This window comes from Nostoc sp. CmiVER01, assembly GCF_034531135.2.
Taxonomy (GTDB): Bacteria; Cyanobacteriota; Cyanobacteriia; order Cyanobacteriales; family Nostocaceae; genus Nostoc.
The window spans coordinates 1-57,671 of record NZ_JAVRBU020000034.1 but is presented as its reverse complement, the minus strand read 5'-3'; the positions used below and the strand labels follow the sequence as shown (position 1 = coordinate 57,671).

Annotated in this window: 45 protein-coding genes and 1 pseudogene; 25 read left to right on the top strand and 21 right to left on the bottom strand. The window is 42.1% G+C overall.

Annotated features, from left to right (window positions below; genetic code table 11):
• Positions 1-243 precede the first annotated feature (243 nt).
• Positions 244-3,360, bottom strand: coding sequence for a WD40 repeat domain-containing protein (locus tag RMZ43_RS34775; protein WP_322652207.1), 3,117 nt, complete (start codon positions 3,358-3,360; stop codon positions 244-246).
• Positions 3,361-3,694: 334 nt separating this feature from the next.
• Here RMZ43_RS34775 and RMZ43_RS34770 point away from each other — a divergent pair, with 334 nt between their 5' ends.
• Positions 3,695-5,566, top strand: a complete 1,872-nt coding sequence (locus RMZ43_RS34770; RefSeq protein ID WP_322652206.1) for an ArsA family ATPase — start codon at positions 3,695-3,697, stop codon at positions 5,564-5,566.
• A 45-nt stretch (positions 5,567-5,611) separates the two neighbouring features.
• Positions 5,612-5,896, top strand: a complete 285-nt coding sequence (locus RMZ43_RS34765; protein ID WP_322651324.1) for a hypothetical protein — start codon at positions 5,612-5,614, stop codon at positions 5,894-5,896.
• A gap of 23 nt (positions 5,897-5,919) precedes the next feature.
• Here the strand turns inward: RMZ43_RS34765 and RMZ43_RS34760 are convergent, their stop codons facing one another.
• The gene (locus tag RMZ43_RS34760; RefSeq protein WP_322651325.1) at positions 5,920-6,072 is read right to left on the bottom strand and encodes a hypothetical protein; all 153 of its coding nucleotides are present in this window, start codon (positions 6,070-6,072) and stop codon (positions 5,920-5,922) included.
• 366 nt (positions 6,073-6,438) lie between these two features.
• On the opposite strand from RMZ43_RS34760, the gene RMZ43_RS34755 reads away from it, so the two are divergent.
• A complete protein-coding gene (locus RMZ43_RS34755; protein WP_322652205.1) occupies positions 6,439-6,771 on the top strand; it encodes a hypothetical protein in 333 nt (110 codons plus the stop codon).
• A gap of 412 nt (positions 6,772-7,183) precedes the next feature.
• Here RMZ43_RS34755 and RMZ43_RS34750 read toward each other — a convergent pair whose 3' ends face one another.
• Positions 7,184-7,435, bottom strand: a complete 252-nt coding sequence (locus RMZ43_RS34750) for a gas vesicle protein GvpG (protein WP_322651327.1) — start codon at positions 7,433-7,435, stop codon at positions 7,184-7,186.
• A gap of 211 nt (positions 7,436-7,646) precedes the next feature.
• Here RMZ43_RS34750 and gvpN point away from each other — a divergent pair, with 211 nt between their 5' ends.
• The 17 genes from gvpN to RMZ43_RS34665 all read left to right on the top strand — a co-directional run bounded on the left by gvpN (position 7,647) and on the right by RMZ43_RS34665 (position 31,111).
• Positions 7,647-8,819 carry a gas vesicle protein GvpN gene (gene gvpN / locus RMZ43_RS34745; RefSeq protein ID WP_322651328.1) on the top strand — a complete coding sequence of 391 codons (1,173 nt, stop codon included), beginning with the start codon at positions 7,647-7,649 and terminating at the stop codon, positions 8,817-8,819.
• A complete protein-coding gene (locus tag RMZ43_RS34740) occupies positions 8,816-9,166 on the top strand; it encodes a gas vesicle protein (protein WP_322651329.1) in 351 nt (116 codons plus the stop codon). The genes gvpN and RMZ43_RS34740 overlap by 4 nt, the downstream gene beginning before the upstream one ends.
• Complete coding sequence (locus RMZ43_RS34735; protein WP_322651330.1) at positions 9,153-9,587, top strand: gas vesicle protein K; 435 nt, start codon at positions 9,153-9,155, stop codon at positions 9,585-9,587. The genes RMZ43_RS34740 and RMZ43_RS34735 overlap by 14 nt, the downstream gene beginning before the upstream one ends.
• Before the next feature lie 36 nt (positions 9,588-9,623).
• A complete protein-coding gene (locus RMZ43_RS34730; protein ID WP_322651331.1) occupies positions 9,624-10,373 on the top strand; it encodes a GvpL/GvpF family gas vesicle protein in 750 nt (249 codons plus the stop codon).
• Between the two features lie 208 nt (positions 10,374-10,581).
• On the top strand, positions 10,582-12,405 hold the full coding sequence (locus RMZ43_RS34725) for an AAA family ATPase (RefSeq protein ID WP_322652204.1): 1,824 nt from the start codon (positions 10,582-10,584) through the stop codon (positions 12,403-12,405).
• 117 nt (positions 12,406-12,522) lie between these two features.
• Positions 12,523-13,212: a GvpL/GvpF family gas vesicle protein gene (locus RMZ43_RS34720; RefSeq protein WP_322652203.1), complete on the top strand. Its 690-nt coding sequence runs from the start codon at positions 12,523-12,525 to the stop codon at positions 13,210-13,212.
• Between the two features lie 201 nt (positions 13,213-13,413).
• Entirely contained in the window at positions 13,414-13,635 is a 222-nt protein-coding gene (gvpA, locus tag RMZ43_RS34715; protein ID WP_163931998.1) for a gas vesicle structural protein GvpA, read from the top strand.
• A gap of 75 nt (positions 13,636-13,710) precedes the next feature.
• A complete protein-coding gene (locus RMZ43_RS34710; protein WP_322652202.1) occupies positions 13,711-14,394 on the top strand; it encodes a gas vesicle protein GvpC in 684 nt (227 codons plus the stop codon).
• A gap of 248 nt (positions 14,395-14,642) precedes the next feature.
• Positions 14,643-15,974, top strand: a complete 1,332-nt coding sequence (locus RMZ43_RS34705) for a response regulator (protein ID WP_322652201.1) — start codon at positions 14,643-14,645, stop codon at positions 15,972-15,974.
• A gap of 145 nt (positions 15,975-16,119) precedes the next feature.
• On the top strand, positions 16,120-16,482 hold the full coding sequence (locus RMZ43_RS34700) for a response regulator transcription factor (RefSeq protein WP_322651336.1): 363 nt from the start codon (positions 16,120-16,122) through the stop codon (positions 16,480-16,482).
• A 14-nt stretch (positions 16,483-16,496) separates the two neighbouring features.
• Positions 16,497-17,030, top strand: a complete 534-nt coding sequence (locus RMZ43_RS34695) for a chemotaxis protein CheW (RefSeq protein ID WP_322651337.1) — start codon at positions 16,497-16,499, stop codon at positions 17,028-17,030.
• Positions 17,031-17,198: 168 nt separating this feature from the next.
• The gene (locus RMZ43_RS34690; protein ID WP_322652200.1) at positions 17,199-22,445 is read left to right on the top strand and encodes a GAF domain-containing protein; all 5,247 of its coding nucleotides are present in this window, start codon (positions 17,199-17,201) and stop codon (positions 22,443-22,445) included.
• 159 nt (positions 22,446-22,604) lie between these two features.
• Positions 22,605-25,739, top strand: coding sequence for a hybrid sensor histidine kinase/response regulator (locus RMZ43_RS34685; RefSeq protein ID WP_322652199.1), 3,135 nt, complete (start codon positions 22,605-22,607; stop codon positions 25,737-25,739).
• Positions 25,740-25,810: 71 nt separating this feature from the next.
• Positions 25,811-26,248 (top strand): four helix bundle protein, encoded by a 438-nt coding sequence (locus tag RMZ43_RS34680; RefSeq protein WP_322652198.1) that lies wholly within the window; start codon positions 25,811-25,813, stop codon positions 26,246-26,248.
• A gap of 93 nt (positions 26,249-26,341) precedes the next feature.
• Positions 26,342-27,367 (top strand): chemotaxis protein CheW, encoded by a 1,026-nt coding sequence (locus RMZ43_RS34675; protein ID WP_322651341.1) that lies wholly within the window; start codon positions 26,342-26,344, stop codon positions 27,365-27,367.
• Between the two features lie 29 nt (positions 27,368-27,396).
• Positions 27,397-28,668, top strand: coding sequence for a GAF domain-containing protein (locus RMZ43_RS34670; protein ID WP_322652197.1), 1,272 nt, complete (start codon positions 27,397-27,399; stop codon positions 28,666-28,668).
• Positions 28,669-28,825: 157 nt separating this feature from the next.
• Entirely contained in the window at positions 28,826-31,111 is a 2,286-nt protein-coding gene (locus tag RMZ43_RS34665) for a chemotaxis protein CheW (RefSeq protein ID WP_322652196.1), read from the top strand.
• Positions 31,112-31,435: 324 nt separating this feature from the next.
• Here RMZ43_RS34665 and RMZ43_RS34660 read toward each other — a convergent pair whose 3' ends face one another.
• The 10 genes from RMZ43_RS34660 to RMZ43_RS34615 all read right to left on the bottom strand — a co-directional run bounded on the left by RMZ43_RS34660 (position 31,436) and on the right by RMZ43_RS34615 (position 40,509).
• Complete coding sequence (locus RMZ43_RS34660; RefSeq protein WP_322651344.1) at positions 31,436-31,567, bottom strand: hypothetical protein; 132 nt, start codon at positions 31,565-31,567, stop codon at positions 31,436-31,438.
• A 528-nt stretch (positions 31,568-32,095) separates the two neighbouring features.
• Positions 32,096-32,167, bottom strand: a complete 72-nt coding sequence (locus RMZ43_RS34655; RefSeq protein ID WP_416212400.1) for a hypothetical protein — start codon at positions 32,165-32,167, stop codon at positions 32,096-32,098.
• Positions 32,140-32,358: a hypothetical protein gene (locus RMZ43_RS34650; protein ID WP_322651345.1), complete on the bottom strand. Its 219-nt coding sequence runs from the start codon at positions 32,356-32,358 to the stop codon at positions 32,140-32,142. The genes RMZ43_RS34655 and RMZ43_RS34650 overlap by 28 nt, the downstream gene beginning before the upstream one ends.
• 103 nt (positions 32,359-32,461) lie before the next feature.
• Positions 32,462-33,265, bottom strand: a complete 804-nt coding sequence (locus RMZ43_RS34645) for a DUF928 domain-containing protein (protein ID WP_322652195.1) — start codon at positions 33,263-33,265, stop codon at positions 32,462-32,464.
• Positions 33,266-33,589: 324 nt separating this feature from the next.
• Positions 33,590-35,152, bottom strand: a complete 1,563-nt coding sequence (locus RMZ43_RS34640; RefSeq protein WP_322652194.1) for a CHASE2 domain-containing protein — start codon at positions 35,150-35,152, stop codon at positions 33,590-33,592.
• A gap of 39 nt (positions 35,153-35,191) precedes the next feature.
• On the bottom strand, positions 35,192-36,037 hold the full coding sequence (locus RMZ43_RS34635; RefSeq protein WP_322652193.1) for a PP2C family protein-serine/threonine phosphatase: 846 nt from the start codon (positions 36,035-36,037) through the stop codon (positions 35,192-35,194).
• A gap of 38 nt (positions 36,038-36,075) precedes the next feature.
• Complete coding sequence (locus RMZ43_RS34630) at positions 36,076-36,510, bottom strand: ATP-binding protein (RefSeq protein WP_322652192.1); 435 nt, start codon at positions 36,508-36,510, stop codon at positions 36,076-36,078.
• 39 nt (positions 36,511-36,549) lie between these two features.
• Positions 36,550-36,891, bottom strand: a complete 342-nt coding sequence (locus RMZ43_RS34625; RefSeq protein WP_322651350.1) for an anti-sigma factor antagonist — start codon at positions 36,889-36,891, stop codon at positions 36,550-36,552.
• Between the two features lie 453 nt (positions 36,892-37,344).
• Entirely contained in the window at positions 37,345-38,922 is a 1,578-nt protein-coding gene (locus RMZ43_RS34620; protein WP_322652191.1) for an AAA-like domain-containing protein, read from the bottom strand.
• 114 nt (positions 38,923-39,036) lie between these two features.
• A complete protein-coding gene (locus RMZ43_RS34615; protein WP_322652190.1) occupies positions 39,037-40,509 on the bottom strand; it encodes an AAA-like domain-containing protein in 1,473 nt (490 codons plus the stop codon).
• A 223-nt stretch (positions 40,510-40,732) separates the two neighbouring features.
• Here RMZ43_RS34615 and RMZ43_RS34610 point away from each other — a divergent pair.
• Positions 40,733-40,963: pseudogene (locus tag RMZ43_RS34610) on the top strand (hypothetical protein); the annotation flags it as partial.
• Between the two features lie 281 nt (positions 40,964-41,244).
• Positions 41,245-43,467 (top strand): FdhF/YdeP family oxidoreductase, encoded by a 2,223-nt coding sequence (locus RMZ43_RS34605; RefSeq protein ID WP_322652189.1) that lies wholly within the window; start codon positions 41,245-41,247, stop codon positions 43,465-43,467.
• A gap of 185 nt (positions 43,468-43,652) precedes the next feature.
• On the opposite strand, the gene RMZ43_RS34600 is transcribed toward RMZ43_RS34605, so the two are convergent.
• Positions 43,653-44,102: an orange carotenoid protein N-terminal domain-containing protein gene (locus tag RMZ43_RS34600; protein WP_322652188.1), complete on the bottom strand. Its 450-nt coding sequence runs from the start codon at positions 44,100-44,102 to the stop codon at positions 43,653-43,655.
• A 351-nt stretch (positions 44,103-44,453) separates the two neighbouring features.
• Here RMZ43_RS34600 and RMZ43_RS34595 point away from each other — a divergent pair, with 351 nt between their 5' ends.
• The gene (locus tag RMZ43_RS34595; protein WP_322652187.1) at positions 44,454-45,122 is read left to right on the top strand and encodes a Uma2 family endonuclease; all 669 of its coding nucleotides are present in this window, start codon (positions 44,454-44,456) and stop codon (positions 45,120-45,122) included.
• Between the two features lie 57 nt (positions 45,123-45,179).
• Here RMZ43_RS34595 and RMZ43_RS34590 read toward each other — a convergent pair whose 3' ends face one another.
• Positions 45,180-46,361, bottom strand: coding sequence for a serine hydrolase domain-containing protein (locus tag RMZ43_RS34590; protein WP_428850965.1), 1,182 nt, complete (start codon positions 46,359-46,361; stop codon positions 45,180-45,182).
• 124 nt (positions 46,362-46,485) lie between these two features.
• Between RMZ43_RS34590 and fdhD the strand changes: the two genes are divergently transcribed.
• Complete coding sequence (fdhD, locus tag RMZ43_RS34585; RefSeq protein ID WP_322652185.1) at positions 46,486-47,325, top strand: formate dehydrogenase accessory sulfurtransferase FdhD; 840 nt, start codon at positions 46,486-46,488, stop codon at positions 47,323-47,325.
• 103 nt (positions 47,326-47,428) lie between these two features.
• On the opposite strand, the gene RMZ43_RS34580 is transcribed toward fdhD, so the two are convergent.
• Together RMZ43_RS34580 and RMZ43_RS34575 are read right to left on the bottom strand one after the other, a co-directional pair.
• Positions 47,429-48,460: a VOC family protein gene (locus tag RMZ43_RS34580; RefSeq protein WP_322652184.1), complete on the bottom strand. Its 1,032-nt coding sequence runs from the start codon at positions 48,458-48,460 to the stop codon at positions 47,429-47,431.
• Entirely contained in the window at positions 48,457-49,086 is a 630-nt protein-coding gene (locus tag RMZ43_RS34575; protein ID WP_322652183.1) for an rRNA large subunit pseudouridine synthase E, read from the bottom strand. Before RMZ43_RS34575 ends, RMZ43_RS34580 begins: the two co-directional genes overlap by 4 nt.
• A 343-nt stretch (positions 49,087-49,429) precedes the next feature.
• On the opposite strand from RMZ43_RS34575, the gene hisC reads away from it, so the two are divergent.
• Positions 49,430-50,518 carry a histidinol-phosphate transaminase gene (gene hisC, locus RMZ43_RS34570; RefSeq protein WP_322652182.1) on the top strand — a complete coding sequence of 363 codons (1,089 nt, stop codon included), beginning with the start codon at positions 49,430-49,432 and terminating at the stop codon, positions 50,516-50,518.
• An 81-nt stretch (positions 50,519-50,599) separates the two neighbouring features.
• Here the strand turns inward: hisC and RMZ43_RS34565 are convergent, their stop codons facing one another.
• The 4 genes from RMZ43_RS34565 to RMZ43_RS34550 all read right to left on the bottom strand — a co-directional run bounded on the left by RMZ43_RS34565 (position 50,600) and on the right by RMZ43_RS34550 (position 57,606).
• Positions 50,600-56,047, bottom strand: a complete 5,448-nt coding sequence (locus RMZ43_RS34565; protein ID WP_322652181.1) for a trifunctional serine/threonine-protein kinase/ATP-binding protein/sensor histidine kinase — start codon at positions 56,045-56,047, stop codon at positions 50,600-50,602.
• A gap of 339 nt (positions 56,048-56,386) precedes the next feature.
• Positions 56,387-56,563 (bottom strand): hypothetical protein, encoded by a 177-nt coding sequence (locus RMZ43_RS34560; RefSeq protein WP_322652180.1) that lies wholly within the window; start codon positions 56,561-56,563, stop codon positions 56,387-56,389.
• Positions 56,547-56,930 carry a transposase gene (locus tag RMZ43_RS34555; protein WP_428850966.1) on the bottom strand — a complete coding sequence of 128 codons (384 nt, stop codon included), beginning with the start codon at positions 56,928-56,930 and terminating at the stop codon, positions 56,547-56,549. Before RMZ43_RS34555 ends, RMZ43_RS34560 begins: the two co-directional genes overlap by 17 nt.
• 166 nt (positions 56,931-57,096) lie before the next feature.
• Entirely contained in the window at positions 57,097-57,606 is a 510-nt protein-coding gene (locus RMZ43_RS34550; RefSeq protein ID WP_322652178.1) for a helix-turn-helix domain-containing protein, read from the bottom strand.
• Between the last annotated feature and the right edge of the window lie 65 nt (positions 57,607-57,671).

Here is a 57,671-nt window from a genome sequence, read left to right as displayed (position 1 = left end):
GAATCTGGCACTACATGGAAGAGTGCCTTAAATAACCTAAGATTGATTATTCAACCATATATTTTTTACTGTTTGATTCAACCTTGGCTCACAGTCTTTAACATTCCTGGCATGAAACGTTGCTTTTTGAAATTAATTGGTTTCATGAATGAATTTCGTGCTTCTCCAATCAGTTTCCCCATCGCCACCTGAATTTATGACTATTTTTTCTCTCCCTGAAGTAACAAAAGAGGGATTAACCTCTCACTGATGTTGGTTCTCTGTAGGTACTAATTGCCAAGCAAGGTGATGTTTCCAGTGCGATGTGAAATTAAGTTTAACTGCTTGCTTAAAGTCCTCTAAAGCTACTGAAAAAGCTTTCTCTTTTAGCTCTACTTGGTTGTTCAACTGTTTAGGGCATTGTGGATTCCATACATATTTTTGACAAGTTTGGTGGGCAATTTCTATATCAATGCCATTTTCAGGATTTTGAAAGACGGGATGATAATGTAACCTGTTGCAACAAACTTGCAACCATTCTTGCCATCTACACTGCCACAAGCGAACTGTTCCATCAAGACTAGCGCTGGCAATCAGTTTACCATCAGTGCTAAAAGCTGCAGAATTTACCCAATACTCATGCCCCCGCCAAGGTTTACCAATGGGGTTGCCGTTGCTATCCCACAAGCGGATTGTAGAATCATTGCTGGCACTGACAATCCACTTACCATCAGGGCTAAAGGCGACAGAATTAACTTCTTTTTCATGTCCGCGCCAAGGTTGATCAATGGGGTTGCCGTTGCTATCCCACAAGCGGATTGTAGAATCATTGCTGGCACTGACGACCCATTTACCATCAGGGCTAAAGGCAACAGAATTAACTTCTTTTTCATGTCCGCGCCAAGGTTGACCAATGGGGTTGCCGTTGTTATCCCACAAGCGGATTGTAAAATCATTGCTGGCACTGACAACCCACTTACCATCAAGGCTAAAGGCAACAGAATTAACTTCTTTTTCATGTCCGCGCCAAGGTTGACCAGTGGGATTGCCGTTGTTATCCCACAAGCGGATTGTAGAATCATTACTGGCACTGACAATCCACTTACCATCAGAGCTAAAGGCAACAGAATTAACTTCTTTTTCATGTCCGCGCCAAGGTTGACCAATAGGGTTGCCGTTGCTATCCCACAAGCGGATTGTAGAATCATTGCTGGCACTGACAACCCACTTACCATCAGGGCTAAAGGCAACAGAATTGACCCAATTTTCATATTTGCGCTGCGATCGCCCGATGACCCGATCTTGTAGTATTTGATGTAGCTCCCACAAACGCACAGTTTTATCGCCACCACTAATAATAAACTTGCTATCGGGGCTAAAGGCTAGGGAATTAACCTGTCCCTCATGTCCCCGCCAAGGTTGAGTGATGGGGTTGCCATTGATATTCCACAAGCGTATTGTCCGATCGCAGCTACCACTAATAATAAACTTACCATCAGGGCTAAACGCTACAGAATTTACATGTCCTTCATGCCCGTGCCAAGGTTGACCGATGGGATTACCTTGGATGTCCCACAACCGCACTGTAGAATCACTGCTACCACTGACAATAAACTTGCGATCGGGGCTAAAGGCGGCACAAATAATTTTTGCCTCATTTTTGTGCCAGGGTTGAGTGATGGTGTTACCTTGTAAATCCCACAAACACACCGTTCCGTCAAAACCAACAATGATAATAGAATCGTCTTTTGGGCTAAAAGCGACGGAAATAACTCCTTCCTTGTGTCCGCGCCAAGGTTGAGCGATGGTGTTACCTTGTAAATCCCACGAACATACCGTTCCGTCAAAACCAACACTGACAATAGAATCGCTATTTGGGCTAAAAGCGACGGAAATAACTCCTTCCTCATGTCCCAGCCACGGTTGAGTAATGAGATTACCTTGTAGATCCCATAAACACAAAATTCCGTCAATACTGCCACTAACAATAAACTTGCCATCAGGGTTAAAAGCTATACAATTAACCTCTTGCTCGTGTCCACACAAAAATTGAGCAGTAGGATTGCCAATGATATTCCACAAGCATACGGTAGAATCGCTACTGCCACTGGCAATAAACTTGCCATCAGGACTAAAGGCTACACAATTAACCTCTTGCTCGTGTCCGCGCAAGCTATTCGTCTCTGTGGGTGTGTTCATTGCTTCCTTTAAGCTTCCCAAAACAGAAGCTAGAAGATGGTTTGGGTATTTCTCTAGATTCTCACCCATTGTTTGAATTGCCAGCACCAAACCCTCTAGCGGTTGGACAGGAAGTAAATTCAAGACCCTGGCAGATTGCTCGCGCAGTTTTAATTCAGTCAGTGCAAGGTTTAACTTTTGAATCTCTTGTTCCTTTTCTCTCAAATGGCAATCGTGCCATCCAACACTAGCATTAATAAATCGATTAGCTTGTTCGCTTAAAGAACCAAAAGTTTGCTCTTTTAGTTCTTTATAAGTGTTTGTCTTCAGAACCCTGTTTGCAATATTTTCTCTTTTCCACAGCATATCTAAGGTGTATGCCAGAAGTGGTAAATAATCATTTTGTTGGTGAAAATCATGAATAATTTGCTCAACTAATCCTTGTTCAAAGATAACGCCATGTCTAGCAGCAGGTTCAGCGATCGCTAACTTTAATTCTGCATCGCTCATTCTAGTGAGTATACGACTATAGCGATCATGGATATTTGCAAGTTGGGGATACTCACTAAATTTATCCAAAAAATCAGACCGCATTGTTAAAATAATTTTGACAGAGTTATCTTTCTGCTGGAACAGTTGAAAGAGACTAGCAACAAATTTATCGCGTTCTGGTTTTTGAGCTTTTGTAAACAGTTCTTCGAATTGGTCAATAAAAATCAGAACGCACTGATAATCTTGTTTTAATAAAGTAACAATTTTAATTAAGGTATTTTCTCTTATTTCTCGAGCAATATTTGTTATTGATGATTTTTTCCCATAAGTAGCAGCAAGACATTGATAAAGAGATTTAAAAGGATTTTCATCTGGGTGAAAACTTATATTAATTAACGAATTTTTATGAGATCCTAAATAAGGAATTAAACCTGCTCGAGTTAATGATGATTTGCCACTGTGTGATGCTCCTAAAAGTAGCAGAACATTATCTTTTTTTAAGCGATCGCCCAGATTAGCAATCCACTTATCCCGACCAAAAAATTTGTCTTTATCTTGAATTTCAAAAGTTTTTAATCCTAAGTAGGGAGAGTCTGTTTTGAGTGGACGGCAATGAATGTCCTCAAAATTACTATCAGAAAAAAAGTCGTATTCAGAAATACATTGGACATTACACCCAATATTTATATCGCATTCAGAACTGTTAACCATCTTATCTCCTTACCTTTGGACATCTCTGGCTAAATCTTTACTCAGTTATAGTTCCTTGGCTAATCTTTGTAAGTAACTCAACAAAATTCATTACCGAAAAAAGGCAGTGGTTCGACTTCTCTGCGAGACGCTACGCGTAGCTTGCTTCCTCGTAGGGGTACGCTCACCAACCAGGCAGGAGGCAGGAGGAAGAAAATACAATTCTTGCTCTCTGCCAAAAGGGTCTAAAGTCCCTAAATTCGGTTTTAAATAGGTTTATTCAGCAAAATTACTTAAGTAATTTTTACAAATATGTAGTAACTTTATCCTAAAACGCCGGATAATGACAAACGGGATGGAACTTTTTGATAACCTACACCTTGCTATGTTTAGCGGCAAAGGTGGAGTCGGAAAAACGACAATCTCCTGCACCTTTGCATGTCGTTGGGCGCAGAAATTTGCCAATGAGCAAATTCTTTTAATCTCAACCGATCCAGCTCACTCTCTTGGAGATGTCTTACAAGTTAGCGTTGATGATATTCCTCGTCCCATAGCAGAACTACCCAATCTACTAGTAAGGGCGTTGGATGCAAAGCGTCTGCTACAAGAGTTTAAAGAACGTTATGGTCAGGTGTTAGAACTGTTAGTGGAGCGGGGTAGTTTTGTTGAAGGAGAAGATTTGCTTCCAGTTTGGGATTTAAATTGGCCTGGACTGGACGAGTTGATGGGCTTGTTAGAAATCCAACGCCTTTTTCAGGAGCAGCAGGTAAATCGAGTAGTAGTAGATATGGCTCCTAGCGGTCATACTCTCAACTTGTTTGGATTGATGGACTTTTTAGACACTTTTCTCCACTCTCTGGAACTGTTTCAAGAAAAGCATCGGTATATTAGCAAGACCTTTGCTGGAAGTTACACACCCGATCGCGCTGACGATTTTTTGCATACCCTGAAAGCTGAACTGTCGCAAGGTCGTCGTCTGCTTCAAGATCCTAAGCATACAGCTTGTTTGTTAATTGCGATCGCCGAACCAATGAGTTGGTTGGAGTCAAAACGATTCCTAGAAGCCTTACAAACCATGCAGGTTCCTTGGGGAGGATTGTTTGTCAACCAAGTCCTTGCCAGTGCAACTGACCCAGATCGTTACCAAGAACAACAACCACTGATCGGTCAGTATACGGATCTTGCTAACGGAAAGCCGATTTTTATCGTGCCACAGCAAGATAAGGAGCCTTTAGGAATTCTAGCTCTCAGCCATCTTATCGACCAAATCCATGTTCCTCAGCTTGAACCGCTATTTCCTATCGATCTACTCCCAGTTCAATGGCCGGAAACAATTCCTCCTAGCTTTGGAGATTTTCTCACCCAAGGTCGTCGCCTGTTACTAATTGGCGGTAAAGGTGGAGTAGGCAAGACCACAGTAGCAGCTGCCATTGGTTGGGCTATGGCTCAACAACATCCCGATCGCAAAATTCGCATGGTTTCAATCGATCCAGCCCACTCCTTGGGTGATGCCTTTGGTCTGAGTTTAGGACACGAACCATATCAAATAACTGCTAATCTTCGAGGTCAGGAAGTAGATAGCGATCGCATTGTCGATCAATTCAGAGCCGATTACCTGTGGGAACTGGCCGAAATGATGAGTGGCGAAACCCAAACAAGCGAAACTATTGAAATGGCTTATGCTCCTGTTGCTTGGCGCAAAATAGTCGGTCAAGCTTTACCAGGGATTGATGAAATGCTTTCCCTGTTAACGGTAATGGAATTGCTAGAGCAACAAGAAGAAGACTTGATTATTTTAGATACTGCCCCTACAGGTCATCTTCTGCGTTTTCTAGAAATGCCAACTGCACTAGCAGACTGGCTAGCTTGGATTTTCAAACTCTGGATTAAGTATCAGAATGTCCTTGGTCGTACAGAGTTTATGGGGCGTTTACGAACTTTGCGACAGCGCGTAGTTAAAGCCCAAAAAGTGCTAAAAGACCCACAACAAACAGAGTTCATTGGGGTTACGCTTAACCAAGCTAGTGTACTTGCCGAACAACAACGCTTGTTCAAATCTCTGCAAGAAATAGGTGTGAGCCAGAATTACCTTGTTCTCAACCGCTTTACTTCTACAGCAACCATTAATTGCAATTTTCCAGGTTTGACAATGGTTCGCTTACCAATGCTTCCTCGCTCAGTTCAGCCTTCAGAACGCATCCAAGCAGCAGCCGGCTGTTTATTTTAACGGCTAATTAGACTAAATACTTTCATACCCAAAGATAAATTTATTATGCACCGCACTCCAAAACGTGGACAAATTCAAGCCAAACTTAGCTCAATGCCTCCTCAACGTTCTCAAGCAAGAGTTTACTTAAATGCTTACAAAATGATGTTGGAAAAAGAGCGTTTAGAGCAGGAACTAAAGAAACTCGAAGCACGCCAATCTCAGATTCAGCAGCGTCTTGCTATTTTAAATGGTCAAATCATTGCTGAAGAGGACATTACCCATCAGCAAGCAAATACTGATTTGGAGGACAATAAACCAAAATTCAACACCATAACATTGGAATACTAAGTAATTCTTCACAAGAAAATCTGTTAGCAGGGTACAGCATTCACGAATTCGGCAAGCGCTGAAGAGATTACACCGAACAAAGTTTGATAGCGGTCATTGTCCAAACCATGACTGAAGATTAGCTGCATCTCTTGTTGAGTAAGAACCTTAGCACGTCCATGCCGATTGATTTTCATTGCTAGACTTTAGACTTAGACCCTGTAACCCATAGCCTACAACGATTTGACCTTGATTAATCAGAATGCTTGAGGAACTAAAAACTACGTTAAGCACTTAGTAAAAGACCATCATAGAAACACACCCTCGTGTTACGATGATTCGTCGTTTTAAAAATATAAAAATATACTCAGCGTGCAAAGAGACCCGGATGAGATTAGGGCAGATTTAAATAAACTAATTGAAGAAAGTCAATCTATTTTCCCCAAACTAGCTTCTAGGTTGGATGAGGTAAGACGCTGGATAGCAAATAAAAAGTCTGGACTTCTAAAAAGAAAACCTCATGTTTTGCAGTTCCTTTAATTAATATAGACAAGTAAAGTGTAATGTCTACTCAAAAAGGTCTTGAAAAACAAAGGGTTGACAGAGCTAGAGATGCTCTTCAACGAGCTAGGGCTTTGAGACACTCTAGAAGAGTCCACGGCGTGGATGGAATTCGCCAATTTGTTAAAGATGTAGATGGAGACTGGCTAGACAACTGGACGGATACAACCATTACACAAAATGACTATCCTAAGAGAACAGTTCTTGTTCTAAAATTCAGCCGCTACGTTTCTACACTTCCTTTTCTATTTGTCCTACCATTAGGTCAAAAGCGGAAAGCTTGCCCAAAATCTAAGGTGAGGTCAAGGTTTCGAGATGATAAAGTTCTGCGCTAACAAATTTAGGTAATAGCAGAAAATAAATCAAGTTGTCTTTATCTAGAGCGGTAAAACTTGCTAGAGTAGATTTTTAATGATTGAAACAGGCGTAAATAGGTAAACCAAAATTTTCAATAATAACGAATTTACTAGGTTTAAGTTTTTGCTCTAGCTAGTTTTGCCACGCTAGGTCTTTATAGCTCATGTGTAAGTAACTTACAAAATTGAATAACCATTAAAAAGAGAGGGTATTACCTCTCTTTTTGATTTATTTATATTTAATTTTACACTGCTAGCCTTTTATTAAGTGCTTGCTTAGTCCACTGGCTACCGCATGATGTGGTATAGCCTTGAGCATAACTTGTCCAGGCTGCTCGCAGGCAGTATATTTTGGCGGTTCTATTTATAGCCGGCTTTTAGAGAATTGGTATTACTCTTGTGTCCGATCGCGTTCCTGCTGTTCTGCTTCCAGAATCGCTAATAAAAGAGCTTCTTCCTGAATTTCAAACTCTTCTTCAGAAAGTTCTCCCATATCAAAAGCAAGTTGGAGTGTAAGAAGCTGCTTGCTGAGATTTTCTTTATCATCAATTTCAGTATTGGCCTGTTCTAAAATTTTTTCCCCAAGCCACGTTACTCCCATTAATGGGCCAGTAATCGGTAATAGTAAGAAGCGCAGAACCATATTAATTTACACTTATGTAGATTTGTTAAGGCTGTCTCACAAGACCGTAATCTTGCTGATGACATTATATAAAACATTACTTAGTCTTATGTTGATGCCAAAATGCGTTGGATTTGAGTCCAGTTAAGGCTTCTTGACATCTGTATTTTATATTCCCGATGTGCAAAAAATTACTTTTACATAAAATTATTACTTACGAGGTACTTAGAGCTTGACAACAGTATTAAATGCATCTCCCCAGCGATTTGTCAATACACCTGCTGTTCAACGGGTCGCTCAACGCGCTTTGCGCTATCTACAGTCAGGTTTTTCAATACACTTACGTGGTGCAGCCGGAGTCGGAAAAACTACTCTGGCAATGCATCTAGCTGATTTGCTCAACCAGCCTATCATCCTCTTATTTGGAGATGATGAGTTTAAAACCTCAGACTTAATTGGTAATCAATTAGGTTATACCCGCAAAAAGGTTGTTGATAATTTCATCCACAGCGTTGTGAAAGTTGAGGATGAACTTCGACAACACTGGGTTGATGCACGATTAACCCTAGCTTGTAAAGAAGGATTTACGCTGGTTTACGACGAATTCAATCGATCGCAGCCGGAGGTAAATAACGTTTTACTCTCCGTACTTGAGGAGAGGTTGTTAGTATTACCAACAAACCAACATCGAGCCGAGTATATCCGGGTTCATCCTCAGTTTCGGGCAATCTTAACATCAAATCCTCAAGAGTATTGTGGAGTTCATGCAACTCAGGATGCTTTGATGGATCGTGTTATTACCATTGATATGCCTCCACCTGATGAACTAACTCAGCAGGAAATTGTAGTTCATAAAACAGGCATAGATTCCGAGAAAGCAGAAGTAATTGTTCGTGTAGTACGGATGTTTTGGAGTCGATCTGGCTCTGGACAGGGCGGTGGATTGCGTTCCTGTCTGATGATTGCCAAAATCTGCAACGAACACGAAATTTCTGTAAACCCTGGAGATCCTAACTTCCAAGATATTTGTGCCGATATCCTGCTTTCTCGCACGAATCAACCTCTCATGGAAGCAACTCGGTTACTGGAAGAGGTTTTAAGTGAATTGTGTCATAGTACAAATACTCAATCTCAGCCGTCAGAGATAATACCAAACAACCAAGATCAGATTGTATTGGAACAACGAGTACCTTACGAGCATGAAGTCTACAACTACCTGTGTAATTCTCCAGGAAGGCGTTTCTCTGAATTGGCAGTAGAACTAGGGATCGATCGCAGTCAAATTGTGGCTGTACTCAAGTCTCTCAGGGAGCAGGGAGTATTAGTACAAATGCAGGGCAATGCCGAGCCAGCGAACATCTCACAGACAGTTGCTTTTGATTCTGGTCATTTAATAAAAAAATGAGTACTAATACTAACCGAGGAGTGATCACCACATCAACTCAAGGTTCTACCTTGGCAGATATTCTAGAACGGGTTCTGGATAAAGGCATTGTTATCGCAGGAGATATTTCTATTTCCGTAGGCTCTACAGAACTGCTCAACATTCGGATTCGTTTGTTGATTTCTTCTGTTGATAAAGCCAAAGAGATTGGAATTAACTGGTGGGAGAGTGATCCCTATCTTAATAGTCAAACTCGCACCTTATTAGCAACTAATCAACAACTTCAAGAGCGTCTTGCTAGTCTAGAAACAGAACTGCAATCGCTCAAAGCACTCAATCCTATTAATCATCAGAATGCAGGCGATTAGTAAATCAAAAGGTTCCGATTCTGGTTTAGCACCATTGTTACTGACGGTTGTTGAACTGATACGCCAACTCATGGAAGCTCAGGTGATTCGGCGAATGGATGCTGGTACCCTCAACGACTCTGAGCTAGAACGAGCTGCCGAAAGCCTTCAACAGCTTGAACAACAGGTTGTTCAGCTTTGCGAGATATTTGATATTGACCCAGCCGAGCTAAATATTAACTTGGGTGAAATGGGAAATTTACTTCCCCAATCTGGAGGATATTACCCCGGTGAAACCTCTAGTCAACCCTCTATTTTAGAACTCCTCGATCGCCTATTAAATACGGGTGTTGTGGTTGAAGGTGACTTGGACTTAGGACTGGCTCAGTTAAGCTTAGTTCATGCCAAATTAAGACTAGTACTCACCTCTAAACCCCTGTAACTTTTTTATCTACATTCTTCTTGGTAAGACATTTTTATGAGTTATGGCTTTTACATTTATGGAATTTTGACCTTGCCTGCTCCACAAAATTTCAATTTAGAGGGCTTAGATCGGCAACCTGTACAAATTAAAATTTTGGATGATTTTGCAGTCATATACTCGGAAGCACAGCAAGAACGTTATTTGGCCAGCCGTCGTAACCTGCTAAGTCATGAAAAAGTCCTTGAGGAGATCATGCAAGGAGGCGATCGCTATTTACTGCCAGTGCAATTTGGACTTTTGGTTTCAAGCTGGGAAACGGTTTCACAGCAATTAATTCGTCCTCATCAAGAAGAATTGACGCAATTGCTTGCAAAGTTATCGGGTTGCCGAGAAGTTAGTGTCAAAGTTTTTTGGGATACCGAGGCAGAAATTCAAGGATTATTGGCAGAACACCCAAATCTGAAAACCGAAAGGGATAAACTAGTCGGTCAACCCCTGAGTATGGAGCGGGTAATCCAAATAGGGCAAGCCATCGAACAGGGAATGAGCGATCGCAAGCAAGGCATCATAGATATATTTCAAAGCACGCTCAACTCCATTGCGATCGAAGTAGTAGAAAATACTCCCCAAATGGACACAATGATTTACAATTCAGCCTACCTAATTCCTTGGGAAGCGGAATCACAATTTAGCGAACACGTTGAAGCACTCGATCGTCAATTTGAAGACCGTTTGCGAATTCGTTACAACAATTTCACTGCCCCGTATAACTTTGCTCGTCTTCGATTAACCACTTCCAATTGATTAATTCCTCTCGCTGTTGAATACCAATAAAAATTGAGAATGAAAAATTATTGAAACTTTTAATCTTTTGGGAAAAGACTTACGCAATAACTCTCTAAAACTTTTATTTCTCTGCGTCCTTGGCGACCTTGGCGGTTCGTTTTTTTATTATTTTGCGTAAGTCCTATGAAAATAAAATTTTTATCTGCCTTTTATTTAACTAAAATCAATGGACGACATATTTAAAGGATTTGAACACCTATTAGAAATTGCCAAAGCTTTAGAAGAAAAAGCAGAAAAAGGCGAGTTAAAAACTTCTATTCAAATTCGCTCTCATAATCTCAGTAGTATTCCCCGGCAAGGTAATATTCCCAGAACAAATAATTCCAGCCGAGTCAGATCCAATTCCACCGTTGGCACTACACCAATGGATGATACTGATGTCACTCCCCCATCAGATAAGACGAACTCAAAAACTTCTTGGCAAGATGTCGGCGGCTTGGCTGATGTTCTCCAAGAAATCAGAGAGTTAGTTGAAATTCCACTTAAGCGTCCAGATTTATTGGTGAAATTAGGGTTAGAGCCTCCGAGTGGGGTTTTGCTAGTTGGCCCGCCCGGTACTGGAAAAACTTTAACAGCCCGCGTTTTGGCAGAAGAGTTAGAGTTAAACTACATTGCCATCAATGGCCCAGAGGTGATGAGCAAGTATTACGGCGAAGCAGAAGCTCGTTTGCGAAGTATTTTTGAGAAAGCAACTCGTTCTGCTCCCTGCTTGATATTTATTGATGAAATTGACAGCCTTGCTCCAGATCGCAGCCAAGTTGAAGGTGAAGTTGAAAAAAGACTAGTGGCGCAGTTGCTTGGGTTAATGGATGGGTTTGCCAAAACCGAAGGCGTAATTCTATTAGCGGCAACAAATCGTCCCGATTATCTCGATCCGGCGCTTCGTCGTCCGGGACGCTTCGATCGCGAAGTTCAGTTTCGGGTTCCCGATCGCAATGGACGATTGGAAATTCTGACGATTCTGACAAGTGCCATGCCCTTGGAGACTTCAATTAATTTAGGAGCGATCGCCGATTTGGCTCTTGGTTTTGTTGGTGCCGATATCAAAGCTCTTTGTCAAAAAGCAGCCTATATCGCCCTTCGTCGTCAAGTCCCCTCGCTCAACAGTCCCGTTCCTGAGAACATGATTATCATGCAGCAGGATTTTCTCGAAGCAATTAAGGAGATAAAACCCTCAGTTCTCAGGGATGTAGCAGTTGAAGTACCTAGTGTAAGTTGGGATGATATTGGTGGTTTGGATGATGTGAAACAAAAACTTCAAGAATCTGTTGAAGGCGCACTCCTTTATCCCGAACTATACGAGCAAACCAAAGCCAAGCCTCCCCGTGGGATTCTGTTGTGGGGGCCACCTGGAACGGGAAAAACATTACTGGCAAAAGCGATCGCTTCCCAGGCTAGAGCCAACTTTATTGCTGTGAATGGCCCGGAATTACTCAGCCGATGGGTAGGAGCAGCAGAACAGGCAGTCCGAGAACTCTTTCGCAAAGCTCGGCAAGCAGCTCCTTGCGTTGTGTTTATAGATGAAATTGATACCCTAGCACCAGCACGGGGACGATTCACTGGTGATTCTGGAGTTAGCGATCGCGTTGTCGGTCAACTGCTCACCGAACTGGATGGGTTGCATGAATGCCCGAAAGTACTTTTAGTAGGAGCAACCAATCGTCCAGAAACACTTGATCCTGCCTTGCTCAGAGCCGGAAGATTGGACTTACAAATCAAAATCGCTCTACCAGATCGAGCCAGCCGATTAGCGATTTTACAAGTTCACAATCTAGATCGTCCCTTGGTTTGTGTCGATTTAGAAACTTGGGCGACAGTTACCGAGGGGTGGAATGGAGCAGACTTGGCTTTGTTGAGCAATCAAGCTGCTTTAAGCGCCATTCGTCGATACCGCGCCCAGGGATTGACTGACTCCAGCTTGATTCAGATTACAAATGATGATTTCCAAGTTACATACCAAATGCTTGCTAATCAGCATCAATCTGAATAGTGATTCATCGCATTGAAGGCTTATAGATCCCCGACTTCTTTAAGAAGTCGGGGATCTGAACATCCCCAATCCATCGATACGATAGACCAATAGTCTGTTAATTAATATCCTTAATTTATGTCAATATACGCTTATGCTCTTCTAGCCGCCACCACATCACCACTTGTTCTACCCTTTGGGATGGAAAGGAATATTGAACTAGTTTACTCTTCTGGTTTAGGTGCGATCGTAGAGCCGGAAATCTCAATGGAGGGAATACAGGCAACGGATGAGCGTTTACTTCAAGCTGTATTAAACCACGATCGCGTGATTCGAGAACTTTTTCAACAAATTCCCCTTCTTCCCCTACGCTTTGGGAGGGGTTTTACCTCTGTAGAAAAACTGCTGAATCATCTAGAACAGCACCAAGAGCAATATCTAGAAGCCCTAACTCAGCTAGCAGACAAAGTTGAGTACACTGTAAAAATTATACCCTGCTCTTTAATTGACGATTCTGACAATATTGATGCTAAGGGAAAAGCCTATTTATTAGCTAAAAAACAACGCTACCAAACACAGCAAGCATTTCAAGCACAACAATGCGAACAGTTGGAACTCTTGAACCAGTTAATTCTCAAAACATATACAAATGTTATCTGTGAAACTCGACAGTCAGATGTGCGGCAAATCCACTTTTTGGCACAGCGTAACGATTCAACGGTCAGTACGCAGCAGTTTTCCCTCTGGCAGGTACAATGCTCGCACTGGCAATTGGCACTCAGCGAACCTCTGCCACCCTATCATTTTCTAAAAAATACTTTCATATAAATTCATAAAAAATAATATTTATAACTTTCCCAGAAAAAATAAAGACGATCTAATTTTTTCTTTAATTTTTTTATTTTCTTATATTTATCTTATATTTTTGGGAACACTAAACCCAGGAAGAATAAAACACATTGTGTAAGTTTTACCTACTGCTCAATCAGAGCAGGATGAAATCAATAATTAGAGTGAGAGCAAAATAAAATGGCTGTTGAAAAAGTTAACTCATCTTCAAGTCTAGCTGAAGTTATTGACCGCATTTTGGACAAAGGAATTGTAGTTGATGCTTGGGTACGTGTTTCTTTAGTTGGTATTGAACTGCTATCAATAGAAGCTCGGATTGTTATTGCTTCAGTTGAAACTTACTTAAGATATGCCGAAGCAGTTGGTTTAACATCTCAGGCTGCTGTTCCATCTGCTGCTTAACACCACATTAGAAAAAGGGAGTCTTTACGGCTCCTATTTAATATTTCTAGTTAACAAAATAGGAGATTTCAGCTGATGGCTCTCAAGAATTTATGGGAACAAGAGCGATCGCAGCGATTGCAAATAACTGCTGAACGCCGTCAACAAGTCAACCAATGGAAACAGCTAACTCAACAAGAATTGCAGCTGCAAGCAGATTTGCTTCATCAAGAATTAAGCAGTTTTGTTACTAGCCTTGACAAAAACAGAAAGTTACAACAGCAGCAATTTCAGCAAGAGATTCTAGAGCGGCAATTGGAAATATTGCAAATAAAAACAGATGTCTCGCAACGCCAGCAAGAATACCGCCAACAGCGTTCAGCAAAGGCTCAGGCATTATTCCAAAACTTGCAAAATTTCCGGTCAATCTTACATAACAGTGTTTGGGGCGATTACAGTCCCGAACAACCAGTTCCCCCGACTCCTGCTAAAGAAGAGAAATCAGTTGTAACAGTTCCAAAATGGTCAATCTCCCGTTCTGCAATTAAAGCCACTGGTTTTCGTCCTTCCGCCAACACGATGACTAAGAAAGTGCCTGCCTTGAATGCAGATACTGCTAAATCTAAAGTGCAGCAATACATTCAGCAAGCTGAAGGAGCTACTCTGATAGAAATTGAAGAGGTGATAGGCTTAAGCCGGGTACAAACGATAGATATTCTGCGCTCCTTGATCAAGCAAGGGCTACTAGAACAACGCGATCGCCAATACTTTATTCGGTAACAAGCAATTTCTAGACAAACTTAATTCAAGCTCATTTATTGTATTTGCAGACTAGGAGAATGCGATCGCTTGTGTCTGTCGCCTTAAGCAGCAGAGTACAAAATCGATAAGCATTAAAGCTAGGATAGCTCAATCAAGGTTTTGAACTGTGCTATTGGCAATCGCGCGATGAAGTTAGTAAGCTGGATTGTTTGAGCAATTTTAATGTAAATGCAAAACTCTAGATATATAAGGAGGTGCGATCCATTGTGAATCAATTGATCAACCAACTTCAAACTAAATTATTTACAGGCAGGCTGAATCTTGAAGCAAGAGATGGGCCGACTTGGACGCTATATTTTCGTTTAGGAAGATTAATTTGGCAGGCTGGCGGTTCTAATGCCGATGAGCGATGGCGACGACACTTGTTGCGGTACTGTTCTAATGTGGATGTGACACAGTTGGAGCAGCTTGTTTCTGCCCAAGAAAATTATCGCGAGTATTCCATTCTTGCTAAGTTGCGAGAACAAAAATTAATCGAACAACAACAACTTGTGAGCCTGATTGCAAGCTCAATAGCTGAAGTCCTGTTTGATATAATGCAGTACGTTGAAGCCAAAAGAAATGGTGACAATCCAGCAGGGCAGTTGTCACATACTACCGTTGTTGGTGAAGTTCCTGGGGTTCTCCTAGCTGTAATACCAACAGAGGAAGTTTTGAAACGGGCTACACAAGCCTGGCAAGAATGGGGAGATGCAGGACTGGCAAGCTACTCGCCCAATTTATTTCCGATAATTCAACAAATTGAGCTACTCCAAGGACAAGCATCCTCTAAACAGATTATTGCTCTAGTTGATGGAACAAAAACTTTACGAGGTCTAGGGCAAAAAAGCGGTCGGGATGTTTTAGCTTTGACTCGGTTATTGATGCCATTGGTAAAAACAGGAGCGATCGCTTTTTCACCTACCCCAAGGCTCAGGCAGATTGGTATTAGTCAGGAAACTGGCAACCCATTCAGTGCAGTTAATCATTCCAATTCTTCACTAAAGACAGAAGAGGACACTATTTTACAAGTTGCGCCCAATTTTAATAAAGTTGCTCCACCAGTGACTGACAAAGAAATTGTCAGTCCATCCAGTGCAGTTAATAACTCTAATTATTTACTGAAGACAGAACAGAAGACTATTTTACAAGTTGCCCCCCCAGCGACTAGTAAAGCAATTATTGATGTCTCAAGACCTTTAGTAGCCTGTGTGGATGATAGTCCGATGATCTGTCGCAGTTTGGAGGAAATTCTTACCCATCAAGGTTATCGCTTTGTGGGTATTCAAGAGTCCTTGACGGCAGTTTTAAACTTAATTAAAAGCAAGCCTGACTTTATTTTTTTGGATCTGTTAATGCCAAAAGTAAATGGCTATGAAATTTGTTCTCAAATCCGTAAAACTCCAAGTCTTAAAGATGTGCCGGTTGTCATCTTAACGGGGAAAGATGGAATAGTAGATCGGATGCGAGCAAAATTAGTAGGAGCAACTGATTTTTTGGGTAAACCCGTAGAATCAGAGAAAGTACTGAATATGCTTCACAAGTATTTAACCGTTTAGGTTGAAGCGGTAGTCATGCCAATGTCTCCCCTATATACATTTTCAAAACAGATTTTGCATTGGAAATTGCTTTCTATATCTCGGTTGGTGTTAATTTATTTGTCACCATTATTTTTCAAATTCTGGATTAAATAGTTAGGAAAAAATGAAAAAAGTTCTTTTAGTTGAAGATAGCCTTACAGAATCCGAAAAGATGACACGTTACCTAGAGCAAGGAGGATATTCAGTTTATGAAGTTCGCAGTGGTGAAGAGGCTCAACTCAGGTTGAAACAACAAAAACCTGACTTGATATTACTGGATTTGATTTTGCCAGGTCAAAGTGGATTTGAGTTCTGCCGCAAGTTGAAAGCCGATCCGACAACAAAAGCAATCCCGGTAGTGATTTGCTCAACTAAAAACACAGATGTTGATAGAACTTGGGGCAATATGAGTGGTGCCGATGGCTATTTAGTTAAACCTGTAGATGAAAATACCTTGCTCCAGACTGTTAATAAATTTATTCGCTAAAGGAAACTAGGGCAATGGTACAGGGCAATGATAGCTTTAGAGAGCTACCCATAAATAGCCAATTTCGACTTGAAAACTCTCCTCAAGGAAACAACCAGAGGTTTTTAAGATTTCCGTTGAATGGAAAGGTAAATGGGTTACTCCCATTAGCTGATTTGCGAGGAGTAATTCAAGTTGCGCTGACCGAGATTTTGCCAGTACCGCAGGTAGCAGAATTCTTGTTAGGCATAATGAATTGGCGTGGAGAAGCGATCTGGATTCTTGATTTAGCAGGTTTGTTGGGAGCAACACACTGGTGTCGGCGAGAAAGTGTGCGTAACTCTGGCATGGCGATGCTTGTTCAAGTCCAGAATCAAACCGTCGGGCTGTTGGTAGAGCAAGTCAATACCATTGAAGTTCATGATCCCCAAGAGCGGTTAGCGATTTCGACATCGATGTTACCTGCCCAACTAGGCTCGTTCTTGCAGGGTTACTTTGTGGATTCTCAAGGTAGCCCTTTGATGTTACTTGACACCCATGTTGTGATTCAAGCCCTTCAGCCTCTTTAACACTAGACCTGCCTTGAAAATAGTTTTGCACTCTTGGGGGAAAGGGTAAAGGTAAAAGGGCAAGGGTTTTTTCTTATCCCTTTACCCTTACCCTTTTCCCGACTTCTGCAAGAAATTTACTCTGCATTCTACTTATTAACTCCGACAACCTTCATAGCAAGAAAGATTATGGTAACGCAACAAAATCTTACACCCAGCCAACCTCGTTCAAATTCCACCAACGGTTATAAGGAAACCGATAACGGGCATACCGTTGATGTACCAGCAAAACAGCAAATCACCTCCGCTCTAGAAGAATTGCGAACTGAACTGGATCAAGCTGATTGGGTGGAAACAGGGCCATTGCGAGAGAGAATCCGCAAGTTAAAAGAACTGCTAAGTGTGTTGCCATATCAAGACGGAGGAGATGGATTAGAGGTAGAGCAAGTACAGGCGATCGCTAGCAAAATCCGCCAATTTTCCGATCTAGATACCTTGCTCGCTACTGCTGTGATAGAGGTACAAAGCGCACTGCAAGCCGATCGCGTGGTGCTGTATAAGTTTACAAATCCGACGCTGGGAATAGTTGCTGCGGAGGCGATGAGGGATGGGTTTACCCCAATGCTGAAGGAAAAACTACCCGCCATCACTTTTGGGTTAGGTTCTGCCAAGCTTTACCAACAAGAAAAATTAGTCGCGATCGCGGATACCTACACTGCTGGCTTGTCCCCTTACCAAAAGCAGCTCGTGGATCGGTTTCAGGTAAGAGCTTGTGTGAGTTTGCCGATCTTAGTAAAAGATGAGATTTGGGGTTTGTTGGTAGTGCAGCAATGCACTGCTGCTCGCCAGTGGCAAAATGCTGAAATTCGGTTACTAAAATTAATTGAGCAGGAATTAGAAGCGCAACTGCAAGTTGCCGTGATTCAGGCTACGTTGCAACAAGAAGTAGAAAAAGACCAAATCCTTGTCGGTGTAGCGAATAAAATTCTCCAGTCCAAAGATTTGGATACCATCTTTCGCGTTGCCACACAAGAAGTGCGACAGTCATTAAAATGCGATCGCGTCGCAATTTATCGTTTCCAGCCAGATTGGAGTGGGGAATTTGTCGCTGAATCTGCTGGATCTGAGTGGGTTTCTCTATTAGAAGAACAGCGAAACAACCCGGCAATTGTCAATAACGTTAACTATTGCAGTGTTAGGAACTTTGCAGACGAAGGAGGATTGGCTGGCACAACAGGGCGATCGCACAATGTAGATAGCTACATTCAGCACACCCAAGGCAAAAATTTCCATCGCGGACAGATTTATCGAGTCATTAATGATATCTACAGTGCTGGTTTTTCTGACTGCTATATCAAGATTTTAGAAACCTATCAAGCCAAAGGATACATTATTGTTGCCATCTTCCAGGGAGAAAAGTTGTGGGGCTTGCTCGCTGCCTATCAAAATTCTCAGGCTCGTCAGTGGAAAGATAGTGAAGTTCGACTAATGGTGCAGGTTGCATCTCTGTCTAGTATTGCTATTCAACAGGTGCAATATCAGCAACAACTTTATAATCGCTCTGAGGAGTCAGCCAAACTTGTTGAACGAGAACGTACTGTTTTCGGCATCATTGAAAAGATTGGGCAAGCAACGGATCTTCGCACCCTTTTCCGCATTACAACTCAAGAGTTGCGGCGATTTTTAAAATGCGATCGCGTTGTCGTTTATCAATTTCATCCAGACTGGAGTGGAGAAGTGATCGCTGAATCTGTGGCTGCTGGTTGGTCGTCACTGGTGGAGATGCAGGAACAAGACGGCATTCTTAAAACAGGTCTGATATCTTCAGAACGTTGCCATGTTAAGGATTATGGCTCCCCTGTTAAACCCGATGCCGATACCTATCTCAAGGAAACGCAAGGTGGAATGTACGCCAAAGGAACGCGCTTTCGTAAAGTCAACGATATTTCTGCTGCTGGTTTTTCACCTTGCTATTTAGAAGCATTAGAGAAGTTCCAAGCTAAAGCATACATTATCGTTCCCATCTTCCGCGCTGGTAATCTTTGGGGTTTGTTAGCAGCCTATCAGAATTCTGATGTTCGGAAATGGACTGAGGAAGAGACCGGTGCTTTGTTGCAGATCAGCGAACCATTGAGCATTGCCCTCCAGCAAGCTGAATATATCGAACAGCTACGATTAAAAAATATCGAAATGACACAAGTAGCTGAAGTAGAAAACGCCATTGCGCGAATGGCGGATAGAATGCGTAATTCCCAACAGCCAGAAACGATTTACCGCACTACCTTGGCAGAATTGCGGCAGTTGTTCAAATGCGATCGCCTAGCAATATATCGCTTCAACTCTGACTGGAGCGGTGAATTTATTGCTGAATCTGTAGGAAGTGACTGGGTGCCTTTGGTTGGTTCCGATATCAAGACCGTATGGGAAGACGAACACCTACAGCAAACCGAAGGCGGGCGCTATCGCAACAATGAAACTTTTGCCGTCAATAATATTTATACTGTTGGCCATGCCCAGTGCCACATCGACCTGTTAGAGCAGTTCCAGGCTAAAGCCTACACCATCGCCCCTATTTTTGCTGGAAACAAACTTTGGGGTTTATTAGGAGCTTACCAAAATAGCGGCCCGCGCCAGTGGAATTCCGAAGAGGTGCGATTGCTGACCAAATTGGGCATTCAGTTGGGGTTAAGTGTGCAGCAAGCCGAGTACATCGGAGAACTGAAAACGAAGAATGCAGAATTGGCGCGGGCAGCAGAAGAGGAACAGGTGCTGACAGGGATGGTGGAAAAAATTCGCCAAGCTCAAGAGGCAGATACAATTTTCCTAAATGTGCTGCCAAGTTTACGCAAACAATTACAGTGCGATCGCCTAGCAGTATTTTGCTTTCATCCCGACTGGAGTGTGGAATTTATTGCTGAATCCGTAAAAGATCAATGGCTGTCTTTGGCTAGTTCCGACATCAAAACGATGTGGATGGACGATCACTTACAAGAAACTCAGGGCGGACGCTATCGCAATCATGAAACCTTTGTTGTCAATGATATTTACACTGTCGGTCACGTTCAGTGCTACCTAGAGATATTAGAAAAAATCCAGGCCAAAGCTTACGCGATCGCTCCGATCTTTATTGGAAACAAACTCTGGGGCTTTTTAGGAGCATACCAAAATACTGGCCCTCGCGAGTGGAAATCCAAGGATGTGCAACTGTTGCGAAAAGTAGCAGTGCAAATGGGTATAGGCTTGCAACAGGTTAAGTATATCGAACAGCTCAAGAAGAAGAATGCAGAGTTAGCCAGAGCCGCAGAAGGGCAACGAGCATTGACACGGCTGTCAGAAAAAATTCGCCAAGTTCAAGAGCTAGATACGATTTTCCGCAATGCCCTACCAGAATTGCGATCGCATTTGGAATGCGATCGGCTAGCAGTGTATCGCTTCAATCCAGATTGGGGTGGAGAGTTTATTGCCGAATCCGTAAGTCGGGAATGGGTGGCTTTGGTTGGCCCAGATATCAGGACTGTATGGGAAGACGAACACCTACAACAAACCCAAGGTGGACGCTATCGCAACAACGAGACATTTGTAATCAATGACATTTACACTGCTGGTCATGCCCAATGCCACTTGAAAATTCTAGAGCAATTCCAGATTAGAGCCTATATCATCACCCCAATTATTGCCGGAAACAAGCTCTGGGGTTTGTTAGGAGCTTACCAAAATAGCGGGCCGCGGCAATGGCAAGATAATGAAGTCAACTTGGTAACGAAAATCGGCACGCAGTTTGGAGTTGCCGTTCAGCAATCGCAATACTTACAACAAACCTTAACCAAGAATGAGGAACTGATCAAACTGGCAGAACGGGAAGTAGCAAACGCCCGATTTTCTTATCGCCTGCCAAGTCGGTTAACAGAGATGGCCCAAAGTCATAGTAATGTTCTGGAATTTGTCCAGTTTGCCACCCACGAACTTCGTCAACTGCTCAAAGTAGATCGAGTTGGAGTTTACCGTTTTGAGCCTGATTGGTCTGGAGAATTTGTAGTTGAGTCTGTGACTGGGGATTGGCCTAAGCTTGTGGGCACTAGCCTGGCCAGAGTTAGAGATACCTATCTCCAGTACAACCAAGGAGGGCGTTATGTCCGCAAGGAAAGTTTGCGGGTTGACAATATATATAGTGTCGGTCATGACGAATGTCACATCCAATTGTTAGAGATGTGGGGAACTAAAGCCTACATGATTTCTCCGATTTTTCAAGAAAATCGGCTCTGGGGGTTGATGGGAGTTTATCAAAATAGCGCACCGCGCCAGTGGGAGCAATCCGAGGAGGATGTTCTCAACCAAGCCAGTGTCCAGATTGGTCTTGCCCTCAATCTTGCAGATTACCTAACACAGGTGCGTAGCCAAGAGCAGCAACTAGCAGAAGCAGCAGAGCGCGAACGCACCGCCCGCGAAAAACTCCAACAAGGAGCAATGCGCGTTCTCATGGCTTTGGAACCATCCTTCAGAGGCGATCTCACTGTTCGAGCGCCCCTATCTGAAGATGAAATTGGCACGATCGCCGATGGTTACAATACTACAATCCAAAGTTTGCGAGATTTAGTGCGACAAGTGCAGATTGCTGCTGGCAAGGTGAGTGAAAATTCCAGCAATAACACTACCTCAGTAGTAAAACTATCTGACCAAGCTCAACAGCAGGCAGAACGGCTGGAAAACGCTTTGGAACAATTACAAATGATGGTAACTTCCACCCAGGTAGTCGCTGCTGATGCTCAAAAAGTTGGACAGGCGGTGCAAAGAGCTAATAACACCGTCCAAGCTGGTGATTCCCTGATGGAAAGAACCGTAGATGGCATTTTGGAGATTCGGGAAACCGTGTCGGAAACAGCGAAGAAGATTAAACGCCTCGGTGAAGCTTCTCAGAAAATCTCGAAAGTAGTGAGTCTGATTGAAAATTTTGCCACTCAAACTAATTTGCTGGCTCTCAATGCTGCGATCGAGGCTACCCGTGCTGGAGAGTATGGCAAAGGCTTTGCGGTGGTTGCAGATGAAGTTCGTTCCTTGGCTTATCAGTCCGCTAGTGCCACCACAGAAATTGAGCGACTCGTGCAAGAAATTCAAACTGGCACCAACGAAGTTACTGAAGCAATGGAAGTGGGGATTACCCAAGTTGTCCAAGGCTCGAACTTGATCGATGAGACTCGTCATTCCCTGAGTGCGATCGTGGTAGCTACCAACGAAATTGGTGGACTGGTACAAGGAATTACCCAAGCAGTCTCCCATCAAAGTCAGCAATCTCAGATGTTGACAGAGGCGATGATGGATGTTTCGGCGATCGCCCGCAAGACTTCAGAAAGTGCCATCCACATTTCCGAGTCTTTTGAGGAACTACGGATGACTTCACAACAACTGGAAACCAGCGTTAGCCAGTTCAAAGTTGACTAAGTAGGTCGTGGTGAATATTTATTCTCAGGATAAGGCATGGGGCAGAGGGGCGGAGGGGCGGAGGGGAAAAAATTTGTACAAAAACTCTCCCCTGCTCCCCTGCCTCCCCTGCCCCCCTGCCTGCCTTAACAGATAAATCTCCTTGACACCAAGCGTATTATGAACCCCGATCCCAGTAATCAAGAGCAGGCTTTTCTTGCGGAAGCGGCAGAGTTATTGCAAACCATTGAGCAGAATCTGATCGGTCTACTTGATGAAAAAACAATAGAAAAAGTTCATGCTTTGATGCGAAGCGCCCATACTATCAAAGGAAGTGCTGCCAGTGTTGGGCAAGAAACTATTCAGACAATTGCCCATCATTTGGAAGATGTATTCCAAGCGTTATATGCTCCAGAATTGGAAATCGATCCAGAATTGGGTGCTTTGCTTCTAGATGCTTATGAGTGCCTGCGAACTCCATTGAGTGCTGCTTTAATGGACTTATCCTGCAATGAGGCAGAAATACTTGATCGCACTGCCTCAATTTTCGCCCAACTCCAACACAAACTAGGCGACTTTTTTGGTCGTGAGGCTCCGCTTCCCAGTTCGGAAGAACTTGGCTTTGATGTGGTAGAGTCAATCTTTTCCGGGAGTGTACTCCAGGATTTGCAACAGTTGGAAACTGACATTCAAACCCAAGATCCGCAACAAATTCAAACAACACTCAACTCCCAAGCAGAATTTTTTGTCGAACTAGCAGCATCTTATGGCTTATCTGGATTGGAAGAAATTGCCCAGGCGACCCTAAACGCGCTCAAAGCACATCCAGATAAAGTATTGCAAATCGCTCAGGTGGCTTTAGAAAATTTTAAAGCGGCTCAAGTAGCAGTACTGGCAGGCGATCGCACTCAAGGAGGAGAGATATCTCTACAATTGCGAGAATGGGCAGAAATAACTACTCCTGTCCAAGAACCGCAAGAGCAGCCAGTTGCGATCGCTGCTCAAGCAACACAAACGACTACAACTGAGAATCAGCCATCTCCCCTCCTCAGTGCTAGCGAAGCGGAATCAATTTGGTCGTTTTTCCCGAAGCGGACTGATAACTCGCTACCGAAAACACCGGAGGTACTGGCACCTATTTCTCAGGATTCGGTAGTAGCCCCCTCTGCCATAGAGCGGATTCTACAGTCAATCTGGATCGGAGATCCCCAGACATCCTGCCGATACTCAGACTCAGATCGGCCGGCCTCTCCACCACCACCAAGCCTCCAGGCTCAATCATCGGCATCACTTCCCAGTATCCGAGTCGCGATAGAACAGCTCGATCGCCTCAGCCATACAATTGGGGAATTGCTAATCAGCGAAAACCAACAAAACCTGCAATCTAACCACATCCACAAAGCAGCTCAAGACACTCTACTACAGTTTTTGTACTGTCAACAACAACTTAGTAAAGTTTTTACTTGGTCGGATCGACATCTGCTGCTTCCCGAACGCAAGCAGCGACATATACATGTCTCTCCACGCTCAGTTCCAACTACCGAGGCACAATCCAATTTTGATGCCTTAGAAATGGATAACTATAGCGAGTTGCACATTCTCCTGCAAAATCTTACAGAAGACATGGTGCAATTAGGAGAACGGATTGAGGCTGTTAATGGCTTAGTTCAGCAATCTCGCTTCAGTCTCGGAAAGCGCAAGCAACTGCTTTCAGGAGCGCAGGAAGATTTGCTGCAAGCCAGAATGGTTCCACTGGGAACAGTGTTGAATCGATTACCCCGGCTGTTGCAACAGATGGTAGCAACTTATCATAAGCCTGTTGAACTCAAGCTTGGCGGTACGAAGGTACTGGTGGATAAAGCCATTTCTGAGCAGTTGTACGATCCTTTGCTGCACATGATTCGTAATGCCTTCGATCACGGTATTGAACCGATAGAAACCCGCCGCCAGCAGGGTAAACCAGAAACCGGAACAATTACAATTCAAGCCTATCATCAAGGCAACCGCACTACTATTGAAGTACGCGACGATGGTCGAGGCTTTAACTGGGAATCCATTCGTCAGCGAGGTATAGAAAAACACCTGCTGACTCCCGAACAAGCCGCCTACGCCTCAGAAGACCAACTGGCAGAGTTATTATTTGAACCAGGCTTTTCTACCGCCAAGGAGATTGGTGAGTTATCTGGCCGTGGTATCGGCTTAGATGTCGTTCGCACTCAATTGCAAGCTTTACAAGGTTCGATTGTGGTGCGATCGCTTTCAGGGCAGGGAACCACCTTCATCTTGCAATTGCCTCTGAGCTTGACAACAGCACGCTTGCTCGTTTGTCAATCTCAAGGTATTACTTATGGCTTGTTATCTGAAGGAATTAGCCAGGTTTTATTACCGCAGCCAGACCAGATTCAAGTCCAGCAATCTTTACACGGGCAAGGCAGCCAAAAATTCTGGCAGTGGGGAGAAGGGCAAAATCAGCAATTAGTTCCCATCCGCTCGCTTGCCAATTTGCTGGATTACAAATATCCTTTATTCACCCAAGACCACAATTTAAATCTAAGTCCTTTTCCAGTCAAACAACGGAACACCGTTGAACCTCTGCTGCTGTTGGAAACAGAGCATCAATACCTGTGTTTGCAAGTCGATCAGATTTTAGTCGAGCAGGAATTAGTAATTAAATCCCTCGGCAGAGTCCTGACTTTACCTAGTTACATCCAAGGCTACAGCGTATTGGGAAATGGTAGTCTTACCCTAATTGTTGACCCGGTGGAGTTAGTTCGGCAAACCTGGGAGACTGATCTTATGCCAACTTCCCCGGCATCAAGTCTTGCAACTAAACTATTGCCTGCGCCTGAGCTTGTTCTTGCTCTAGAGGGGCAGCAATCCCAGCTAACGATAACGCAACCGCAGCAACAGCCGATGGAAGTCAATACAGCCGTTGCTCAACCTAACCGACTAATGGTGTTAGTGGTGGAAGATTCGGTTGTACAAAGGCAAAGTTTGGTGCAGACGCTCCAAAAAGCCGATTATCAAGTGTTGCAAGCAGGCGATGGCCGAGAGGCGATCGCACAAATGCTGCAACACGGTGATGTCGATCTAGTGATTTGTGACATTGAAATGCCGCGTATGAATGGATTTGAGTTTTTGGAACACCGTCGCCAAGACGAGCGTTTGTCTGAGATTCCTGTAGTGATGCTGACTACCCGTAGCGGCCAGAAGCACCGCCAATTAGCTTTAGCTCTAGGGGCGAAAGCTTACCTGACCAAACCTTATTCAGAACAGAACTTTCTAGCCACGATCGCTGAACTGGTTCATACCTGAGATAAGGCAGGAAGCAGAGGGGCAGGGGAGCAGAGGAGCAGAGGAGCAGGGGAGCAGGGGAGTAGATGGAGATGGAAAAAGAACCAATTAAAAATCATAAAGACTTGAAAGTTTATCAAATGGCATTCGATGCAGCTATGAAAATCTTTGAATTCTCTAAAAAGTTTCCTGTCGAGGAGCGGTATTCATTAACTTATCAGATTCGTAGATCAGACGCTCGAAGACTCGCTAACGCTTCGCTATCCCGTTCTGTTTGTGCAAATCTAGCTGAAGCTTGGAGAAAACGTCGATATGAAGCAGCTTTTGTGGCTAAACTCAATGACTGTGTTCGCGAAGCGTGTCGTAGACAAGCAGAGGCAGCAGAAACACAAACATGGATTGAATTTGCTGTTAAGTGCAATTATTTGGATGTTGAATTAGGCAGAGAATTATATGGAATCTACAATCGGATCTTAGGTGGTTTGGTAAATATGATTACTGATCCCTCACCTTGGCTAATGAAGCGTTAATATCTTTCTCCCCTGCTCCCCTGCCCCTCTGCCCCCCTGCCTGCTCTCCTGCTCCTCTGCCCCCTAACCACAGTTTTCAACACCTACCGACTTATGCTTAACACTCCCTTTCCGTTTAAGCGATTATCTGGCGTTGTGAGCGAGCGCGACTCATTACGAGTCGTTGTTTTTGCGATCGCAGACTATTTATTTGCCCTGCCAGTTGGTGCAGTTCTCAAGGTGATGGCTTGTCCCCCTATTAGCAGTACGGTTGAAAATGGTATCGGGATGGTTGATTTGGGAGCGCAAACGATCACAATTGTGGACTTGCGCCAGAAGTTCATTCAGCAAGTACCACGACAACAGGCGGATCAAGTTCTCTCTGTGGTTGAGACTTCAGGGCGCTTCTTACTTCTGACTCAAACACGGACTGGAGAAATTTGTGGTATTCCTGTGGACAAGCCCCCTGCCTTAATTGATATTCCTTTGTCAGCTGTGCGTCCGGTGCCTTGGTCTTATCGGCAAGTGGCGGAGTTAAGCTGTGTTAGCCACATGGCTGTTTTGTCTGTAGCACCAAACGAGGAACCACTCAAAGTACTTCTTTTTGGTATGAGCCAGATATTGGCTGATAAGTTGGGGTTGCCCGGAACAACCCCAACCTTGGCTCCTGGGCTGATATCAGGCGAACAACGGCAAAGATTTCTCCGTTTTTCCTTGGGGAATCAAGGAAGTGGATTGCTACCATTTGACTCAATAATGGAAATTTTTCATCTCGCTAGCCAAGAAATTTCCCCAGCCCCGGCCTTACCAAGTTGGATTTTAGGTTTCTATAATTGGCAAGGACAGATGCTGCGGCTGGTTGACTTGGAACATTTGCTTGGTTATGCGCCGCTTTTAAAGCGGCAGTCACCACCAGAAAAGCCAATGGTTCTGGTTCTCGAACTGCAAAATCAGGTAATCGGGTTTTTGGTAGCTCATGTCTACGATGTAGAGTGGCAGGATTTACAGCAAGCACAATCGGCACCAACCGACTTTTCCCCAAACAAACTGCTAAATTTAGTTCGAGGTATTCTGCCAGGCGATCGCTGGATTTTAGACACCAGAGCGATCGCCCAGACATTGCAATGGCAAACCCACTGATTTAACTTGATGCTGCCAAGGAGTTTTCCGTGACGATCGCAACTTTAGACCCTAATTCTGAAACCCAGCCTGTTGAAAATGAAATCCAGATAGAAGAAATTTTGGCTAATGTGGCTGAAATCAAAGCAGTCTTTCAATCTGCTAAGGGGCCAAAGGTCGCTCAATTGCAGCAGAAGGTAAGTCAAATCGAAGCTTTTATCCAAGCTTTGGCTAAGGATTCGCCCAGTGACAATGATGAAAATGTTCGAGGGGCTTTTCAACTCCAGCGAGAACAACTTGCGGCGATTGATCGGCAAATGCAACAAGCAAAAAGTCAAACTGCACTTTTGGAGGTTACAGTCACTGCCCTTCGAGATGTTTTCAATGCCGATCGCGTCCTGATTTATCGTTTTGAGGAAGATAATCGCTCTCGAGCGATCGCTGAAGCTATACAAGCGGGTTGGTCATCCCTGCTCAACCAATCCCTACCGATAAATTTGTTGGTTACTAAACCCGATGTTAGTGACGGACAAAACTCGCAGGGCAACCTCACTGAAATATTAGAATTAACTCCCCGCCAACAGCAATTTTGGCAACGCTTTCAGGTGCAAGCTAGCCTGTGCTTACCCTTGATTGTCAAACAACAGCCTTGGGGTTTGTTAGTTATTCATCATTGCCTCCAACTACGACAATGGCAGGAAGCAGAGCGCAGTTTGCTACAACAAGTAGGAATGATGTTGACAATTAACTTGCGCTGGGCTGAAATAGTAGCTCCACCTGCTCAACATCTGTCATCGCCTCCCCAAAAAGCTGAATCCTGCGATCGCTCTGAATTACTAGTGCCATTTCAGCAAGTGAGCCAGGCTGTACAAGAAGGAGCAAGAATCGCCGAGCTTGCCAACGAGTATTTAATGTCTATTCAAGATACTGTTGCTTTTACTAATAAACAGCTGCAATACCTTGGTGAATTTTGCGAGCAAGCTTCTGGCTTTATTCGCCTTGTGGAAGGCTTGAGTACCAAAATTCAGGTTTTGTCTCTGAATACAGCCATCGAAGCCACAAAAGCTAGCGACCAGGAACGAGGTTTGCTAGCTGCTGCTGAACAGGTAGAAATTCTCGCTCGTCAAGCCCGCGACAGCACCTTAAATATAGAGGAATGGTTCCAAGAACTCCAGGTGGCAGCAGCAGACGTTGCTTCTGCTATCGAACCGTGCGATCGCCAAATCAATGCGGGGCTGGAGTCAATCGCGCAAATCCAGGAGCAATTTAGAGCGATCGCCAACATCGCTGCTTGTACCCTCAAACCAATGTCGAAGCCATAAGACCTCTTGCAAAAAGCACTTTTGCAAGAGGTGGGAAAAGGGTAAAGGTTAAAGGGGAAAGGTAAAATACAGAACCTTTCCGCTTTCCCCTTTTCCCGACTTCTGCAAGAAGTTTATAGAATTGTCACAAATCCCATAGAAACTGAGAGTTGTTTTCATGAGTACCGATTTTGTCCCCCAACCGCAGAACGACGATCGCTTTCTAGAAGAAGCGATCGATCTGTTACTGTTCTTGGAGCAGGAGTTGCCTAACTATACAAAAGACAGTAACCCTGGTACAGCTTTGGCTCTCATGGAAGCTGCTCGCTCTCTGCATTCGATTGCCATAGCAGCCGAGTTAGATGCCATTGCCATAGTTTCGGCTGCACTAGAAGAGATTTTTCAGCTTCTGCATCAGTATCGGGCAACTGTCAACGCCCCAATCGCTTCCCTGTTGTCAGAAGGATTAGATTGTCTACAGATGCTATTGATGGCATTTTTAACAGCCTCGCAAATTGACGAAGTAGAAATTCTGGAGCGGATGTCTGCCATTGTTGCTCGTCTACAAGCAGAGTTTGGCGATCGCCAACAAAGCGTTATCACCCAGGAAACAAACCTTGAGACATCGATAGAGCAACCACATGAATGTGAAAAAGCAGGGGAGCAGGGAGTAGGGAGCAGGGGAGCAGGGGAGCAGGGGAGCAGGGGAGCAAAGGAGAGTTCAAATACCAAGTTCTTTCCCCTCCGCCCCTCCGCCCCTCTGCCCCTCTGCCCCTCCGCCCCTCTGCCCCCTGCCTCTTGTGAGACTAGCCCCCAGTCTGACAGCCTTGTTCACGTAGATACAGAGCAGCTTCCCATCAAGGTAGGGGAATTAGCGAACCTAGAAGAAGAAGATTTTCATGCTTGGTTAGGGGATTTTTCCCTGCCTACTGAAACTTCTGTTCCATCCCTAGTTAAATCTGTTCGCCATCAACATCAACTCTCTTTGCAAGAATCGATTTCTACCATTCTTGCAACAAGTATTCCAACCGCCACACCCATCAATATTGAGCATCTCGAACAACTAAACGCGTTAGTTGCAACATTATTAACTACATATAATCAGCAAGCCTGTCAAGAAGAACAACAGCAACATATGATCGGGCGGTTGTTCCGACAAGTTAAACGATTACAACACCTGCTGGATAATCTACAGGAATGGTCAGGACGTTTAGTAGCAATTTCAGATACCCTTTCTCCTCTAGCTGCTTCTCGCTCTCAGCAATTATACAGTACTCTACAATCTGTTTTGGCTGAAGCGTCTCAGGTAGCATCAACTGTTGATTCGCTGAATAACAATCATCATCAACTCAAACAAGAACTCATACAGCAGGAAAAGTTGCTTAAGCATTCTTCCAATTTAGTCAAAACAGTTACAACTATTCCTTTAAAAGTAGCTTTAGAATCCTTACATCGGCTTTGGTCTCAGTTACAAGCTCTACAAGATAAGTCTGCTAGACTACATTTACAAATTAGCGATATCCAAGTCGATCGGGCATTTAGCGATCGCCTTCATGCTCTCTTGTTGCATATAAGTTGCTATTTACTAGAGCAAAGTATTGAGTCTTGCCAAACACGCCAACACCTTGGTAAAAATAGCAACGGTATTATTGAAATTCAAGTTTACCAGCACGGAAATCAACTGATTATTGATGGCTGTGATGATGGTGCAGGACTTAACTTATCTCAAATTTATCAACAAGCTTTAGCCCAAGGATTCGCTCTGACAAAACCAGGGGATATCTTACAAGAAATGGTAATTGAACCAGAGGTTTCATCTGTTTTATGCGATCGTGCTGCTTTAGAGTTAGGAGTAGAATTAACTGAAGTTTGCAAGCAATTAACAGCTATTCAGGGAAGAATAGTATTGAAGTCTAAAGTTGGACATGGTACAGCCTTCTCACTCCAAATTCCCCTCAATCAAAAAATTGCTCAACTTATCCTCTGTCAAGCTAACTCCAGAGTCTATGCATTTATTGCCGATTCTGTAGAGCAGATTTATCTATCCCAGTCCGAACAAATTATCCACACTCAAGCGGGACGCATGTTATTATTGCAGTCTTCTGGCAAATCCAGTGGCTTCCTTGGTTATGCTCATGAGCATCTAACAACAGAAATGCTCGTCCCTATCCATTTATTGACTGATGTGCTGATTTGTCCTAATCATCTCCCCACCTCAGTTACTACTTACAGCACAAATACACTAAATGCTTTCAAGCAGGATAAGCCTTTATTAGTATTTCGTTACTTAGACAAACGATGTGCTTTAGAAGTAGATTGCATCATTGGCAAACAATCCTCTGCGATCCATCCTCTGGGGGAAGCAATCCCAGTTGCTGCTTATATCCAAGGAACTAGCATTCTTGCCAATGGGCAACTTAGCGTGGTTTTAGATGGTCACCTTCTCGCAAAATCTCTAACTTGAACTCAATACCTGCCGAAACGTTTGTTGCACATGAATTACAGCAGTTTTAACATAGACTCCCAATAAAAGCGCTCCAGTTCATAGCACATCTGACTTTTCCCGTTAAGTCTCTTTTGCAAGCTGCCAACCCTCACAGAGGCCGTGTAACTTTAACCAACCTCGCCACGGTACCTGGATGCCAATGGGTGTTTTGTTTCAATGTTCAAGGTAGCCGCCGTAATCACTTCGCATCGTAAACGAACAAGTTCCAAGCGCACATCTGCAAGTGTTCTATAGATGGGTGTACCAATTTCTATCTGCGATCGCTAGGCTTCTGGCTGTACCTCAACGCCAAGAGCTTTCTGGGCTTTTGGCAGAATGTGTTCCACACGCTCTCCTCAGTTCCCGCGTCGTCGGATTGATAATTTGATATTCCTCTTCGACATCAATAGTAAATTCTTCAGCTTGAGATGACATAGTTGGTGTTTCCTTTACTTGTTAAGGAATCTTATTGCCACGAACGGCAACAGTAGGATTAATCGGTCAAGGATTAGCAAACTTTTAATAGCTAAATGCCTAAATGTTTGCTAATAAGTCTCAAAGAAAAGATGGCTTAATTCAATGAGAGAAACATCACTCTGAGGTTGTGGATTGCATTACTCCAAAAGAATATTTGAAAACTGGCATGGTCAGAATCCATCTTGAATTCTGTATGACTGGTGTTTGAATAAATGGGTTTAATACCCCCACTACATTGAAAATTTAGCGGTCTATAATTAGTGGCGGGTCTGAATCCCCCATTTTCTTGTTCTGATTCCTGTACATGGATAGTTGGGCGTTTAGCCCATTCTGGCTTCTGGGTTCTTCTAAAAATTTATAAATGGATGCTAACTAATTTTGATTGTACCTGTTTTTTTTTGGACGTTCTACAGGTCTTTCAGTGACATCTACTACCAATACTTTCCATTCATACGCTTGTTGATGTAGCTCTCGTTTTCCAGGCAGTCAGAATGCTCCCGACTTAATCAAAATATTTTCTACCTTCCGTACTATCCGGCATACCGTGGATTCATGTATACCCCAACTTTTAGATATATGAAAGTAAGTTCTGTACTCCCCGGAGGCGGAGCGTCTCCGGCTCCCCGCCAATATTCAAGTGCAATTAATAAATGGTCTTCTACACTTAACTTTGGCTGACCCCCAATATCCCAGTTCTCGTCAGTTGGGGCTTTAGAACTTCTACCATTTTCCCAAACGTAGCAATGCAATATGTACTCCACATAACCGTTTAAACTCGTGTGGTGGCAGGTATTTCATCTGCTCGTAGCTCATTGCTCTTTCTTTTTTGACCTGTATTTTTTCATGCTTACATTATTCGTGCAAGAGGTCTATTGAAGTTTCAACTAACGGCTCTTTCGCAATACTATTAAGTCCAACTGACTCTAATAGCTCTTTCCAATCAGCTACTAAAGTTAAATCTTGAGGATTAGAATAACGCAATTGGGCTAATGTTGTCAGCGTTTCGTACCAAATGCCAGCTTCTGCATATAAGGAGGGGCGATCGCGTGATGTTGCTTTTTCTAACTGACTAACCAAAGTAGAACTTGGTTCGATTCTTTGTACCCAACCTTCTACAAAAAGGTCTTCAGAACGGTCTTCAGAATCACAAATGATGGAAAATGACCATTTATAATTTTTGCCAATTTCTAAAGGTTGTAAGGTTTTATTAGTAGGGAGGCTGAAGCTAACAATACCAGAACTTGCTGGAAGTGGAAATCTCGTTTTATAAACTACAGCACTATTGTTTTTCTCCCGTAACTCGAATTCCGCTAATTGCGTAGAAACTGAAGGAATATATACAAAGAAAGTTGGATATTTTTCTACAGTTAAGCCAAGGTTATTTGCTGGTAGTAATGCCTTTAGTGTCTTTCGATTTTGGCTACACATCATAGTGCCACGCGATGCCCCTCCTTTGCGATTGTCAGGCGCTCCAACTTTAGGAGGCTTGAAATTGATTTTTCTCTCAAATATTTCTTTGTTACCAGCCAAGTTTTGGCTAAGTAAAAGGTGTGATGACTGAGCCGTTAAGGTTTGAGGGAAAGCAGCAATAATAGATATTTCTAGCAATGTAGCTAAAGAAAGTGGTGCAAGTTTTAGAGAAAAAGTAGTTTTCATATTTACTCTGATTTGATGTTGGGTTTTTAGCTGAAAAAAGCCTGAATATAATACAATACGCTTGGGTGAAGAATTTCTTTCTTCTCTCTGCGTCCTTGGCGTTCTTGGCGGTTCGTTAAAAAAATTCACTTTCAGTAAGAGTTTTAGCCTTAACTGAACCGTGTTGAAATATAATAGGAATTACGCGCAACGCAAGACATAGATAAATAAGAGTTGTACTAGAAATTTTGGTATTTATTTTGTATACAAATATAACCGTCGTATAAACCTTATGTTCGGAAGTTTTATACGTTATATATAATTTTTTATGCATGATATTATAGATTATTCGTCTATTTTATTTGCCCGGGTTTTTATTTTTTTTACCTTATCATGCATCTGTTGCAAATATTCTGGATCGGAACTTACAGAGGTTTGAGGGTTTTTCTTAGTCTCATTAACCAGAGGTTTTTTACTCCTAAGTTCCTTCGCCTTTTTTCGTAAGTCTTGAAAATATTCCGTCTGTGTAATTTGGGCTACTTGGCGCTCTTTTTTTGAATGGTCAATTTCAATGTTTAATTTGAAAGGATTTTTAAGGCGATCGTAAATTGCCTTTGTGTATCCTGACTTATTAAATCGGTCTACAATCACCACACTTCCAGCAGTTCCTATGAATGTAAATACAGGTGGTATTAGGGGTATCCAAGCTCCTTGGTAAAAGAAACCGAAGCATATCACACATAAGCCTGCTAATGCAGCTACAATAGTCAGTCCAAAGCGTATAGGGTGGCGAATATGCCAAGCCACTATTCCTCCGAAAAGCGACCATATCCCTATCCATAGAGTTTCGCCCCAGTCTGACCAGTACCAAAATAAAGGACGATGATCTAAGACAGCACTCAGGATTTGACTTACTGCCTGTGCGTGAATCACAATCCCTAACATTTCTTGGTCTTTTTGCTGTCCCGCACTGTAGGGTGTGTAGAAACTGTCCTTGATACTCTCTGCGGTAGTGCCAATCAGGACGATACGGTTCTTAATCCAGTTAGGATTAACCTTGCCTGTTAATACTTCTGTAAGGGTTACTTGTTGAGCAACGTGGCGAGGAGAACGATAGTTAAGCATAACTTGATACCCCCGTACATTAGTATTTTGGTAGCTGCCAGAATTAGGTTTGAGGCGTTTAAATATTGTTGAACCTAGCTTTAACTCGTTGGATGAAGTAAGCTTCGGCTCGATTTTTTCTACTTTTAGGTAATTTAGTGCTAGCTGGAGACTGAAAGAAAAGAGATCGGCGGTGGAATCTTGGCATAGATGCGGATTTCCATTAGATTTATTGACTGGAGGTGGATTCATAAATAGTAGATTGCGACGCAAGATCCCACCGGAATCTACTAGCAAATCTGAAAATCCAATCCGGTTTTTTGGGACATTAGGAGGAGGTGCAATTCCTGGATTATTGGAAGAATCATTAACTTTGCAAACAGTAATAATCCGATCGCTCTGCTTAAAGCGTTTGGTTAACTCTTTATTACCAGGTAATATGGGAAAATCTCGATAAATATCTAAACCAATAACTCGCGGTTGCTGTTGCTCTAGTTTATTTAAGACCTGTTCTAACGTGCGATCGCTTAATGGCCATTTCTTTTCCAGTTGGATATCTTCTTCAGTTACTGCAACTATCAGCAGACGGCGATCAACACCTTCGTCAGGACGCAATCTAACTAACTGGTCGAAAGCCCAGAGTTCCTGTGCTTGCAATAAACCAAGTTGCCGCATCCCAATTACCAAAGTTGTGGCGATCGCACCACTAAAAATCACCCTGGCACTTGGGATTAATAATTTTGTGTACACCCCTTGCAAACGAGGCAATGCAGAATTAATTCTCTGAGAAAACTTAGAAATCACACATTTTTTATCCTTGCGAAGGCATCGCTAGACTCGAAATTAAACACGATGCAGAGCTAGCATGGTAATATCATCAAACTGATCTGCATCACCAATGTGAGCATACACACTTGCTTCGATCCGATCAAGTGCAGCAGTAGCTGATAAAGCAGGCTTCTGAAGTAAAGATAGTAGTTTTTCTTCGCCGAAAAACTCACGTTTTGGGTTGCGGGCATCAGTAACACCGTCAGAGTAAGCTACTAAGATATCATCAGGTTCTAACTGAATTTGATCAATCCCAAACTCTCTATTGGGCATCATGCCAACAGCCGGGCCAGTAGCCTTAAGCCTAGCCTTAATGCCATTTGCTCCGAAAATGATTGGAGGTTCGTGTCCACCATTAACATAGTGCAATAAACCTGTGCCTGGGTTCAACACGCCAAAGAAAAGCGTGGCAAACATATTTATTCGACTGTGATTATTGGCAATGTAATTATTTGTCAGACTAACTGCATTTTTGAGGACTGTTGTGCCGATTCTAGGAGCTTGTGCCCGTTGTCGTCCCTCTTTAATTGATTTACTGCCCTTATCGGTAAGAGCATCCAACCAGCTTAGAGTATAATTCTGTTGGGCAAAAGCCCGGATCAAACTTCTGAAAAGAGACATAAACAACGCAGCACCCACCCCTTTATCGCAAACATCCGCAATCACAATCCCAATTCGGTGATTAGCAAGGGGAAAAGCATCATAGAAGTCTCCACCTACGACGCGGGCTGGATGAAAGCAGGCAGCTATTTCCCACCCTGGTATCTGTGGCAGAGCTTCTGGCAAGAAGTCGGCTTGAATCATGCGAGCGATTTGTAAGTCTCGCTCGTAAAAAAGCAGAAGCTCATGCTCTGTTTTCATTTATAGATAAGCCTCGCTAGTACAATTGTTGAGCAATTTTACTGTGCTGATGGAATGCGATACATAATGAAGATATTGCGATTTTTGCCGTTGATACGTTCATAGATAAACTTATCGACCTCATGAAGTGCAAGATATATCCCTAGACCACCCATTGAACGCTCCTCTAAGGGCATATTTAACTCATCTTTATCTGGAAGTTTAGTCTCACAAGGGTTGTAAGCTAAACCTGTGTCCTCAATAGAAATTGTCAAAGCTTGCTCATCAATATCTGCTTGCAAATGCAATACTCCCGTGTAACCCGCTTGATCGTAGCCATAGGAAATAATGTTAGTAGCTATTTCGTCTACTGCTAGGCGACAGCGATAGGCAGCTTTTTTATCTAAACCAGCAGATGCAGTAGCTGCCAGCACATATTCAGCTATTTTTGAAAGTGAATCCAGAGTTGCAGGCACTTTTAAAGAAGGTTGCATATCAATCGCCTTGTAAAAAACTAATTAATATGCTTTCCTTTAAGCGCTTTCAAGTTCAATAGTCTTATCCTCATCTACTAAAATTACACTTTGATCGAATCCAGTTTTTTTCAATGTGCTAATTACCATTTCCTGAGCGCCAACGACATAAATATCAACATTTACACCCATCTTTTGTTTAGCGAAGATTAGCACCCGTAGACCTGCGCTAGACATATATTCTAGATTTTGCATTAGTAAAACTAGGTACTTTACGCCAAAGGATGCTGCTTTGTCTACTTCTGTTTTGAAAATCGGTGCAGTCATTGCATCTAGTTCGCCAGATAATTTAATCTTGGCGATATCATTATTTATTTGCAGAGTCGCATTGAAAGTCATCATATTTATTCCTGAACGAGATTATTTTTTAGCTGGAACTTATGTGTATTTCAATACTTTTCGGTTAAGGAAAAAAAGGGAAAGAAAAAACCTTTAACCTTTTCCCCAAACTCAATCCGAGTTAAAAATGTTTAACCGAGCAGTATTGATGTGTATTTGGCTTTATTTCAGCCTTGAGTAATTTGGTTTAATCATGATTTTAAATTAAGCTTTTTATGAAATAAATGCAGCATGATAAAGTCCTAAATAGTTATGAATTTTTCCGAACAATTCAAGGTTGTTGTACTATTTAGTCAGAAAAAGTCATAGCCTAGTTGTAATGGCATTTTTCAATTCGCCTAAATTATTCATTGCTACTCATATCATGTCCGGCTGATTAGTTATAATTTCCGCATCTGTGCAAAAACCTGAAAACCCTTTCTCCCCCTGCTCCCTGTCCCCTGCCCCCTTGCAGCCTTAATAATAAGTCTTTAACCGAACACGATAGGATCTCTGTGAGCAGTCCTTGCCATACTCGGAGAAAGTTACTATCCCCAATCCTAAAGCGAGTATTAATACCCAAACGAATGCGCCCACAAAAAATAATCTTTGAAATCTGGCAGCTTTTTGCTCTTGAATTAATCGAGCTTTAACTTCTTTAGCACGCTCTGCCTCTAACCACGTCTCAACTTCTCGTCGATCGCATTCTTGGCTAGCCGCTAAAAAATGATAATCCAAATCGCTCAAGCTTTTGCCCTGTGACCAAGCTAGAGCTTCAAGCAAAGCTGACCCGCGCAATAGCCGTGAATAGTCATGATGCTCTGAGGCTACCCAGGCATCTAATGCTTGGGAGTAGGGTCGCAGTTTGGCTAATTGTTTTTCTACCCAAGTTTGGTTGAAAACCTCTTGATAAATGCGATTTTTGACTATTAGTTGCCCTTGCTGTTTGGTCACTAACCCTGACAATAGCAGCTGGATTTGCTCTTCTCCATCATTAGAGGATATTTGAATACCCTGTAAAATTTGCTGATAAAGTCCTAACAATGCTCCAGTATGTTGCTCATTTCTGAGTAAGCGATCGCGGATTGTCTTTAAATGCTCCGGTTCATCATTGGCTTCCCAATTATCCAGGATGTGCGTTTGCACTAACTTTTCTAAAATTAACGATGGAAATTGGTAATAAAAATTTATCAGATGATAATTAATAATCGGTAAATGATCATCTAACTTGTAGCGATCGCCAGTTTCCAAGCTTCTATGCTCCTCCACTCCTTTGCTATCTCTTTCCTGCACCACTATCTGACACAACTTTTGAGTGAGAAACGGCTGACCATTCGTCCAAGCCAAAATCTCTTTAAGAACAGCCATAGGATTAGCTACTTTACCCTCTAAACCTGCTGCTAATGGTTCAACTTCTGTCAACATAAAGCCATGCAGATCAATAGATTTACCTATATTAAATGGGGTACAATTTTGGTCAGCAATCAAATCCGAGGGCGTTGCTACTCCGAACAGTGCCCAGGTTAAGCGGTTATATTCTGGATTTTCGGCTCGCTGGTTGTAGCAAGACCGAATAAGAGTAAAAAAATCGATGACTGGAAAATTTAGTCCCAGAACGCTATCAATTTCATCGACAAAAATAAAGATTTTTTCACTTTTGAGGTGGATTAACAAAATATCTTCGACAAATTGACTCAATCTCTGCAATGCAGATAAATCTTCTCGCTCTGACCACCAGGCTTTTAAATTTACTTTTTCCCATAAATTAAAACCTCTTAATAAGTCAACTACTATGCCCTTATACCATTGAGAAGGAGTAATATTGCTGCTGCCGATGCGGGTCATATCAATAGAAGCACAACTGAAACCTGCTTGTTCTAATCGATGCTTCGTTCGTAACCGCAAGCTCGACTTGCCCATTTGTCGAGAACTAAATACATAACAAAACTCACCGGAAATCAAAGTATTATAAAGTTCAATGTCAGCTTGTCGTTCTACATAGGTGAGAGCATTTGTTTTGAGACTGCCGCCAACTTGATATTCATACATATTCATCTAAAACCTCCAGAAGACACCTACTGAAACTTAGGTGATTTAACACTTAATCAGGTATCTGGGCTTTAAAACCCCCATAGTATGCCAAGCATAATGTAGTGGGTAGTTTATAACTTAATTTAATTGCTCACGAAAATATAATCGATACAATTCACATCTAGGTATCGCCCGATTTCCCTCAAGTTTTACCAAACCCATACTTTCTAATTTATAGGCAGCGATCGCTTCTAAGGGCACACCTTCAACAGATGTAACTACTGATTTGAGTGATGCTGCTAGTTCCGGATGTCCTTGGAGGTTTGCTAAATGATGCCGTAAATGGTTGCTATAAATTCCGGCAATTGTCGGAGCTTCTTCTAGTAGCTGTTCTAGGGTTAGCTCTTGAGATACCAAATTATAAAAAGCGATGCGAGCAAGATAGGGATGACCACCAATCATAGCGAGTAGAGGAGCCAAATTTTTCACTCCTGCCTCGTCTTTAGCCCAATCGAGTCGATGACGCAGTGCCAAATCCTGCATCTGCTCTAAACTAAATTCTGATAAATTAATCGCTAGCCCAACATTGAAAGGAGATTGATTGATATCTAAGGGGATATAAGCTTCAGTGGCATGAACTACCACTAGCCGAAGTTTTCGCCAGATTTCTAGTTCGGAAGCGTCCTCATACCAAGAGCGCAACAGTGGTAGAAAGTCGCTACAAATTTCTGGATACTCGAAAATTCGATTCACTTCATCTAAAGCCAAGACTACCGGAGAATCGATTTGCTGTAGCACATATCCTTGTAAATATAAGGTGGAGCTTACTTTGCTGCCAATATCTTCATCCCAATAATCATCCAACCTTGGCTCTAAGTTTAACTGCCGACTGACATTGGCACAAAACCACCGGAGGAATTTTTCTAAGCTAGTGAAAACTTGACTATCTGCTCTCTGCAAACTGATTAGCACAGTTTGTACCCCAGTCTGTCTTGCATAAGCCAGAATTCTGTGCATCAGGGAGGTTTTCCCCATTTGGCTAGGGGATTTGATTCGGATCAAGCTTCCGGGTTTATTTATTTCGGCATAGGTGCGTTTTTCTATAGGAGGACGTTCAACATAAAAATAGGAATTGAGTGGTACTGAACCACTAGGAATTTCTAAAAAATCGGAATTGAGGATTAGAGATTTTTTTGGCTCTAGCTCCCTGGTTTCTAAAGAAAAGCTTGATATACCTCTATTTTCAGAGATAATTTCAGTTTCCCTTCTTTCTTTGCTTAATTGCTGATAATTTCTCATTACTGCCTGTGCATTCTGAGATTTTATTTGAAAAACGCTACTTTGTGATTCTGCTGAGTCGGTGCGACGCGATCGCCTTCTTAAAACTGACTTAAAATTACTTTTTGTGACCTCCTCATCTAAAGTCTGTGATAGTAACTTCCATAACTTAGAACCTACATCTTTTATGTAATTAGCGTCATAACCAGACGTCTCTGCTATCTCTGAATAAGTTTCCCCTTCCCAAGCTTTCCGAAATACTAACTCCTGAACCTCATTTAAGCTTTTTTTAAGGAATGTATCTAAAATTACTAGTCCTTCTTCAGCATTCATCTGTAAAAAAAGTAATAAAGTTTATTTTAGATATGACTTTAACGGACTTTTTCATACTTTCTTTATTTATTTACCTAAAATTAATATAAAGATATGTCGAGATAAAAGTAGATTATCCTAAATCAACAGCAGATATCAAGTTGTTCCGTAAAAAAGTGTTGAATATTAAGAAAAAGTCAATAGTAATAGCCTAAAATATGCTAAATTTTGGGCGAAGGATTAAATGACCAGTAAGTTGTTATGGATGCTAAGTCATCAAGTAAAACTTTTCAGTTATCTAAATTTAGCTAGTGGAAGTCTAGAAGATAACTTCATTAACTTTGGACATGAGCATGATTATAAATTTGGCTCAAAAATGATGCCTAATTTACCAACCGATGCAGTTGGTGTAATAAATAGAAGCTTTGCAGGATTAAAATTTATTCAAGAGCTAGTGCGAGGAAATAAATATTTCTAACACTTTGCCCTGCTGGCAACCAGACTTCCATGATTACAACGAAATTGCTACTACATAAGCTAAGTTATATTTTTCCAGTTTTCTAATAAATTGGCTACTTTCACTCTTACGGGTTCTACACAAGTCTTCTGCACGATTCCCGCGATTCAGCAAGCAAAAGCAGCTTTTAATGTCTCATTTTGGTATATTCGCCAAGTAAAAGGATTTTTAACTGTCTGCTACTCATTTCGTAATCAAAACGATAGCCTAAGAGAATCCAGCAACTTACACATTGCATCATGCTACCTAAACCCAAAAAGCACTGGACACCTTCAAATTGGGCAAGTTGGAAGCCATTTGGCATTGGCGAACAGTATCCCAATAACTACTGGGAGGTATTTCGGGCAATCTGGCTATCTCGCAACAAACTACCTTACGCGTGGAATATTCTGGATAAGGGCGTCTGCGATGGTTGCGCTCTCGGAACAACCGGAATGAAGGATTGGACTTTAGATGGCATCCATCTTTGCAATGTCCGGTTGCGGTTGTTGCGGATGAATACTATGCCAGCTTTTGACCCTGTAATATTGGAAGATGTTTCACAGTTACAAAAGCAAAAAAGTGTCCAATTACGTGACTTGGGAAGACTCCCGTACCCGATGATTCGTCAACGAAGGGAAAAAGGCTTTCGCCGTGTGAGTTGGGATGAAGCTTTAGGAGTAATTAGCGATCGCATCCGTTCCACTACACCAGACCGCCTCAGTTTCTATGTTACCAGTCGCGGTACTGTCAACGAAACTTATTATGCTACCCAAAAAGCTGTCCGAGCAATGGGAAGCAATAATATTGATAATGCTGCCCGCATTTGCCATTCTCCCAGTACAGCAGGGCTGAAAGCTGCTCTCGGTGCAGGGGCTACCACTTGTTCTTATAAAGACTGGATTGGAACTGATTTATTAGTCTTCATTGGCTCTAATGTTGCTAACAATCAGCCTGTTACCGTCAAGTATCTCCATTATGCTAAAAAAGCTGGCACAAAGATTGTAGTTATTAATACTTACCGCGAACCAGGAATGGAGCGTTACTGGGTTCCCTCAATTGTAGAAAGTGCCGTTTTCGGTACAAAGTTTGCCGAAGACTTCTTCTTAATCAACATGGGCGGGGATATAGCATTTTTGAATGGCACTATTAAACATATAATTGCTAACAATTGGGTAGACCAGTCATTTATAGATTTATATACAGTTGGCTTTTCCCAACTCAAAGCATCGTTAGAAAATCAATCTTGGGAAGAATTAGAGCGGCTTTCTGGAACATCCCGCGATGAAATGTACGCCTTTGCCAAAATGGTCAAAGCAGCAAATAAAGCCGTATTTGTTTGGAGTATGGGCATTACCCAGCATGAATGCGGCGAAGATAATGTGCGAAGTATTATTAACTTAGCTCTCACCAAAGGTTTTGTCGGTCGGGAAGGCTGCGGTTTAATGCCAATTCGCGGCCACTCTGGGGTGCAGGGTGGTGCAGAGATGGGATGTTACGCGACGGTATTTCCTGGTGGTAAACCTATCACCCCAGAAAATGCTGCCCAATTGAGTCAGCATTGGGGCTTTGATGTACCAGCAAGTAAAGGTTTAATTGCTCCAGAAATGATTAACGCCGCACATCAGGGGGAAATAGATGTGTTGGTTTCTGTAGGCGGTAATTTTTTAGAAGTACTGCCAGAACCAGATTATGTGGAAGCGGCGCTGAAGAAAATACCCCTGCGGGTACATATAGATATTGTTCTCTCTAGCCAGATGTTGGTGGAACCTGCTGATACTGTGGTGCTGTTACCTGCAACAACTCGCTACGAAATACCAGGGGGAGTCACAGAAACTAACACCGAACGCCGGGTAATTTTCAGTCCAGAGATTCCGGGGCCGCGTATTGGGGAAGCGCGTCCTGAGTGGGAAATATTTTTAGAATTAGCAAAGCAAGTAAAACCAGATTTGGCAGATAAGCTGGCTTTTGCTGATACAGCTGCTATCCGTCAAGAAATTGCTCAAGTTGTCCCGCAATATGCTGGTATTCAACATTTACAGCAAGCTGGCGATCAGTTTCAATATGGTGGGTCACATTTGTGCTTTGGCTGGAATTTCCCTACAGCAGATGGTAAAGCACATTTTGGCGTATTATTGCCACGCCAAAGAGAATTACCAGAGGGTTATTTTTTATTAGCAACCCGCCGAGGTAAACAATTTAATAGTATGGTGCAAGAACGCAAGGATGCAATTACTGGAGCGGTGCGAGAGGCGGTGCTAATGAACGCTGCTGATGCAACAAAGTTGGGTTTAAAAGATAGCGATCGCGTCCTTCTTAAGAATGATTTAGGCGAGTTGTTGTGTCAAGTCTACATTGCGCCAATTCAGTCAGGAAACTTGCAAGTACATTGGCCAGAAGGGAATGTGCTACTCGATAAAAGTAAGCGATCGCTTGAAGGAGTTCCTGATTATAATGCGATCGTGCGGTTGGAAAAAATCTAAATCAAGTCTCATTTTCCCAGTTTTAACAAAATTAACTTGCATTAAGACTACCGCAAAGATAAGCATCTCTGCGGTAGTTCTAAATTACCGTCTATTAAAGTAGAGCAAAAACAGCCAAGTCTAGCTTAATTTGCTACTTTGAGTTATGCCCAATTCTAGAAAGTATTGAGAGTTCTGGAACTTAACTAACCGAAGGCTTGCACCACAGTCAGCATGAAATTAATCCGCTCCTCAAACTCTAGATTTTTGATTAATGCGACAAATTCATCCGTTTCACCAGGTAGTTGATAGTCGGACGGAACTTGAATGATAGTTCCATTGTCCATACCTTGTGCCAGCAGCAGCCAAACGTCTAATCTGGAATTGGCACTTAGAGCATTATAGGCTTGGCTGATCTCGTTAGCTGCACCATTAATAATGTCGCGTTGCGCTTGCAGTTGCTCTTCTTTAGATAAGTCCAGAAATCTGTCAAACACTGCTTTAGCGGGAACTTCTATCCTTTCAGGAGGTGCAGGCTGTAGCTGCTCTTTAAGATCCAAATAACCGAACCAAAGTAGGGCTAGCTGAGTATCTACATCAAACTTTTTAAAACTTTCTAAAGCTGGTTTTGTTGCTTCATCGGCTGTGTAAGTCATAAAAAACTCCAACTAAGTTAAGGTTATTTTGATTTCCTCAGTTACTTACTGAGAAGGTTTGCTTTGAGTACTTCATATAACTTAACGAACAAATTCAGATAGATAACCCTACTTAGGGTAGGTATAAGGCTCACTACATAAGACAGATATAGATAACCCAAGTTGCTAGTTACAAAAATGCCCGCTTCGATGTATATAAAGCAAAAATAAATGTTAAAACTTGAAGTAGCGTCTGTAACAGTAAGCGATCGCTTGAAAGGGTTCTTGATTATAATGCGATCGCGCGTCTGGAAAAACAAACCTAGATTACAGTAAATTTATATCACCCATCTCACTCCAAAACTTGCAGCCATGTCCGCCGCCAAAGATTTTGAATTACCAAATGATGTAATATTTCCTCTAGGGGATTTATATAGTGACGAACCACCTTTGGAAAGCGAATTACATCTACGCCAAATAATTCTGCTATTGCAATCTTTAGAATTGTGGTGGCGAAACCGCAATGACTTTTATGCTGCGGGTAATTTGACAATTTACTACAGCCAACGCCAGAAGAGGTCAGAAGAATTCCGGGGGCCAGATTTTTTTGTAGTGCTGGGCTGTCAACGCAAAGTTCGTAAAAGTTGGGTTGTTTGGGAAGAAGATGGGAAATATCCCAACATAATTGTAGAGCTTCTCTCGAATTCTACAGCTTCAACTGACAAGGGTTTGAAAAAACAAATTTTTCAAGATATCTTTCGTACACCAGAATATTTTTGGTTCGATCCTAATAATTTAGAATTTACTGGCTTTATCTTGATTGGCGGTACTTATGAACCGATAGAACCTAATCCTCAAGGATGGCTATGGAGTCAGCAGTTAAATTTGTACTTGGGTGTTTATGAACATAAATTGCGCTATTTCACTGCGGAAGGGAATCTAGTTCCTACACCGGAAGAAGTTGTTGAACAAGAACAACAACGCGCTGAACGCCTAGCAGCCAAATTGCGAGAACTGAACATTGACCCAGATACGATTTAACTCAATGGCAGGGAAAAGCAAATTTAACTGATTTTTTGTGATTATAGTAATTAAATATCATTTATTTTCAACAACTTCTAGACCTATCCTAGCTACTGATTTAATATCAACATTCTGATTGTTTAGCAGCACTACTATAGTGGTATTTTCATTAGGCAAATATGCTAGCAATGTTGCGAAGCCATAAGCTATACCACTATGCCCAATTGCTTTTGCCAAAGGAGATGAAAACCTTTCTACACCCAACCCATAGCTATAACCTTCACCATTATCTTTAAATTTCAACATTTCTTTCATCATCTTCGGAGAGAGTAAGGTTTTTTTGACAAATAATGCTTTAGCAAACTTTGCTAAATCCTCTGCTGTTGAAACCAATCCACCATCTCCTAAACCATTACCATCATTGACTTTGGCGTAGCTATCTAGCTTACCATCCTTATTGCGATCGCCATAACCTGTAGCTACTTCTCCAATTGTCGGTTCGCGCAGTTCTGTGAAGGTATGTTTTAATCCTAATGGTTTTAAAATCTGACTACGAATTGCTTGTGCGAGAGTTCCTCTAGTGATATTTTCAACAATTAGTTCTAAAAGAATGTAGTTGCAATCAGTATAAATAAATTTTTCTCCGGGATTTGCCTTCGGTTGCTCTTGGTACATATACTTAATTGCTTCTCTGGCTGTCCAAGGCTGTGAGCGACTTCTTTTAGCTGTAGCTTGAATAAACTCTTTTGTATCTAAGTATTCTGCAACACCACTAGTATGGTTAAGCAGTTGACGAACTGTAATTTTGTCGCTGTTGACAATATGAGGACTGATATCTCTTGGTAAGTAGGTTGCGATCGCCTGATCTAATTCTATCTTCCGTTGCTCCACTAACTTCAGCACAACCACTGCCATAAAAGTTTTACTCATACTGGCAATAGAAAAGCCATCTGTAGATTTCATTCGGGTTTTAGTTGACAAGCTACTGACACCAGATGCTCCTATCCAAGAACCTTTAGGTGTATTAATATACATTACTGCACCAGGGATATTCTGTTCTACAACTATCTCATTTAAAACTTTCTGTAGCTGAGAACTTTTTCCTACGGTGGAGGTAGATATGACTTGTTTAGCAAGAGATTTTCCAATTATTCTCTGACTAATGTTATTAGCTACTAAGTATCCTGTAAAACCAAGGGAAATCACAAAGACTATTGCAAATAAAATTTTTCTGAAAGCCAAAAATCTTAAGTTCATTTTACTTACTAAACAGAAACCGCACAAAGTAGTTGGTGAGCATCAACCTGACATCTGATATACAAATAGCATTACTTTGTTCCCAGATTAGTATCAAAATTTAGATTCACCAACTCTTATAAATATGAAAATGCCAATTAAAAGCAAGACCAAAGGCAGTGTCTGGGTAGTAGAAAATGGTAAAATGCGATCGCGTTTAGACCAACTCACCACCGAAGAACCTTTAGAAATTCGCCTCGTCCCTCTCCAGAAGACAGTAGCTGTAACCATGCGGACACCAGGGGCAGATTTTGAACTAGCTGCTGGTTTCCTCTACAGTGAAGGAGTCGTTACCCACAGAGAAGATATTCGGCGTATCAGTTACTGTGTGGATGAATTGGTCGATGGTGAACAACGCCATAACATCGTAAATGTAGAACTACGGGATGGTTTGATTCCAGACTTACAGCCTTTAGAGCGTCATTTCTACACTAGTAGCGCCTGTGGAGTGTGTGGTAAAGCTAGCCTGGAAGCTTTGCGTCTGCGGGGATGTCTAGTGATTCCTTCTGGGCTAACAGTAACACCTGAGATCATTTACAGCCTACCTGATAAGCTCCGGGCTGCTCAAGGTATCTTTACAGCTACAGGAGGTTTGCACGCTGCGGCTACCTTCAATGCTCAAGGACAACTGTTAAACCTGCGCGAAGATGTTGGACGACACAATGCTTTGGATAAATTGATTGGTACAGCTTTGCTCAGTGACGAGTTGCCTTTAAATAATTGTATTGTTTTAGTAAGCGGACGCTCTAGTTTTGAGATTTTGCAAAAATCTACAACTGCTGGAGTTCCGATTGTCTGTTCTGTTTCCGCTCCCAGTAGTTTGGCGGTATCTGTCGCCAAGGAATTCGGGATTACCTTAATTGGATTCCTGCGCGGAGAACGGTTTAATATTTACACTGGTTTGCAAAGAATAAACACTACTTAAGAACACGATTTTAACAAAGTTTAAGGGTTTAATTCCCTTGCCTCCACATAGCACGTTTTGTCTCGGTGTAAAATCTCCGTTACAAAACGTAATTGCGAATTGTTTAATTACCTTCTAGCAAAGTCCAGAAGTAGCCATCTGGCGCAACGAAAGAAAAACTCATTTCACCAAACTCATTACTAATGATATCTGTAACTTTTTGTACAGTACTTGCTTTGATGCGATCGCAATACTCCTGTATTCCCTTTACCCGATAGGTATATAAAGACATACCCAAGCTACCTGGTTGGGCAGCCTCAAAGCGCGATTCTAAATTTATCTCTTCTGGGAATCGAATGATATAAAGTCTACCACTGCGTGCGGCCATCAGGTCAGACTTAGAAGAACGGGGATCATCAAAGGCCGTAACAATAAACTTTTCACCAGGATTAAGGTCAAAAATATCTTTACCTGCTGGTGAAGATTCATAGCTAGTTTCGACATCATCACGCACACGCAGTAAACCCAAAACTTCTTCATAAAACTTCAGCGTTTCTTTGGTGTCATCTTGAACAACGATTCCTATATGGGTAAACTGACTAGTCTTAAGAGCAGCATTATGGTTAACTTGTCCGTAATGCGGTAGTGTATAGCCAAACCGTTGAAATAAAACCTGTCGAGCTAAGGGTTGCAGTAGCAGCATTTCTCGCACACCAACTGCTGGCTCAATAAAAGGACGGCTTTTCCTCTCTTTGTTGTAGATGACTTCCCAATAAGGAATAGAGTACCTAATAGACAAACCTGCCGCTTTAGCATCCTCTATATGATTTAAAATATTTAAAACATCTGCCGTTAAGCTTGTCGCCCAGCGATTTCCCTTAATTTTCATTGAGGCTATTCCCAAACCTTCATGAGTGGGATTTTGCCAAACCATCAGCCGAATCAAACCATGATCTGAATTTTGGTGGTAGAGGCGGATTGAGCGTAAAGATGAATTTACCCCATATAATTGATTGGCTACATCTGCGGTTAATTCACCGATTTCACCAATGCGATAGCCAAATTGCTCCCAATACTGAATTGCAGAAATTGGCTCTGGAATGCCGATACAAACTTCATAGATACCTGCAATTGTGGTTTGTTGTTCTTGAGTCATAGCAATTTTGGATTATTCGTTTTTGGAGGAAAACTTTTCAATTTACTGAAATTATGCAGAAATTGCAGTTCAGATGTAGTGAGATCGCGCCATTGACCCAATTGTAGGTTATCTAGTTGTAGGTGGGCTATGCTAACCCTAACCAATCGCAAAGTGGGGAACCCTACAGCCGCAGTCATGCGCCGTACTTGGCGGTTTTTTCCTTCTGTCAAAGTCATTTCTAGCCAAGCTGTCGGTATATTTTTGCGAAATCTAATCGGCGGATTGCGTTCAGGTAGCTGTGGTTCTTGTGGTAACAGCCTAACTTCTGCTGGTTGAGTGCGGTAATCTTGAATTTCCACACCTGTTTGTAACCTTTTTATCGCATCTGCATCTGGAATTCGCTCTACCTGTACCCAGTAAGTACGTTTATGACCAAAACGCGGATGGGCGAGACGATGTTGCAATTGTCCATCGTTCGTTAACAGCAGCAACCCTTCACTATCCCAGTCTAAGCGTCCCACAGGATACACATCAGGTACATCAATATAATCTTTCAAAGTGCTATGTGTGGGAGCATCCTTTGTAAACTGGCACAGAACGCCATAGGGTTTGTAAAAAATAATATATCGGTAATGATTTGTCATTTGTCATTGGGCATTGGAAAAAGGACTTGGGGACAAGGAGACTTGGGGACAAGGGGAAAGACTTATTGGAAGTTCTAAACTTTTGTCACCTTGTTCCCTCTGCTCCCCTGCCCCCTCTCAATGCTTCTGGGTTAAGCCTAAAATCAGGTAGATTAACAGTTATTCTCTAACAGATAATACCTTTTATGCGGAACATTATGCGTAGCTTGCTTTCCTTGAACCAAGGATTGACTGCATAGTGAAATCCTAACTCTGCCAATTTTAGATTTCGGATTTTCGATTTAAGAAGAATCTAAAATTTAAAATCCAAAATTGAATCTGTTTTTTCCATATCTCATGCTCTATGACCAACTACTTTCGCTCTAATGTAGATGCAATGGCTAGCTACATTCCTGGTGAGCAGCCTCAACGCGGTACAAAAATAATTAAACTCAACAGTAACGAGAACCCGTATCCTCCTTCACCTGCGGCGTTAGCTGTGCTGCAAAATATTGATGGCGAGTGGTTGCGGCGGTATCCAGAACCTTTCGGGGGGGAGTTCCGGCAAGCTGCAAGTAAAGTTTTAGGTGTTCCTAGCGATTGGATAATTGTGGGAAATGGCAGTGACGAATTGTTGAGCGTGGTGATTCGAGCCTGTGCAGAACCTGGAAAGAAAGTAGTTTATCCCATGCCAACTTATGTGCTATATCGCACATTAACAGAAATGCAGGCTGCGGAAATTATTGAGATTCCTTACAGTGAGAACTACAGTTTACCTTTAGAAGAACTAATTGCTGCCAATGGATGTGTGACATTCATTGCGTCGCCTAATAGTCCATCGGGGCATGTGGTAGCAACAAATGATCTGCGAAAATTAGCCAGCCAGTTATCGGGAGTTTTAGTGATTGACGAAGCATACATAGATTTTACCGAAGAGAATGCATTGGCTTTAGTAAAGGACTACGAAAACGTCATCGTAATTCGCACACTTTCTAAAGGCTACTCCTTGGCTGGATTACGGCTGGGATTTGGGGTGGCAAATCCTAAGCTGTTGCAGGGATTGTTTAAGGTGAAAGATAGCTATAACATTGATGCGATCGCTTGTGCAATTGGTACGGCTGCGATTACCGATCAAGCTTATAAAAATGCTTGTGTGGCAAAAATTAAAGCATCGCGGAATCAGTTAGCAATAGACTTAAAACAATTAGGTTTTCATCTTTGGGATTCCCAAGCTAACTTTTTGCTAGTACAGCCAAAAGAAGGAAATGCAGAATATCTCTATCAAAAACTAAAAGAACGAGGAATTTTAATCCGCTACTTCAAGCAGCCTGGATTAGATGATAAATTACGCATTACTGTTGGTACTGATGAACAAAATCAGGCGTTAGTGGAGGCACTAATTTATTTATTAGAGGCAGAGGGAGCAGGGGAGGCAGGGGGAGAAAAATTGTAGGTTGGGTTAAGCAAAGCGCAACCCAACAAAGCCCCCGAAATGTTGGGTTTCGTTCCTCAACCCAACCTACACAACTAGAACCTACATAACTCCCCCTGCCTCCCCCTGCGTTGCCTTAAGGGGGATAGAGATCATAAATTCAGCCCCTCGTCCTAAAACTGGTACACACTCCAAGTGTCCTCGATGCTTATTAGTCACAATCTGGTAACTAATAGATAGCCCTAAACCAGTGCCTTTACCAACAGGTTTGGTAGTAAAAAAGGGTGTGAAGAGTTGCCGCCGCACATTTTCACTAATACCAGAACCGTTGTCAGCAATGCGGATGACGGCAAAATCGCCTTCAACACTAGTACGAATTGTAATGATGCTTGGCTGACGTGCAATATCGGCATAAGTCCGATGTTTGTTAAATTCTTCCAAAGAGTCAATCGAATTAGCGATCAGGTTCATAAATACTTGATTCAGTTGGCCAGGGTAGCACTCTACGGGTGGCAGGTTGCCGTACTCCTGTATTACCTGAATTCCCGGAGAGTTTGGTTCGGGTTTAAGCCGATTTTGCAAAATCATTAGGGTGCTATCAATGCCTTCATGGATATCAACGGCTTTGACTTCAGCTTCGTCTAGGCGGGAAAAGTTTCGTAAAGATAATACAATCTGGCGAATGCGATCGGTTCCCCCTTTCATGGAAGCCAACAGCTTAGGTAAGTCTTCCATTAAAAAATCTAAGTCAACCGCATCTATTTCATTCTGAACTTTAGGCGGTAAATTCTGATTTTGCTGCTGATAAAGTTCTACTACACTCATCAAGTCTTTGACATGATTATTAACGTAAGTCAAGTTGCCGTAGATAAAGCTGACTGGGTTATTGATTTCGTGAGCAACGCCTGCTACCAGCTGCCCCAAGCTAGACATTTTTTCGCTTTGCACCATCTGAGACTGGGTAAGCTTCAATTCATCAAGGGTATGTTCTAGCTGCTTTGCTTTCTCACGCGCTTGTGTTTCCGAAATTTCTAACTCCTGGGAGTATATGTGCAAATTTGTGTAGAGCCGAGCATTTTCTATAGAGATGGAAACTTGCGAGGTTAACAAGTTCAATACCTCTAATCGCTCTGCGGTAAAGACTCCGGTGGTGAGGTTATTTTCCAGGTAAAGAACTCCAGTTAGCTTACCCTGATGAGAGAAAGGCAAACACAAAATTGATTTGGGTTGATTGGCAACAATATAGTAGTCATTCAGAAAACGCTCTGTGTGGCTAGCATCGTCTAAAACCAAATTTTCTTTTGTTCTTTCAACATAGTTAATCAGCAAAACTGGTAGTTTATGCTTTACTAGAAACAAACTGGACGATCGCACTGTCACTTGATCTCGATCAATGCTTCCTTCGGCTTCAATTATCCACTGGTTCTCTCGTTTTACAAGTAGATAACCCATTTGGGCCCCAGCATTCTCGATCGCGATCGTCATCATCTTCTCTAGCAGAGGATTTAGCTCCATCTCGCTTGAAAGTGCCTGGGATGCTTTAATCGCTGTGCTGATATCTAGAGCTTGGGTTTTAGCTTCAGAAATATCCTGAATCTGTTTTGTAGCCTTACGGCGCTCGACTGTATCTCTAAAAATTTGGGAATATTGTTCGTCTAGTTGCCGAACTTTACCCGTAGCTTGCCACTTTAAATAGCCATAGCGGGCTTCTTTTAAATAAATTTTGGCAAAGTTTTTCCTATCCTTGGCTAAGTAAAATCGAAATGCGAGTTCGTTTGCTAAGGCTTCATTTTGTAAATAACCGTTTTCGGCAGCAGAAGCGATCGCCTTATCATACAGTTCCATTGCCTGATAATCTTGTTGGTGAATCCGAGCAATTTCAGCTTGAATCAGCAAGAACTTGTGTTGATAATTGGTTGGACAGTGCATTGCCCATTGTTGGAATTTTTCTAAGTTGACATTTAATTTGTTCAGATAAATCGCTTGAGTTTCTGTATCTGCCTCCGCATAAGCCCCTGCTAAGGCAATACTTTGATGAAAATAGAAAACAGGATTAATAAAAATTCCTCGCGCTCCCCCTACATATTTTTCTGCATTGTCTGCATACTCAACAGCTTTGATAAATTCTCCATACCAGTTACAGAGCGCAAGTTTATAGATGTAAACTACAAATGCACTCAACATATCCGAAGACGCTTGTGCAAACTCTAACACTTGCCCTTCATCTGCCCAAGTTCCCACAAGTCGATCAATCTTATCTGTTGGCTTAGTCAGGTTAGCGATCGCTTCCATAGCCAGCAGATGGTAGTTCAACATATTTCTGTCAATTTTGCGGAGGCTAGGAATAAAATCTTCGGCTATTTCTGCGGTTTTTTCTAAAGATTCATTTCCAAATAATGATTGCCATAAAAAATTAACCGAACAATAACCAGACCATTGATAAGAACCTGTTTCTAAACCACTATTAAATCCCTTCAACAAATAAGGTTTGCTCTCGCTAATATGGTCTTTGTAGTGACAAACTAAACCGCCCCACATATTTAAAATATTTGCTTCTAATTCCTTCGTTCTTAAAACTTCATGTAAATGCAAGGATAGTTCGCCAAACTCATAACCTGAATCAACTTCACCGTAATGAAACACTAGATTAAAAGCATAAAGCATATAGCCAAATACCGAAATTGGTGAGTTGCCATACTGAACTGAAAGTTGAGTTATATTCATCGATGTGATATGCAACGCTTTAGATCCTAAAAAGTAGGCAATAGGCCAGACTTCTTTTAAGATGCGTTGAGCCATTAACTTCTCTTCGTCTTGCATTGGCGGTAGTTCTGCGAGACTAAAAGTTGAGCGATCGCCAATAACTTTTTTGGTATAATTAAGTTTTTCTAACAGATATGCATCATCGGGATAAGCTGTAAACTCCAAGCCTAAAAGCTCCAAAGTATTTAGCCCAATTTTATATGCGGAGTTTAAATCATTCTCCATCCGATAACACATAATTCGATATTCATTCACCCGACACATATCAAGAGTAGTTTTAACTTGGCTGAAAGTCTGCTCGAAAATCAGCAAAGCTTTCTCATATTTACCATTTAAAAATTTTGCTTCTCCAACTTGCAAATATAATGTTAAGGTGAGTAAATAATTATCTTGCCAGCTATTTTCAGGTAGATAACTCATTCCTGTTTTCAGCAATTTGAGTGCAGTTACAAACGCCGAAGATGATTTTGCTCGCTGACCTGCTTTCAGATTTAATTCTGCCAGTTCATATCTTTCTGCTGGTTCCACAATCAATGAACTACCAGCATTGAGATGGTTGACAATATCAAAAAGATGTTCTTCCAACTGGGATTTTTCAGTATTATGTAATAGTAACTTACCTACCTTCAGGTGTACTTGTTTTTGCTGATCGATTGGAATTAAAGAATAGGCAGCTTGCTGAACGCGATCGTGCAAAAACTTATAGTCAACTTGTACAGCCGTATTGCAGTATATTGCCAATTCCGATTGATTCAACAACTGAGGAATTTTGTAAGTATCGCTCAAAGGAAGAATTAATCCGGCTCGTAAAGCTTCCCACAAATCAATTGCTGTGGCTGATGTAGATTTTTCGTTGACTACAGCTAGAATTTCTAAATTAAAACGGTTTCCAACACAAGCAGCTAATTGTAAAACTTGCTGCGTTGGTTCTGACAATCTCTGAATTTTATTCACCATTAAATCGACTACATTATCGGTAATGGCTTGTTCCTGAATTTTGTTGAGTTCCCACTGCCATAAACCCGAACGATAATCAAATGTTAAGAGATTATCTTGATGTAGTACTTTTAGTAACTGAGTCAAGAAAAAGGGATTACCTTGAGTTTTTTGAAATAGCAAATCAGCTAAAGGTTCGGCCTGAAATGATTCGCAATTGAACGTATCAATAACCAGTTGAGTAATATGAGGTGTTGCTAATGGCTTCAAAAACAACTCTTCAACAGTAGCCCCAGATGCTTGAATTGTCTCTAACATTAGCATCAGTGGATGGGTGGGACTAACTTCGTTATCTCGGTAAGCCCCAATTAGCAATAGATATCGGCTTTCTGAGTCAGTCATCAAATTTTCGACCAACTTCACAGAGGCAGCATCTGCCCATTGGAGGTCATCTAAAAATAGTACTAAGGGATGTTCAGCAGCAGTAAAGGCATGGATAAATTGTTTAAACACCCGATTAAAACGGTTTTGAGACTCAGCAACACCCAACTGTGGTACAGGTGCTTGCTCTCCGATAATCAGTTCTACTTCCGGGATGACATCAATAATAACTTGACCATTAACTCCTAATGCTTGTAGTAATTTATTTTTCCAAACCTCAACTCTGGCTTGGCTTTCAGCTAACAGTTGTCGCATCAATTCTCGAAATGCTTGAATCAAAGAAGCATAAGGAATATCTCGCTTGAGTTGGTCAAATTTGCCACCGATAAAGTAACCTCGTTGCCGGACAATCGGTTTGTGAACTTCGTTAACTAGTGAGGATTTGCCGATACCTGAATATCCTCCTACCAACACCACTTCACTAGAACCAAGACTAACTTTTTCAAAGGCAGCCATTAAAGCCGCCACTTCTACTTCCCGACCGTAAAGTTTTTGAGCTATTTGGAATTGATGCGAAAAATCTTGCTGGCCTAAGGTAAAAAGGTCAATGCTGCCTTTTGTTTGCAGTTGTATTGCTGCTTGTTCTAGGTCAGCCTTTAACCCGTAAGCACTCTGGTAGCGGTCTTCAGCAGTTTTGCTCAGAAGTTTCATAGCGATCGCAGAGATTACCAGTGGTACATTAGGATTAATCTTGTGCGGAGCTACTGGAATTTTCGCAATGTGACAATGCACCAATTCCATTGAGTCTTGGGCATTCTGGAAAGGGAGCCGACCCGTGAGCAATTCATAGAAAATGACACCTAATGAATAAAAATCCGTCCGATAATCTAAGGTTCGATTGATGCGTCCAGTTTGTTCTGGCGACATATAAGCCAGCGTTCCTTCTAAGAGGTTGAGGCTACTGATTTCTGGGCTTTCTTTTGACAGCAGCGAAGCGATGCTGAAGTCAATCAATTTTATTTTTTCGGTATTGGGATTATAAAGAATGTTTTCCGGCTGAAGATCCTTATGAATAATGTGGTGGGTATGTAACTCTCCTAAAGTTTCAGTAATTTGACCGGCAATGTTAAGAAATTTTCTAAGCTCAAAGCCTGTATTAGATATCTGAGCTTTTAAAGATTCTCCACCAAAATCTTCTAAAACCATTGCTAGACCATTGCTGTAACCGTTGTCATAACTGATTAATTCATAGGGTTTGCTCACACCTGCAATGTTTAGGTTTTGGATAATCTCGTATTCGTGCTTAATTTGAGCAATCTCTTTGACAGTCGGATATTCTGCCTTGAGCAGTTTGATAACAACTGAGCGCTCGTTAGCCTTGGAGTATGCCCGATAAATTACTGTGGCAGTAGCTTCATAAATTAAACTTGCAATACTATAATCCGGGATACGAGCAATTAATTTAAGCATTATTACTTGGCTGAATGTTGTTTTATAATAAATTTTGGTGGTTCCTATAATAATTCCCGAAATTCAGGTTAAATTAACTCTTCAAATCGGAAGTGAAGAAGGCAGGGGGTAGTCCTTGCTGGAGCTAGGAATTTAGATGAGGCTTCTGTTTGCTACTAATGGCTAAGGAATGTGAATGAAATAACATTCAGATATAGTTTTTAACCTCACCCCGCCTTTGACCTTCGTCAAAGTCTTCCCTCTCTTTAGTAAAAAGATGGGTTGGGGGTAAGGTTTTTTTACTTTATTAAATCTGCGTTCCTAATAAGCAAGGACAAATGACTCAAAATCCACGACTTTTCATGAAAAACCGTGGGATGAGTTAGCTTTTGGTAAGTCCGGTCTAAGACTTGCGCGTGTTTCTCGTTTTCCAACCATCACCATCGGAACTCCACCATCGGGAGCAAGGGTAAACCCACGTCGTTGCAGTTTAATAGGTTGATTCTCCACTGATACCAATTTAATATGAAGCTGCATAGAAAAGAGCTTCTAAAATAAAGTTATAAGAAGAGATAGATATTACCTGCTCAAGTGTAAGTTGGTCAAATATTTCTTGGATGCGATCGGGTAAAGTCTGTAAAGAAGAGAAAAGTTGATTTTTGAGTAGTTTCTTGAGGAGCTGCCAAAGCCTTTCAATGGGATTGAGTTCAGGGGCTGAAGGTGGTTGATACAGAGGAATAATAAATTCTTGCCAACGAATCGCTGAACTTGTATGAGCAGGTGCTTGGTCAACCTGTAAAATAGCATAATCTGAGCCTAATTGTTGAGATAGCCAGTCCAAGAACTGTTGAAAACACTCGCCATTCAATTTCGGATACTCATAATGTTGTGGTCTCCAGTCAATGGTTCAATTGCACCATAAATCCAAAAATTTTCCCGTGGTCATTTCACCTCAACAGTCGGCTTGACTCCAGAGGCAGTAATCACTTTTCCTGTGAGAGTTTTCAGTCCCACCCTCGTTTCATCCTGGCACAGGTAGCGAATATACTTGTCGGGTGCTAGATGTTCTTCTAGACAATTAAGAATAATTCCGAGTTTTTTTTAAAATCAGATATCAATTTCTCGTCTTGATTGTGGCTTTGAGGGCGAGGCACTTTTAGTTTTGCCCCTAATCGATATCGAACCCATGCATAAACCGTTGCATACTCTATGTCTTGTCCATGTTCTTGTTTCAACCACTCGACGATTGCACCGTAACTACTAAATCCTTTCCCTGTTTCCAGTTCAAGATTAAGGGAAGCGAGTGCCTGATCGTTAATTTTTCGTTTTGCTCCTGCTGCTTTCTTAATTTCTAACAAGCCAGACAGTCCACTCGCTCTATACTTCTGCAACCATCTTGTCACCGTTGAAGTATCTCTGGTCAAGCGTTTTCCAATTTCTTGCTGTTGGTTGACTTGACCACTCTTGAGCCACCACAACATTTGTAACTTTTCTTTTTGGATTCCTGAAGACGCTGTTTGTAGGCGTTTTTTTAGTTCCTCTTCGCTCTCGGCGATCTCAATTTGAAATGGGCGGCTCATGGGTATATCAACTTACCGAGTTTGCTTTCCCCTATTATATGCAGCTTCATATTAAATTGGTATAA

Coding starts and splice junctions, on each gene's coding strand:
- RMZ43_RS34775 (WP_322652207.1), bottom strand. CDS start 3,360: ATGGTTAACAGTTCTGAATGCGATATAAATATTGGGTGTAATGTCCAA.
- RMZ43_RS34770 (WP_322652206.1), top strand. CDS start 3,695: ATGGAACTTTTTGATAACCTACACCTTGCTATGTTTAGCGGCAAAGGT.
- RMZ43_RS34765 (WP_322651324.1), top strand. CDS start 5,612: ATGCACCGCACTCCAAAACGTGGACAAATTCAAGCCAAACTTAGCTCA.
- RMZ43_RS34760 (WP_322651325.1), bottom strand. CDS start 6,072: ATGAAAATCAATCGGCATGGACGTGCTAAGGTTCTTACTCAACAAGAG.
- RMZ43_RS34755 (WP_322652205.1), top strand. CDS start 6,439: ATGTCTACTCAAAAAGGTCTTGAAAAACAAAGGGTTGACAGAGCTAGA.
- RMZ43_RS34750 (WP_322651327.1), bottom strand. CDS start 7,435: ATGGTTCTGCGCTTCTTACTATTACCGATTACTGGCCCATTAATGGGA.
- RMZ43_RS34740 (WP_322651329.1), top strand. CDS start 8,816: ATGAGTACTAATACTAACCGAGGAGTGATCACCACATCAACTCAAGGT.
- RMZ43_RS34735 (WP_322651330.1), top strand. CDS start 9,153: ATGCAGGCGATTAGTAAATCAAAAGGTTCCGATTCTGGTTTAGCACCA.
- RMZ43_RS34730 (WP_322651331.1), top strand. CDS start 9,624: ATGAGTTATGGCTTTTACATTTATGGAATTTTGACCTTGCCTGCTCCA.
- RMZ43_RS34725 (WP_322652204.1), top strand. CDS start 10,582: ATGGACGACATATTTAAAGGATTTGAACACCTATTAGAAATTGCCAAA.
- RMZ43_RS34720 (WP_322652203.1), top strand. CDS start 12,523: ATGTCAATATACGCTTATGCTCTTCTAGCCGCCACCACATCACCACTT.
- gvpA (WP_163931998.1), top strand. CDS start 13,414: ATGGCTGTTGAAAAAGTTAACTCATCTTCAAGTCTAGCTGAAGTTATT.
- RMZ43_RS34710 (WP_322652202.1), top strand. CDS start 13,711: ATGGCTCTCAAGAATTTATGGGAACAAGAGCGATCGCAGCGATTGCAA.
- RMZ43_RS34700 (WP_322651336.1), top strand. CDS start 16,120: ATGAAAAAAGTTCTTTTAGTTGAAGATAGCCTTACAGAATCCGAAAAG.
- RMZ43_RS34695 (WP_322651337.1), top strand. CDS start 16,497: ATGGTACAGGGCAATGATAGCTTTAGAGAGCTACCCATAAATAGCCAA.
- RMZ43_RS34690 (WP_322652200.1), top strand. CDS start 17,199: ATGGTAACGCAACAAAATCTTACACCCAGCCAACCTCGTTCAAATTCC.
- RMZ43_RS34685 (WP_322652199.1), top strand. CDS start 22,605: ATGAACCCCGATCCCAGTAATCAAGAGCAGGCTTTTCTTGCGGAAGCG.
- RMZ43_RS34680 (WP_322652198.1), top strand. CDS start 25,811: ATGGAAAAAGAACCAATTAAAAATCATAAAGACTTGAAAGTTTATCAA.
- RMZ43_RS34675 (WP_322651341.1), top strand. CDS start 26,342: ATGCTTAACACTCCCTTTCCGTTTAAGCGATTATCTGGCGTTGTGAGC.
- RMZ43_RS34665 (WP_322652196.1), top strand. CDS start 28,826: ATGAGTACCGATTTTGTCCCCCAACCGCAGAACGACGATCGCTTTCTA.
- RMZ43_RS34660 (WP_322651344.1), bottom strand. CDS start 31,567: ATGTCATCTCAAGCTGAAGAATTTACTATTGATGTCGAAGAGGAATAT.
- RMZ43_RS34645 (WP_322652195.1), bottom strand. CDS start 33,265: ATGAAAACTACTTTTTCTCTAAAACTTGCACCACTTTCTTTAGCTACA.
- RMZ43_RS34635 (WP_322652193.1), bottom strand. CDS start 36,037: ATGAAAACAGAGCATGAGCTTCTGCTTTTTTACGAGCGAGACTTACAA.
- RMZ43_RS34630 (WP_322652192.1), bottom strand. CDS start 36,510: ATGCAACCTTCTTTAAAAGTGCCTGCAACTCTGGATTCACTTTCAAAA.
- RMZ43_RS34625 (WP_322651350.1), bottom strand. CDS start 36,891: ATGATGACTTTCAATGCGACTCTGCAAATAAATAATGATATCGCCAAG.
- RMZ43_RS34620 (WP_322652191.1), bottom strand. CDS start 38,922: ATGAATATGTATGAATATCAAGTTGGCGGCAGTCTCAAAACAAATGCT.
- RMZ43_RS34615 (WP_322652190.1), bottom strand. CDS start 40,509: ATGAATGCTGAAGAAGGACTAGTAATTTTAGATACATTCCTTAAAAAA.
- RMZ43_RS34605 (WP_322652189.1), top strand. CDS start 41,245: ATGCTACCTAAACCCAAAAAGCACTGGACACCTTCAAATTGGGCAAGT.
- RMZ43_RS34600 (WP_322652188.1), bottom strand. CDS start 44,102: ATGACTTACACAGCCGATGAAGCAACAAAACCAGCTTTAGAAAGTTTT.
- RMZ43_RS34595 (WP_322652187.1), top strand. CDS start 44,454: ATGTCCGCCGCCAAAGATTTTGAATTACCAAATGATGTAATATTTCCT.
- RMZ43_RS34590 (WP_428850965.1), bottom strand. CDS start 46,361: ATGAACTTAAGATTTTTGGCTTTCAGAAAAATTTTATTTGCAATAGTC.
- fdhD (WP_322652185.1), top strand. CDS start 46,486: ATGAAAATGCCAATTAAAAGCAAGACCAAAGGCAGTGTCTGGGTAGTA.
- RMZ43_RS34580 (WP_322652184.1), bottom strand. CDS start 48,460: ATGACTCAAGAACAACAAACCACAATTGCAGGTATCTATGAAGTTTGT.
- RMZ43_RS34575 (WP_322652183.1), bottom strand. CDS start 49,086: ATGACAAATCATTACCGATATATTATTTTTTACAAACCCTATGGCGTT.
- hisC (WP_322652182.1), top strand. CDS start 49,430: ATGACCAACTACTTTCGCTCTAATGTAGATGCAATGGCTAGCTACATT.
- RMZ43_RS34565 (WP_322652181.1), bottom strand. CDS start 56,047: ATGCTTAAATTAATTGCTCGTATCCCGGATTATAGTATTGCAAGTTTA.
- RMZ43_RS34560 (WP_322652180.1), bottom strand. CDS start 56,563: ATGCAGCTTCATATTAAATTGGTATCAGTGGAGAATCAACCTATTAAA.
- RMZ43_RS34550 (WP_322652178.1), bottom strand. CDS start 57,606: ATGAGCCGCCCATTTCAAATTGAGATCGCCGAGAGCGAAGAGGAACTA.